The organism is Prochlorococcus marinus str. GP2 (assembly GCF_000759885.1).
In the GTDB taxonomy this organism is placed as follows: domain Bacteria; phylum Cyanobacteriota; class Cyanobacteriia; order PCC-6307; family Cyanobiaceae; genus Prochlorococcus_A; species Prochlorococcus_A marinus_J.
Genome location: NZ_JNAH01000003.1, coordinates 340816 through 398486, shown reverse-complemented (window position 1 = coordinate 398486; position 57671 = coordinate 340816). Strand labels below are relative to the sequence as shown.

General features: G+C 31.4%; 64 protein-coding genes (2 of these 64 only partly in view). 26 read left to right on the top strand and 38 right to left on the bottom strand.

The annotated features are described in order from the left end of the window. On the top strand, window positions 1-460 hold the 3' portion of the coding sequence (locus tag EU91_RS05480) for a helix-turn-helix domain-containing protein (RefSeq protein WP_032524169.1). The gene continues 35 nt to the left of window position 1, outside the view; only the last 460 of its 495 coding nucleotides appear in the window; the start codon falls outside the window, past its left edge; it ends in the stop codon at window positions 458-460. Here the strand turns inward: EU91_RS05480 and EU91_RS05485 are convergent. Further along, window positions 453-2048 carry a Ppx/GppA phosphatase family protein gene (locus EU91_RS05485; RefSeq protein WP_032524168.1) on the bottom strand — a complete coding sequence of 532 codons (1596 nt, stop codon included), beginning with the start codon at window positions 2046-2048 and terminating at the stop codon, window positions 453-455. The two genes, EU91_RS05480 and EU91_RS05485, sit on opposite strands and share 8 nt — an antisense overlap. Before the next feature lie 104 nt (window positions 2049-2152). On the opposite strand from EU91_RS05485, the gene EU91_RS05490 reads away from it, so the two are divergent. Both EU91_RS05490 and EU91_RS05495 read left to right on the top strand, forming a co-directional pair. Continuing rightward, window positions 2153-3061: a 4-hydroxybenzoate polyprenyltransferase gene (locus EU91_RS05490; RefSeq protein WP_032524167.1), complete on the top strand. Its 909-nt coding sequence runs from the start codon at window positions 2153-2155 to the stop codon at window positions 3059-3061. 9 nt (window positions 3062-3070) lie between these two features. Then, window positions 3071-3940: an LD-carboxypeptidase gene (locus EU91_RS05495; RefSeq protein WP_032524166.1), complete on the top strand. Its 870-nt coding sequence runs from the start codon at window positions 3071-3073 to the stop codon at window positions 3938-3940. Here EU91_RS05495 and ispD read toward each other — a convergent pair whose 3' ends face one another. Beyond that, window positions 3941-4612 carry a 2-C-methyl-D-erythritol 4-phosphate cytidylyltransferase gene (gene ispD, locus EU91_RS05500; protein WP_032524165.1) on the bottom strand — a complete coding sequence of 224 codons (672 nt, stop codon included), beginning with the start codon at window positions 4610-4612 and terminating at the stop codon, window positions 3941-3943. A gap of 92 nt (window positions 4613-4704) precedes the next feature. On the opposite strand from ispD, the gene fabG reads away from it, so the two are divergent. After that, window positions 4705-5454, top strand: coding sequence for a 3-oxoacyl-[acyl-carrier-protein] reductase (fabG, locus tag EU91_RS05505; protein ID WP_011817965.1), 750 nt, complete (start codon window positions 4705-4707; stop codon window positions 5452-5454). Here the strand turns inward: fabG and EU91_RS05510 are convergent, their stop codons facing one another. Next, the gene (locus tag EU91_RS05510; RefSeq protein ID WP_011862475.1) at window positions 5455-5634 is read right to left on the bottom strand and encodes a hypothetical protein; all 180 of its coding nucleotides are present in this window, start codon (window positions 5632-5634) and stop codon (window positions 5455-5457) included. Window positions 5635-5765: 131 nt separating this feature from the next. Here EU91_RS05510 and groL point away from each other — a divergent pair, with 131 nt between their 5' ends. Then, on the top strand, window positions 5766-7511 hold the full coding sequence (groL, locus tag EU91_RS05515) for a chaperonin GroEL (protein WP_032524164.1): 1746 nt from the start codon (window positions 5766-5768) through the stop codon (window positions 7509-7511). A gap of 4 nt (window positions 7512-7515) precedes the next feature. Here groL and EU91_RS05520 read toward each other — a convergent pair whose 3' ends face one another. The 5 genes from EU91_RS05520 to EU91_RS05540 are packed head-to-tail and all read right to left on the bottom strand — an operon-like array spanning window position 7516 to window position 11853. Further along, entirely contained in the window at window positions 7516-7992 is a 477-nt protein-coding gene (locus EU91_RS05520) for a hypothetical protein (protein ID WP_032524163.1), read from the bottom strand. 7 nt (window positions 7993-7999) lie between these two features. Next, window positions 8000-8824, bottom strand: a complete 825-nt coding sequence (locus EU91_RS05525; RefSeq protein ID WP_032524162.1) for an ABC transporter permease — start codon at window positions 8822-8824, stop codon at window positions 8000-8002. 49 nt (window positions 8825-8873) lie between these two features. Continuing rightward, window positions 8874-9890 carry an ABC transporter ATP-binding protein gene (locus tag EU91_RS05530; protein ID WP_032524161.1) on the bottom strand — a complete coding sequence of 339 codons (1017 nt, stop codon included), beginning with the start codon at window positions 9888-9890 and terminating at the stop codon, window positions 8874-8876. Between the two features lie 38 nt (window positions 9891-9928). Further along, complete coding sequence (locus tag EU91_RS05535) at window positions 9929-10930, bottom strand: heme o synthase (RefSeq protein WP_032524160.1); 1002 nt, start codon at window positions 10928-10930, stop codon at window positions 9929-9931. Beyond that, window positions 10927-11853, bottom strand: coding sequence for a COX15/CtaA family protein (locus EU91_RS05540; RefSeq protein ID WP_032524159.1), 927 nt, complete (start codon window positions 11851-11853; stop codon window positions 10927-10929). The genes EU91_RS05535 and EU91_RS05540 overlap by 4 nt, the downstream gene beginning before the upstream one ends. A gap of 264 nt (window positions 11854-12117) precedes the next feature. Between EU91_RS05540 and coxB the strand changes: the two genes are divergently transcribed. The 4 genes from coxB (at window position 12118) to EU91_RS05560 (ending at window position 15602) form a co-directional block, all read left to right on the top strand. Next, on the top strand, window positions 12118-12921 hold the full coding sequence (gene coxB / locus EU91_RS05545) for a cytochrome c oxidase subunit II (protein WP_032524158.1): 804 nt from the start codon (window positions 12118-12120) through the stop codon (window positions 12919-12921). Beyond that, on the top strand, window positions 12918-14543 hold the full coding sequence (gene ctaD, locus EU91_RS05550) for a cytochrome c oxidase subunit I (protein ID WP_032524157.1): 1626 nt from the start codon (window positions 12918-12920) through the stop codon (window positions 14541-14543). The genes coxB and ctaD overlap by 4 nt, the downstream gene beginning before the upstream one ends. A gap of 6 nt (window positions 14544-14549) precedes the next feature. Next, complete coding sequence (locus EU91_RS05555) at window positions 14550-15152, top strand: cytochrome c oxidase subunit 3 (RefSeq protein WP_025952454.1); 603 nt, start codon at window positions 14550-14552, stop codon at window positions 15150-15152. A 96-nt stretch (window positions 15153-15248) separates the two neighbouring features. Then, the gene (locus tag EU91_RS05560) at window positions 15249-15602 is read left to right on the top strand and encodes an AbrB family transcriptional regulator (RefSeq protein WP_032524156.1); all 354 of its coding nucleotides are present in this window, start codon (window positions 15249-15251) and stop codon (window positions 15600-15602) included. 10 nt (window positions 15603-15612) lie between these two features. On the opposite strand, the gene EU91_RS05565 is transcribed toward EU91_RS05560, so the two are convergent. Next, window positions 15613-16266 (bottom strand): riboflavin synthase, encoded by a 654-nt coding sequence (locus EU91_RS05565; protein ID WP_032524155.1) that lies wholly within the window; start codon window positions 16264-16266, stop codon window positions 15613-15615. 112 nt (window positions 16267-16378) lie between these two features. Here EU91_RS05565 and EU91_RS05570 point away from each other — a divergent pair, with 112 nt between their 5' ends. Further along, window positions 16379-17521: an aldo/keto reductase gene (locus EU91_RS05570; protein WP_032524154.1), complete on the top strand. Its 1143-nt coding sequence runs from the start codon at window positions 16379-16381 to the stop codon at window positions 17519-17521. On the opposite strand, the gene EU91_RS05575 is transcribed toward EU91_RS05570, so the two are convergent. From EU91_RS05575 to topA, 5 genes are read right to left on the bottom strand one after another with little or no spacing between them, the layout of a single operon-like run. Continuing rightward, window positions 17510-18508, bottom strand: a complete 999-nt coding sequence (locus tag EU91_RS05575) for a hypothetical protein (RefSeq protein ID WP_032524153.1) — start codon at window positions 18506-18508, stop codon at window positions 17510-17512. The genes EU91_RS05570 and EU91_RS05575 overlap by 12 nt on opposite strands. After that, window positions 18509-19666, bottom strand: coding sequence for a nicotinate mononucleotide-dependent phosphoribosyltransferase CobT (gene cobT, locus EU91_RS05580; RefSeq protein ID WP_032524152.1), 1158 nt, complete (start codon window positions 19664-19666; stop codon window positions 18509-18511). It abuts the gene before it with no gap. 11 nt (window positions 19667-19677) lie between these two features. Then, window positions 19678-20316 carry a DUF2232 domain-containing protein gene (locus EU91_RS05585; RefSeq protein ID WP_032524151.1) on the bottom strand — a complete coding sequence of 213 codons (639 nt, stop codon included), beginning with the start codon at window positions 20314-20316 and terminating at the stop codon, window positions 19678-19680. A 20-nt stretch (window positions 20317-20336) separates the two neighbouring features. Next, window positions 20337-20888 carry a hypothetical protein gene (locus EU91_RS05590; RefSeq protein ID WP_032524150.1) on the bottom strand — a complete coding sequence of 184 codons (552 nt, stop codon included), beginning with the start codon at window positions 20886-20888 and terminating at the stop codon, window positions 20337-20339. A gap of 7 nt (window positions 20889-20895) precedes the next feature. Next, a complete protein-coding gene (topA, locus tag EU91_RS05595) occupies window positions 20896-23502 on the bottom strand; it encodes a type I DNA topoisomerase (RefSeq protein ID WP_032524149.1) in 2607 nt (868 codons plus the stop codon). A 175-nt stretch (window positions 23503-23677) separates the two neighbouring features. On the opposite strand from topA, the gene EU91_RS05600 reads away from it, so the two are divergent. After that, a complete protein-coding gene (locus EU91_RS05600) occupies window positions 23678-25198 on the top strand; it encodes an NAD(P)H-quinone oxidoreductase subunit N (protein ID WP_032524148.1) in 1521 nt (506 codons plus the stop codon). Between the two features lie 16 nt (window positions 25199-25214). After that, the gene (locus tag EU91_RS05605; RefSeq protein ID WP_032524147.1) at window positions 25215-25901 is read left to right on the top strand and encodes an ABC transporter ATP-binding protein; all 687 of its coding nucleotides are present in this window, start codon (window positions 25215-25217) and stop codon (window positions 25899-25901) included. Window positions 25902-25903: 2 nt separating this feature from the next. Here EU91_RS05605 and EU91_RS05610 read toward each other — a convergent pair whose 3' ends face one another. Further along, a complete protein-coding gene (locus tag EU91_RS05610; protein WP_032524146.1) occupies window positions 25904-26653 on the bottom strand; it encodes a biotin--[acetyl-CoA-carboxylase] ligase in 750 nt (249 codons plus the stop codon). A 75-nt stretch (window positions 26654-26728) separates the two neighbouring features. On the opposite strand from EU91_RS05610, the gene EU91_RS05615 reads away from it, so the two are divergent. After that, complete coding sequence (locus EU91_RS05615) at window positions 26729-27214, top strand: DUF721 domain-containing protein (protein ID WP_241433924.1); 486 nt, start codon at window positions 26729-26731, stop codon at window positions 27212-27214. Between the two features lie 5 nt (window positions 27215-27219). Here the strand turns inward: EU91_RS05615 and ubiE are convergent, their stop codons facing one another. Both ubiE and hisF read right to left on the bottom strand, forming a co-directional pair. Beyond that, on the bottom strand, window positions 27220-27921 hold the full coding sequence (gene ubiE / locus EU91_RS05620) for a bifunctional demethylmenaquinone methyltransferase/2-methoxy-6-polyprenyl-1,4-benzoquinol methylase UbiE (RefSeq protein ID WP_032524145.1): 702 nt from the start codon (window positions 27919-27921) through the stop codon (window positions 27220-27222). Between the two features lie 45 nt (window positions 27922-27966). Continuing rightward, window positions 27967-28737 carry an imidazole glycerol phosphate synthase subunit HisF gene (gene hisF, locus EU91_RS05625; protein WP_032524144.1) on the bottom strand — a complete coding sequence of 257 codons (771 nt, stop codon included), beginning with the start codon at window positions 28735-28737 and terminating at the stop codon, window positions 27967-27969. A 59-nt stretch (window positions 28738-28796) separates the two neighbouring features. Between hisF and petP the strand changes: the two genes are divergently transcribed. From petP to EU91_RS05640, 3 genes are read left to right on the top strand one after another with little or no spacing between them, the layout of a single operon-like run. Then, window positions 28797-29021, top strand: a complete 225-nt coding sequence (gene petP, locus EU91_RS05630) for a cytochrome b6f subunit PetP (protein ID WP_011375988.1) — start codon at window positions 28797-28799, stop codon at window positions 29019-29021. Window positions 29022-29029: 8 nt separating this feature from the next. Further along, window positions 29030-29977, top strand: a complete 948-nt coding sequence (gene chlG / locus EU91_RS05635; protein ID WP_032524143.1) for a chlorophyll synthase ChlG — start codon at window positions 29030-29032, stop codon at window positions 29975-29977. Window position 29978: 1 nt separating this feature from the next. Then, window positions 29979-31748, top strand: coding sequence for a transglycosylase domain-containing protein (locus tag EU91_RS05640; RefSeq protein ID WP_032524142.1), 1770 nt, complete (start codon window positions 29979-29981; stop codon window positions 31746-31748). 9 nt (window positions 31749-31757) lie between these two features. Here the strand turns inward: EU91_RS05640 and EU91_RS05645 are convergent, their stop codons facing one another. The 7 genes from EU91_RS05645 to EU91_RS05670 form a co-directional block, all read right to left on the bottom strand. Next, window positions 31758-33074, bottom strand: a complete 1317-nt coding sequence (locus EU91_RS05645) for a 16S rRNA (cytosine(967)-C(5))-methyltransferase (protein WP_032524141.1) — start codon at window positions 33072-33074, stop codon at window positions 31758-31760. Between the two features lie 213 nt (window positions 33075-33287). Beyond that, window positions 33288-33467 (bottom strand): hypothetical protein, encoded by a 180-nt coding sequence (locus EU91_RS05650; RefSeq protein ID WP_032524140.1) that lies wholly within the window; start codon window positions 33465-33467, stop codon window positions 33288-33290. 105 nt (window positions 33468-33572) lie between these two features. Then, window positions 33573-35063 (bottom strand): cryptochrome/photolyase family protein, encoded by a 1491-nt coding sequence (locus EU91_RS05655; RefSeq protein WP_032524139.1) that lies wholly within the window; start codon window positions 35061-35063, stop codon window positions 33573-33575. Continuing rightward, complete coding sequence (locus EU91_RS09015; RefSeq protein WP_072012889.1) at window positions 35060-35191, bottom strand: DUF2256 domain-containing protein; 132 nt, start codon at window positions 35189-35191, stop codon at window positions 35060-35062. Before EU91_RS09015 ends, EU91_RS05655 begins: the two co-directional genes overlap by 4 nt. A 3-nt stretch (window positions 35192-35194) precedes the next feature. Continuing rightward, window positions 35195-35431 carry a TIGR03643 family protein gene (locus tag EU91_RS05660; RefSeq protein ID WP_011862445.1) on the bottom strand — a complete coding sequence of 79 codons (237 nt, stop codon included), beginning with the start codon at window positions 35429-35431 and terminating at the stop codon, window positions 35195-35197. Between the two features lie 2 nt (window positions 35432-35433). After that, window positions 35434-35826, bottom strand: a complete 393-nt coding sequence (locus EU91_RS05665; protein ID WP_032524138.1) for a thiol-disulfide oxidoreductase DCC family protein — start codon at window positions 35824-35826, stop codon at window positions 35434-35436. Window positions 35827-36003: 177 nt separating this feature from the next. Further along, window positions 36004-36207 carry a hypothetical protein gene (locus tag EU91_RS05670; protein WP_032524137.1) on the bottom strand — a complete coding sequence of 68 codons (204 nt, stop codon included), beginning with the start codon at window positions 36205-36207 and terminating at the stop codon, window positions 36004-36006. A gap of 96 nt (window positions 36208-36303) precedes the next feature. On the opposite strand from EU91_RS05670, the gene trmH reads away from it, so the two are divergent. Further along, on the top strand, window positions 36304-36975 hold the full coding sequence (trmH, locus tag EU91_RS05675; RefSeq protein WP_032524136.1) for a tRNA (guanosine(18)-2'-O)-methyltransferase TrmH: 672 nt from the start codon (window positions 36304-36306) through the stop codon (window positions 36973-36975). 2 nt (window positions 36976-36977) lie between these two features. Here the strand turns inward: trmH and EU91_RS05680 are convergent, their stop codons facing one another. The 3 genes from EU91_RS05680 to EU91_RS05690 all read right to left on the bottom strand — a co-directional run bounded on the left by EU91_RS05680 (window position 36978) and on the right by EU91_RS05690 (window position 41263). Then, window positions 36978-37733, bottom strand: a complete 756-nt coding sequence (locus tag EU91_RS05680) for an ABC transporter permease (RefSeq protein WP_032524200.1) — start codon at window positions 37731-37733, stop codon at window positions 36978-36980. A 169-nt stretch (window positions 37734-37902) separates the two neighbouring features. Next, window positions 37903-39711: a translation elongation factor 4 gene (gene lepA, locus EU91_RS05685; RefSeq protein WP_032524135.1), complete on the bottom strand. Its 1809-nt coding sequence runs from the start codon at window positions 39709-39711 to the stop codon at window positions 37903-37905. Window positions 39712-39766: 55 nt separating this feature from the next. Then, the gene (locus tag EU91_RS05690) at window positions 39767-41263 is read right to left on the bottom strand and encodes a malate:quinone oxidoreductase (protein WP_032524134.1); all 1497 of its coding nucleotides are present in this window, start codon (window positions 41261-41263) and stop codon (window positions 39767-39769) included. A 70-nt stretch (window positions 41264-41333) separates the two neighbouring features. On the opposite strand from EU91_RS05690, the gene EU91_RS05695 reads away from it, so the two are divergent. Next, a complete protein-coding gene (locus EU91_RS05695) occupies window positions 41334-41579 on the top strand; it encodes a NifU family protein (protein ID WP_002805305.1) in 246 nt (81 codons plus the stop codon). Window positions 41580-41601: 22 nt separating this feature from the next. On the opposite strand, the gene EU91_RS05700 is transcribed toward EU91_RS05695, so the two are convergent. Then, window positions 41602-41859 (bottom strand): hypothetical protein, encoded by a 258-nt coding sequence (locus EU91_RS05700; protein WP_032524133.1) that lies wholly within the window; start codon window positions 41857-41859, stop codon window positions 41602-41604. A 255-nt stretch (window positions 41860-42114) separates the two neighbouring features. Between EU91_RS05700 and EU91_RS09010 the strand changes: the two genes are divergently transcribed. The 4 genes from EU91_RS09010 (at window position 42115) to EU91_RS09580 (ending at window position 44632) form a co-directional block, all read left to right on the top strand. Beyond that, window positions 42115-42288 carry a DUF4278 domain-containing protein gene (locus EU91_RS09010; RefSeq protein ID WP_071813219.1) on the top strand — a complete coding sequence of 58 codons (174 nt, stop codon included), beginning with the start codon at window positions 42115-42117 and terminating at the stop codon, window positions 42286-42288. 77 nt (window positions 42289-42365) lie between these two features. Beyond that, window positions 42366-43160, top strand: coding sequence for a methyltransferase domain-containing protein (locus EU91_RS05705; protein ID WP_032524132.1), 795 nt, complete (start codon window positions 42366-42368; stop codon window positions 43158-43160). 36 nt (window positions 43161-43196) lie between these two features. Further along, window positions 43197-44372, top strand: coding sequence for an aminotransferase class V-fold PLP-dependent enzyme (locus EU91_RS05710; RefSeq protein WP_032524131.1), 1176 nt, complete (start codon window positions 43197-43199; stop codon window positions 44370-44372). Window positions 44373-44449: 77 nt separating this feature from the next. Next, a complete protein-coding gene (locus EU91_RS09580) occupies window positions 44450-44632 on the top strand; it encodes a hypothetical protein (protein ID WP_241433923.1) in 183 nt (60 codons plus the stop codon). Between the two features lie 148 nt (window positions 44633-44780). Here the strand turns inward: EU91_RS09580 and EU91_RS09575 are convergent, their stop codons facing one another. From EU91_RS09575 to yidD, 5 genes are all read right to left on the bottom strand, one after another. Continuing rightward, a complete protein-coding gene (locus EU91_RS09575) occupies window positions 44781-44933 on the bottom strand; it encodes a hypothetical protein (RefSeq protein ID WP_241433922.1) in 153 nt (50 codons plus the stop codon). 166 nt (window positions 44934-45099) lie between these two features. Further along, on the bottom strand, window positions 45100-45804 hold the full coding sequence (locus EU91_RS05720) for an SDR family NAD(P)-dependent oxidoreductase (protein ID WP_032524129.1): 705 nt from the start codon (window positions 45802-45804) through the stop codon (window positions 45100-45102). Between the two features lie 71 nt (window positions 45805-45875). Then, on the bottom strand, window positions 45876-47420 hold the full coding sequence (locus EU91_RS05725; protein WP_032524128.1) for a UDP-N-acetylmuramoyl-L-alanyl-D-glutamate--2,6-diaminopimelate ligase: 1545 nt from the start codon (window positions 47418-47420) through the stop codon (window positions 45876-45878). Window positions 47421-47428: 8 nt separating this feature from the next. Next, window positions 47429-47731 carry a glutaredoxin family protein gene (locus EU91_RS05730; protein ID WP_032524127.1) on the bottom strand — a complete coding sequence of 101 codons (303 nt, stop codon included), beginning with the start codon at window positions 47729-47731 and terminating at the stop codon, window positions 47429-47431. Window positions 47732-47736: 5 nt separating this feature from the next. After that, window positions 47737-47973, bottom strand: coding sequence for a membrane protein insertion efficiency factor YidD (gene yidD / locus EU91_RS05735; protein ID WP_032524126.1), 237 nt, complete (start codon window positions 47971-47973; stop codon window positions 47737-47739). Between the two features lie 95 nt (window positions 47974-48068). Between yidD and rpsD the strand changes: the two genes are divergently transcribed. From rpsD to cysK, 4 genes are all read left to right on the top strand, one after another. Next, window positions 48069-48677: a 30S ribosomal protein S4 gene (gene rpsD, locus EU91_RS05740; RefSeq protein WP_011817920.1), complete on the top strand. Its 609-nt coding sequence runs from the start codon at window positions 48069-48071 to the stop codon at window positions 48675-48677. A 77-nt stretch (window positions 48678-48754) separates the two neighbouring features. Continuing rightward, entirely contained in the window at window positions 48755-49918 is a 1164-nt protein-coding gene (locus EU91_RS05745; RefSeq protein WP_032524125.1) for a trans-sulfuration enzyme family protein, read from the top strand. Window positions 49919-49921: 3 nt separating this feature from the next. Beyond that, complete coding sequence (locus tag EU91_RS05750; protein WP_032524124.1) at window positions 49922-51391, top strand: PLP-dependent transferase; 1470 nt, start codon at window positions 49922-49924, stop codon at window positions 51389-51391. Window positions 51392-51475: 84 nt separating this feature from the next. Further along, window positions 51476-52462, top strand: a complete 987-nt coding sequence (gene cysK / locus EU91_RS05755; protein ID WP_032524123.1) for a cysteine synthase A — start codon at window positions 51476-51478, stop codon at window positions 52460-52462. On the opposite strand, the gene queA is transcribed toward cysK, so the two are convergent. From queA to lipB, 5 genes are all read right to left on the bottom strand, one after another. Next, entirely contained in the window at window positions 52452-53588 is a 1137-nt protein-coding gene (gene queA, locus EU91_RS05760; RefSeq protein WP_032524122.1) for a tRNA preQ1(34) S-adenosylmethionine ribosyltransferase-isomerase QueA, read from the bottom strand. The genes cysK and queA overlap by 11 nt on opposite strands. 6 nt (window positions 53589-53594) lie before the next feature. Then, the gene (locus EU91_RS05765) at window positions 53595-54962 is read right to left on the bottom strand and encodes a dihydrolipoamide acetyltransferase family protein (RefSeq protein ID WP_032524121.1); all 1368 of its coding nucleotides are present in this window, start codon (window positions 54960-54962) and stop codon (window positions 53595-53597) included. 218 nt (window positions 54963-55180) lie between these two features. Continuing rightward, on the bottom strand, window positions 55181-55624 hold the full coding sequence (locus EU91_RS05770) for a YlqD family protein (protein ID WP_032524120.1): 444 nt from the start codon (window positions 55622-55624) through the stop codon (window positions 55181-55183). Between the two features lie 38 nt (window positions 55625-55662). Then, window positions 55663-57606, bottom strand: coding sequence for an AMP-binding protein (locus EU91_RS05775; protein WP_032524119.1), 1944 nt, complete (start codon window positions 57604-57606; stop codon window positions 55663-55665). A 31-nt stretch (window positions 57607-57637) separates the two neighbouring features. Then, window positions 57638-57671 carry the 3' portion of a lipoyl(octanoyl) transferase LipB gene (gene lipB / locus EU91_RS05780; RefSeq protein WP_032524118.1) on the bottom strand. The gene runs 617 nt beyond the window's last position, so only the last 34 of its 651 coding nucleotides appear in the window; its start codon lies beyond the right edge, outside the window; its stop codon occupies window positions 57638-57640.

Here is a 57671-nt window from a genome sequence, read left to right as displayed (position 1 = left end):
TAAAAGAGAAAATTCCTCTTTAAAAAGAATTGGAAATTTTATTAAAGAGGCCAGATTAAGTAGAAATCAATCTATTAAAGAATTGGCTTCTGATTTAAAAATTGGAGCTCATCAACTTAAAGCCATTGAAGAAGGTAATGAAGAAGAACTACCTGAAAAAGTATTTGTCAAAGCAATGGTTCGACGTATTTCACAGAAGCTGAAACTTGATACAGAATTTATAATGAATGAATTCAAGACAGAAAGGCAAGAGATAAAAATTGAAGAAATAGTTGAAGAAGTTGCTAAAAAAACTAATAAAACTAGACAATCTAAGGATCTAAGTCCAGTAGGATTTTGGATATTTATTTTAATTTCAGGCCTTCTTGGACTAATCGCCTCGTCCTTAATTTTCAATTTATTTTCAGACTCTTCTCAGAATCAAACTCCAAAACAAGAACTTATTAAAAAAACTAAATAACTTTTAAATCCAAATTCTTTAGTTCTTTTATTACATTACGGCATAATCTTAAGTTCCATTTTTCAAGAAGAAGATCATTGTTTCTATTTAAAGGTAAGAGTTCAAATTTAAGAATATTTCCCTCCAATTTTATTTGAACTGAGGAAATCACCTTGTCAGGTCTTTGATCAAGAGATGCTGCTAGTCTCAAAATCAATGACATTTCAAGAACTAATGTTTTATCTTCTTTGGATATTAAACTTTGCCAAGACTCATGTCTTTTCTTGGGTAGAGTCTTTCTATGGTATCTAGCAATTGAAGCAATAATATTTGTTTCTGCTTCAGAATAGCCCAACAACTCACAATTTTTTATTAAGTACCAAGAGTGTTTGTGATATGACCCAACATTCACGTATTTCCCACAATTATAGAGATTAGAAGCTGCCCAAAGAAGTTCTTTGGCTTTAGGGTCATTTTCGTTATAAAAGATATTTTTAGTCTGATCATAAATTTGAAAGGCAATATCGATAACTTTCTCAGCTCTTGTACTTTCTACGCCAAACTTTCTGGCCTGATGAACTATGGTTGTTTTTCTAATATTGCTTTGAATATTTAACTCGTTTTTTATTATCCCTTTACGAAGCATCCAATCAACAACTAAACCCTCTCTAAGCGCCCTCTCACTAATGGTTAATTCATTAAAGTTCAACATCTCCATTGCAGTGTTTAATATCAATGCTCCTGGAATAATTATTTCTGCTCTTCTCTCACTTAATGAAGGTATTTTCTTGATTTCCGAAATTGGCAATTTAATTAGTTTTTCCAATACATTTTGTAAATTTTCCTTCTTAAATTTATAACCATGCAACTTTTGTTTAGATTCTCCCAAATCATCTGAAATTAAATTTCCTAATGAGGTTGCAGTGCCACTGGTTGCAATCATAGATAAAGGCTTATCTCCCTTAGATCTACTCTTTATTTTTCGAACAGATGGTTCTAAAGATCCTTTTATAAAAGTTGTTAGAAAAATGAATCTTTCTGAATTTATAGAATCTTTATTTAAAAAATCATTTTTAAGTCTTACTGCACCAATTCTAGAACTGGTAAGAGCTATAGCATCTTTTTTATCTGCAAGTATTAACTCTGTAGATCCTCCTCCAATATCTATGATTACAAAAGACTGATCTTCAAAAGCCATACCAGAAAGAACACCAAGGTAAATTAATCTGGCTTCCTCAGAACCACTTATCATTTCTATTTGAATATCAGTTTCATCAAGAACTCTTCTAATAAAATCTTGACCGTTTGGGGCCTCCCTAACTGCACTTGTTGCTGCTGTAACTATTTGTTTTACTCCATTACTTTTACAATATTCCTTAAATCGCTTAAGAGTAACTAATGCTCTTTGGATTGATTCTTCAGTAAGATTACCCTCCTCATCTCTTTCTCCGAGACGAGTGGTTGATTTATCAGTGAATTTTATTGAAAATGATTTTAATTCTAGATTAATTTCTGCTACTAAGAGATGTGTAGAGTTAGTTCCAATATCTATAGAAGCTACTAAAATTTGATTTTCTTGAAAATATCTTAAATCTTGTTTCTTTATCATTTCTTTTTATAAGATGCAGATATTTTTAATCCATTAATAAATATACCCAAGATTGATTATTAAATAATAGAAATCATTAAATCCTAGTAAGATTATTTAAAGTTATGAAATATACAATAGGTTATATGCAAAATAAAAATCAACAAATTAAATTAAGTACTTTTTTTGAATTATTAAGGTGGAATAAGCCAACTGGAAGAATGATCTTACTTATTCCTGCTGGATGGAGTTTATATTTAACCCCAGATGCTAATCCAACATTTTTAATGTTGCTAAGAATAATCCTGGGAGGGCTACTAGTAAGTGGATTAGGCTGCGTAGTTAATGATATTTGGGACAAAAAAATTGATCAAAGAGTTTTCAGGACAAAAAATAGACCTCTAGCTGCAAATAAAATCGGCCTTAAAACAGCTTATTCAATTCTTTTCTTTTTGATTTTATGTAGTTTCTTTTTGACTTTGTCACTACCTCAACCTGGCAGGATCCTATCAATTTCACTTGCTTTTTTAGCTTTACCTATTATTTTAATTTATCCTTCTGCCAAAAGATGGTTTAAATACCCTCAATTAATCTTATCCATATGTTGGGGTTTTGCTGTCTTAATTCCCTGGGCCGCAAATGAAGGTAATTTAAATAGTGTTGTTTTATTGTTTTGCTGGCTAGCTACTATTTTTTGGACTTTTGGCTTCGACACAATTTATGCTTTAGCAGATAAAAAATATGATATCAAAATTGGAATAAATAGTTCCGCTGTGAACCTTCAGAACAATACAAGAATAACTATTCAAATTTGTTATTTATTAACTTCTATTTTTCTTGCATTATGCGGATTTATTAATCAAATGGATTTTATTTTTTGGCCAATTTGGCTTTCAACGGCAATCTTAATGCAGCGAGATATACTTAAGGTATTTCCTGAGGAAAAGCAATCTATAAAAAATATTGGGAATCACTTCAAAAATCAATCAATTTATGGAGGAGTTCTTTTATTAGGAATTATTATTTCCTCATAAATTCTAAAAATGGTCTTTAGATTGAAAAAAGGTGATCAGATAGATATTCTAGCTCCTGGCTCCTATATTGATGAAGAAGAAAATTTTCAAAAAGGAATAGAAATTTTAAAAACCTGGGGCTTGGAAATTAATGAAAATAATTCTCTGTCAAAAAAGTTTGGTTACTTTGCAGGTAATGATCTAAGTAGATTTGAAGAACTGGAAAAAGCACAAAATAGTAAGCTAATAATTTTTGCAAAAGGAGGCTGGGGTTCTGCAAGAATTTTAGAAAAAGAACCTTCTTGGCAGGATGGTTTAATGCTTGGATTCTCAGATACATGTTCTTTATTACTATCTAAATATTCTCAAGGATTTATAGGTTCTATTCATGGGCCTATGGTTACTGGCCTTTTCAAAGAGCCAGAGTGGAGTCTTGAGAGATTAAGAAATTTACTTTTTGAAGGATATGTTGAGGACATAAGAGGAATTCCTTTAAGAGGTGGGAAAGCTAAAGGAGAAATTATCGTTTCTAACTTGACTATTGCTACTTTTTTAATTGGTACTAATCACTTTCCAGATTGCAAAGGGAAAATAATAATTTTTGAAGATATTAATGAAGATATTTATAAAATTGATCGCATGTTGACTTACCTAAGAATGACTAAAACACTTACTGAAATTGCGGGTATTGGATTCGGAATTTTTTCTAATGATTCCTGCGACCTTGAATGGAAAGATTTACTAAAAAATTGCATTATTGAAAGACTCCAAGAGTTTGATTTTCCTATTCTTTTTGACCTACCAATAGGCCACATATCGGGAAATGCTTGCATTCCTTTAGGATACGAAGCCACTTTAAATGGTGATAATGGCATTCTTAGTATCGATACACCTTTTTAACTAGGGGTTCTTCACAAAAAGTTTTGCTATTTTCAAATCTATAGGGGACGTAATTTTTATATTTGAATAAGTTCCTTCAATAATCTTCACTTTCCAATTAAGCATTTCAAATAGTGAGGCATCATCTGTGACTTTCCAGTTTTTATCAATTGCCATCTTATGAGCTTTTTTTAATCTATCTACTAGAAAGCCCTGAGGAGTTTGCGCTGCCCATAAATAATTTCTGTCTGGTGTTTCTTTAATAAAACCTTCATTATCAACAATCTTTATAGTGTCGGTTACCTTAGTGGCCAAAATTACAGCTTCATTTTCATCTAATTTCTTGGCACAAAGGTCTATCAATTCAGGATTAATTAGACATCTAGCACCATCATGTATTAAAACTTTTTCAGCATCTTTTGGTAACGCTTTTAAACCATTAAAAACTGACTGTTGTCTGGTGTCACCACCATTAATCCAATGAACTTTGTGGGCAAAATCCTTTGCTGAATTTAATAATAAATTTTTATCTTTCGGTTGACCAATTATTCCAACCCAGTTTGTTGAGCTTGCAGAAAATACAGATTTAAGTGTCCAATAAATCAAAGACTCTCCTTCTAAATCAATAAGTAATTTATTTTTTCCAGCTTTCATTCTGCTACCACTCCCTGCAGCTGGTATTAAAAAATGCACAATAGAAGGAATTAATATTTTCTAGACAATTATAAATAAAAGCAATATCTTTACACAAATAGTACTACGATTGAAGATTATAAAATTTCATAATGTCCAATACAGATTCATTATCAGGCAAAGTTGCTTTAATCACTGGAGCTAGCAGAGGAATTGGTAAAGAAATTGCTTTAGAACTAAGCCGCTTAGGAGCAGAAGTTTTTATTAATTACTCTTCTTCTGATGAAAAAGCTGAAGAAGTTGTAAATTCAATAAAAAATTCGGGAGGTAAAGCTCATAAATTAAAATTTGATGTATCAAGAGAGGATTCTGTCAGTTCAGCTTTTGAAGAAATCATAAAAATTAATGGCTCCATTGATATTCTTATTAACAATGCTGGTATTACTAGAGATGGACTATTGATGAGAATGAAATCGGAACAATGGGATGATGTATTAAATACAAACTTAAAAGGGGTTTTTCTTTGTACAAAATATGCTTCAAAATTTATGATGAAAAAAAGAAGTGGTAGTATCGTAAATATTTCATCTGTTGTTGGAATAATTGGTAATCCCGGTCAAGCAAATTATTCTGCAGCTAAAGCTGGAGTTATTGGATTCACCAAAACTTGTGCTAAAGAATTTGCTTCAAGAGGTATAAACGTAAATGCAATAGCTCCAGGCTTTATAGAAACAGAAATGACTGAAAAACTTAATACTGAAGAGATACTTAAAGTTATCCCTTTAGGGAAATTAGGAAGTTGTACTCAAATTGCAAACTTAGTGTCATTCTTAGTTTCAAGTAATGCTGGAAGTTATATCACAGGGCAAACAATAAGTATAGACGGAGGTATGAGTATTTAATTATGTACTTTCATAAGGCTGTCCTAATTCATCTCTTAACCTTCTAATTTTCTGTAAAAGTTTAAGTCTTCGACTTCTAGCCGTTAATGTCAAGAAAAATCTTAAAGGAAAATATATTAATGTCATAGCAATCGCGAGGATTGCGGTAAGAGTAAAAATAAGATTATTTGTTTCTTCCATAACTTAAAGATACTCTTATTTGAGTGAATTTGTATGTCTCATCAAAAGAAATTCGGCTTTCCCCACTTAATTAAATATCCCTTAAAAATGATTCTATGGGAGATTAGAATAAGACTAAAGATTGAGTAAACATGGCTAAACAGTTAAGTTTTTCTAATGAATCAAGAGAAGCGTTAGAAAAAGGTGTGAATTTTGTAGCTAATGCAGTAAAGGTTACTATTGGGCCAAAAGCAAAAAACGTTGTAATAGAAAAGAAATTTGGTACGCCGGATATAGTAAGAGATGGATCTACAGTTGCTAAAGAGATCGAGATTGAAAACCCTATTTCTAATTTAGGTGCGAAATTAATAGAACAAGTTGCATCAAAGACAAAAGAGAGTGCTGGTGATGGGACAACAACAGCAACCATTTTGACTCAGAAGATGGTTCAGGAGGGATTAAAAAATATTGCTTCTGGTGCCAACCCTATGGAGTTAAAAAAAGGTATGGAGGCAGGCCTAGCTTTTGTCTTAGAAAAATTAAGTTCCAAAAGTATTTCATTAAGTGGTTCTGATATACAAAAAGTTGCAACAGTTAGTGCTGGAGGTGATGAAGAAATTGGATCTATAATTTCGAAAGCAATGGATATTGTTACTTCAGATGGAGTAATAACTGTTGAAGAATCTCAATCATTAGAAACAGAATTAGATATTACTGAAGGAATGTCTTTTGATAGAGGTTATAGTTCTCCATATTTCGTAACAGACCAAGAAAGACAAGTTTGTGAACTTGAAAACCCTAAAATATTAATAACTGATCAAAAAATCTCAACTTTAGTTGATCTAGTTCCAATACTTGAAGAAATTCAAAAGGCAAGCTCACCTTTTCTAATTCTTGCTGAAGATATTGAAGGAGAGGCTTTAACCACTCTAGTTTTGAATAAGAATAGTGGGGTTTTAAATGTAGCTTCCGTGAGAGCTCCGTTATTTGGTGAGAGAAGAAAAGCTGCCCTTGAAGATATTGCAATTCTTACAGGGGCTAAGTTAATTAGCGAAGATAAATCGATGACACTTGATAAAGTATCGATTAATGATTTAGGAAAAGCAAAAAAAATAACTATCACAAAGGATAAAACTACAATTGTTGCCTTTGAAGACACTAAAGATTTAGTTAAAGCGAGAGTAGAGAAATTAAAGAGGGAAGTTAATATAACTGAAACAGAGTATGATCAAGATAAAATCAATGAAAGGATAGCTAAACTAGCTGGAGGGGTAGCTCTTATTAAAGTAGGAGCTGCTACAGAAACAGAAATGAAGTATAAAAAATTGAGAATAGAAGATTCCCTTAATGCTACGAAAGCTGCTATTGAAGAGGGTGTTGTTTCTGGAGGAGGACAAACTTTAATTGAAATATCAAATGAGCTATTAAATTTAAGTCAAACATCTTCCGATGATTTAAGAACAGGGGTAAATATAATTAAAGAAGCTCTTTTGGAACCCACCAAACAAATAGCAAAAAATGCTGGTTTTAATGGTGATGTAGTTGTCGCTGAAATAAAAAGACTTAACAAAGGCTTTAATGTTAATTCAGGAAAATATGAGGATTTAAAAGATTCAGGAATATTAGATCCAACCAAAGTAATAAGATTAGCACTTCAAGATTCGGTATCTATTTCAGCTATGCTTCTCACAACAGAAGTTGCCATGGCAGATATTCCAGAGCCTGAAGCCACAGCCCCTGTAGGGCCAGGTGGGGATCCAATGGGAGGAATGGGTGGCATGGGTATGCCAGGAATGGGCGGCATGGGTATGCCGGGAATGGGTGGCATGGGTATGCCAGGAATGGGTGGCATGGGTATGCCGGGAATGGGTGGCATGGGTATGCCAGGAATGATGTAAAAATTTAACTTGCTTTTTTATCTTTATTAATCCACTTTCTTAAATTTTTAATATTAGGAAGTGGTAATTTCTGGTTATCAATAGGTTTTTTTATATTATTAGAAGTTCGATCTTTGCTAAATATTATATTACTGCTAGGAGTTTCTAAACCTATTGATTCCGATTTTGTTTCTTCTATATTTTCAACAGTTTTTGATAATTCAAGTTTAAATTGTTCTTGATTTTCTTCTTCATCTACTTCATCCATTAAAGTAGTTTGTTTTTGATTTTCTTCTTCATCTACTTCATCTATTAAAGTGATTTGTTCTTGATTTTCTTCAAGCTGATATTCCCTTAGACCTGGGGTATTGATTAATAAATCATTTAAAGAATCAATCCCAAATCTATGCACCCACTTAAGGATAATACTTTCTTTAAGCAAAATATTATTTTCTGAAGAGGCTTTTTTAAAAACTTTTATTAGATGATTTTTTAAAAGCATAAATTTATTAATTTAACTTTCTATTTAACAGAGGCCTTATGATAATCAAGGAAAAAACTGTTAAAGAAAATAAAATTGATATACAACTCTTACAAGTTAAATCACCATATGGGGCATGTAAAGCCACTAATTCTAAATTCATTGTTTCTGTATAAGCAGTCCTAATAGGTTCAATCGCAAAAGTTAATGGATTTAATGAGGCTAACCACCCAAGCCAATTTGGCATAAAAGAGATTGGAGCTAAAGCAGTACTCGCAAAAAGAAGAGGTAAGTTTATCACAAATATAAGAGCGATTAATTCAATATGTCCGGGCAAGACAAACGCTAAACATAAACTTATTGATGTCACAAAAAGAACCAATAGAATTAGTGTTGTAAAAACAATTCCTAAACCATATAAGTTAGGCCATCCATAACCTAAAATGTAAGAAACGACCATTATTACAATACTCTGAACAAAGCTTAGGATTGTTATATAAATAAAAGAAGATAAAACTATGGATAATCTACTGGTTAGAGGAGCCACCAGTAATCTATTAAGAAATCCAAACTCTCTGTCAAACATTAAAGGGAGACCGGAGTTTAAGGCTCCGCTAAAAGCAGTAAAAACAATCAGTCCCGCTCCTAAAAAGTTCCCATAAGAATCAACTCCTGGTAAAAAACCTTCAGGAGCTTTAGAGAATAGTGCCCCAAATAAAAAAAGCCAAATTATGGGTTGTAATATTCCTGCTAAAAGAGTTGATGGTCTTCTTTTTAATTGAATAAATAACCTCTTCGTTAAAGCAAATGTTTCTTGATATAAAAAAAATAAATTATACTGTTGTAATTCCATAATTAGCAGTATTTACTATTCATTATAGTTAGTTATCCAAAAGTTTTTTTTATCGCATTGATTGCTTTGATTCTTTTTTAAGGTCTCTTTTCCCTGCCATAGAAATTTCGGCATCCAATAATGTTTTACCAGTTGCCTGAAGATATACATCATCCAAGCTTGGCTGACTTTGGGTTAGAGAAAAAATTTCAAACTTTGAGAAGGCCAACTCCACTTTGATTTTCGTAAGTAAATCTTTTTCCTTATCTGCTACAAAATTTATCGAGAAACCTTGAGCTTCATTTATGATAATCTGACTAATTCCATCTATTGAAGATAAAATTTGACATATATTTTTTGCTTCTTCCTGATTACTAAATTCTCTTACTTTCAAAGTTACTCTATCTCCTCCTAATTTATTTTTGAGCTCTGCAGGAGTCCCTTGAGCTATAACTCTTCCATCATCAATTATCACTAATTTGTCTGCCAATTTATCTATTTCATCAAGATAGTGACTGCTTAAAATAATTGTCATTCCATTATTCCTCAAATCTTTCAAAAGTTGCCATATGATATTTCTACTTTCAATATCTAAACCAACTGTAGGTTCATCCAATATTAATACTTGGGGCAAATGTAATAGTCCAGCTGCAAGATCTATTCTTCTTTTCATTCCCCCTGAATAAGTTCCGCACTTACGATCAATCCAATCATTCATTTCCAATTGATCTATTAATTTCTTTATCCTTTCAAATTTTTTGTTTTTGTTGATGTGATATAAATCTGATTGAAAATCCAAAAGCTCTCTTCCAGTTAATATTTTATCAAGTGCAATGTCCTGGGCAACATAACCAATTAATTCTCTAATTTTCCTTGAATTTTTAATCAGATTAATATTATTTATAAAAACTTCTCCACTATCAGGCTCTATTAAAGTAGCGAGTATTTTTATAAGTGTTGATTTGCCAGCACCATTGGGACCAAGTATTCCGAATAATGTTCCAGCTTTAATTTCCATTGATAAATTTCTTAAAGCCTTGATTTCTGAATAAGATTTTGAGAGACCTTTAACTTTTATATAATTCATCAAACTTACTATCTCTTAAAAAACATTTTACATCTAATTTAATTACTAAGGAGGGATACTATAGATAAAAATATTTGCATAGATTGCTGCTCAAATTCTACGGATAGTTGGGTTCTGGAGATTAATAACAAAAGACAAATACCAAACATATATAGAATAGACCACCTAAAAAGAGACTTTGCTCTTGAAAGATCATCAGGATATTTCTTTAATTCATTTATTAATTGCAAAAGTCTTCCATTAAATGGCAATAACATAATTCCGTATAAGAGACCCCCTTCAGGTAAAGCGAAGACTCCCATAATACTCATTAAAACTGTTGCCCATCCGTAACGAGAAATCGCTTTAGCAGTAAAAACAGCTCCCTTAACAGAAGGGAGCATAGGAATGCCAACAGATGCGTAATCGTCCTTCAATAAAATTGCAAGTGCCCAAAAATGTGCTGGAGTCCATAACATTACTAAACCAAACAACCACCAGCCACTTAGGCCTACATGCCCTGTGGCAGCAGATGCACCAACTAGAGGTGGTATCGCGCCAGCAACTCCTCCGAAAACAATATTTTTTGTTGTACGAGGTTTCAAAATAACTGTATATAAAATTACATAGCTAAATAAACCAAGAAGAGTTAATCCCGCAGCTAAATAATTTACACCACTTACTAAAAGCATCGAAGCTGCCAAAGTACATGATACTGCAGCTAAAAATACAGTCTCAGATGACAATTTTCCTGCTGGCAAGGCTCTTTTGCTAGTTCTTGTCATCCTTTTATCTAATTCCATTTCCCACAAGCAATTAAGAGCTCCTGCTGCCGCCGCTGCCAAAGCGCCGCCTCCTAAAGTGCAGATAAGCTTCGGGGAAGACAAAGGCCATTCCTCTGTTAAAGCCATTCCTCCTAAAGTTGTTGCCAGTAAAAGTGGGATTAATCTAGGTTTTGCCACTTCAAGCCAAGGTGGCAAAGTTAATCTTTTTCTTGAAGGTACAACTTCATCCCTAATTGAAGATTTATAGTTCAAGTTTTCTAAGTTACTACTGTTCATGAATTGATACCAACCATTTGGGAATTAAGGGAGTGGTTTAGACCTTTTTTGGTAAAAGGATTTCTAAAAATTAATGTAGTTAATATCGCAATAAATAAAGAGGCGTTAAGTTGATGACCGATAATAAAAATAGGTTCATTTAAATTTGTTTTGAGACTTAAAACACCCAAAGCAATTTGGGAAAACAAGAGAAAAATAAGTGCTGAGAGATATTTCCAATTTTCATTAAGCAAATCTCTCTTATAAATTGCAGTAGCAATTATTAATAGAATTGAAAAAGCAATTGGAAAAGCAAATAATTTATGAGTATTTAAAATTAGACATTGTTTATTAAAAGATAAGCAAATATGTGCTGACCAAGTTGATGAAAGCCTTACTCCAATAAAAGATTGAATCAGGGTAAGTAAAAGAGGAACAAACAATAATAATCTCCACCAAATTAATGGCTCTTCTATGTCATCATTTTCTAAATTTTGATTTATTGAAATTGTTGTGATGAGAAGTAGAAAAGCTATTAAAAGATGGCCAGTAACAGTATATGAATCAAGGAGGTTTATGACTGTTAAAGCTCCAAAAGATCCTTGGACAATAACGAGAAAAAGTAATAATGAATAAGTTTTAGGTAACCAATTAGGAATTTCATTTTTCCAAATAATTGAAAGAGCAAATTGAAAAAGAATTAATATTCCAACCAGAAAAGCATCTAGACGATGAAACCACTCTAGAAATACTCTTAGGTTCATATGATTAAAAGGCAAAAAAGATCCATAACACAATGGCCAATCTGGGCAGGCAAGACCCGCCTCCATAACTCTCGTAGCACCTCCAATTACAATTAGTGCGATAAGTGCGAGTACACTATGGCTTCCCAACCTTTTAAAAACTGTTAGATATTTTGATTTATATAATTGGTTATTAATCAAATGGATAGAACCTATTATTTTGCATAATAAATTAGATTCAAAAACTAAACATTAATTAAAAATTAATATGTTTAATTTAAAAAATAATTTACTAATTTAATCTTTTTTCCCTGACAATTAACTCTAAAAAGTTATTAATAATACCCCTTTTATTTCATAAATCTTAAGAAGTTGTGAATTTAAATGTTTTTCTTTTAACAAAGGATGCAGGATTAAAAAAATTGAATATCTTGAGGATATAAATCCAATTTTTCAAGGGATCAATTGTTAAATAAAAACATTTATTTAATTCTAATTATTTCGCTCGTTTTTGCTATATCTTTTTGGATTGGTTTTAATGTAAATTTGCTCCCAGCGGAAGCAAGTATTAATGCACCAATTTACGATGAACTTTTTAAAATTCTTTTCATAATTGGATTAATTATTTTTATAGGAATGACAATAGCAGTTATTTATAGCTTATTTAAATTTAGGAAAAGAAATGATCAGATAGGCGATGGTATAGCTTTAGAGGGAAATTTAAGCTTAGAAATTGTATGGACAATTATCCCTTCAATAATTGTTTTATTAATAGGTCTCTATAGCTACAACATCTACGATCGAATGGGAGGGATGAAAGAACTAAATCATAACCATGAAATGATGAGTTCTAACACTGAAAAAATATGGGCTGGAATAAGTCAAACTTCTGATAATGAAATAGCAATAAATAATTTATCAATTGAAGTTTCAGCTATGCAATTTGCATTTCTATTCAATTATCCCAAGGGCAATTTCATATCAGGAGAACTACACGTTCCTGTTGATCAAAAAGTATCAATGAAAATGGAATCCAAAGATGTCATTCATGCTTTTTGGGTACCAGAGTTTAGAATTAAACAGGATATTATTCCTGGACAACCGACGATCCTAAATTTCACTCCCACAAAAGTAGGAAAATATCCGATAATTTGTGCAGAATTATGTGGACCATATCATGGAGGAATGAGAGCCTCGATAATTGTTGAAGAAGAATCTGATTACAACGAATGGTTTAACAAAAATAAAAAACCAGAGGTAAATTTATGACAATATCAATTGATCCAAAAAAAACTAATAATGAAAGTCTTCAACCCAAAGGGTGGCTTAGATACTTTAGTTTTAGCCTTGATCATAAAGTAATTGGGATTCAATACTTGGTTTGCGGTTTTCTCTTCTATTTAATAGGAGGAACTTTAGCGAGTGCTATAAGAATTGAATTGGCCAGCCCAATGTCTGATTTTATGCCAAGAGATGTTTATAACCAAGTTTTAACTTTACACGGAACAATAATGATATTCCTTTGGATAGTTCCTGTAGTTAACGGTGCTTTTGGAAATTATTTAATTCCATTTTATGTAGGTGCGAGAGATATGGCATTCCCAAGATTAAATGCAGTAGCTTTTTGGTTAATTCCTCCTTCAGGTTTTATGCTGGTAGCAAGCTATTTTGTTGATGGTGCTGCTCAGGCTGGATGGACTGCTTATCCACCTTTGAGCATAACTACTCCCCAATCGGGACAAATTATTTGGATTCTGAGCGTTCTATTACTTGGAGGCAGTTCTATATTTGGTGGAATCAACTTTATCGCGACCATTATCAAATTAAGAAGGCCAGGATTAAAACTTATGCAATTGCCAATGTACTGTTGGGCAATGCTTGGAACAAGTCTATTAGTTGTTTTATCAACTCCTGTATTAGCTGGCACTTTAATTCTACTTAGCTTCGATATCATCGCTAATACAGGGTTTTTCAATCCTGTCTTGGGTGGCAATGTCGTAGTTTATCAGCATTTATTTTGGTTTTATTCTCATCCAGCTGTATACATTATGGTCCTTCCTGCATTTGGTTTAGTTAGTGAAATACTTCCTGTTCATGCTAGAAAACCACTTTTTGGATATACAACAATGGTTTTTTCAATAATGGGGATAGTAGTTTTAGGTTTAGTTGTTTGGGCTCATCACATGTTTACTAGTGGAACGCCCCCTTGGATGAGATTGTTCTTTACTATTGCCACAGCATTTATTGCAGTTCCAACTGGTATAAAATTTTTCAATTGGGTTGCAACGTTATGGGGAGGTAAAATTTCCATCAATAGTGCAATGTTATTCTCTTGCGGATTTATTATAAATTTTGTTTTTGGAGGTATCACAGGAGTTGCTTTGGCACAGGTACCTTTCGATATTCACGTACATGATACCTATTTCGTTGTAGCCCATTTTCATTACATAGTTTATGGAGGGACTGTTTTTATTATTTTCTCTTCAATTTATCATTGGTTCCCCAAAGTAACTGGGAAAATGCTCAATGAAAAATTAGGAATTTTACATTTTATCATTACCTTTATTGGATTTAACTTGTGCTTTGCTCCTCAACATTGGCTTGGTTTAAATGGAATGCCAAGAAGAGTTGCCGAATATGATCCTCAATTCCAGTTCGTGAATCAAATTAGTAGCCTTGGGGCTCTTTTGATGGCTATAAGTACAATTCCTTTTTTAATAAATGTATTCCTTAGTGTGAGGAATGGGAAAGATGCTGGAGATAACCCTTGGAATGCTCTTACACCTGAATGGTTAACATCTTCTCCACCTCCAGTTGAAAATTGGGAAGGAGAAGCTCCATTAGTTGAAAAACCATATGGTTATGGTAAAGAAATTTCTGAACGAAAATAAAAACATATGACAACTTTAGATAGCTCAAAAGAAATTCAAAATAATAATTCTGAAGCCACTGAAACACATGAAGACTTCAGAATGTTTGGTCTTATAACTTTCCTAATTGCGGACGGAATGACTTTCGCTGGATTCTTTGCTGCTTATTTAACTTATAAAGCAGTAAATCCATTACCTGATGGTGCTATTTATGAATTAGAACTACCAATACCTACACTCAATACAATTTTGTTACTTGTTAGTAGTGCAACTTTCCATAAAGCAGGCAAAGCACTTTTAAAAGATAAAAACTCTGAATCCCAAAAATGGTTATTTTTTACTGCTTTTCTTGGAATTATATTTTTAATATGTCAATTATTTGAATATTTTCATTTACCTTTTGGATTAACCGATAATTTATTTGCAAGCACTTTTTATGCTCTAACTGGTTTTCATGGATTACATGTCACTTTAGGCACTTTAATGATTTTAATTATTGCTTGGCAATCGAGAATCAAGGGCGGAAGATTAACTAGTCAAAATATGTTCCCTTTGGAAGCTGTTGAATTGTACTGGCATTTTGTAGATGGAATATGGGTTATTTTATTTATTATTTTGTATCTTTTATAAAAAACTAAATTTTAAAAATTAAATATAATTTTACTAATTTATATTGCCACAATTCTCCTTTTTAGTAAGAATATATAATTAGAAATTTGTCAGATAATGCTAGAAGGAAAAGAACTTCTCGAAAAAACAAAATTATTAAGTAAAAAATCGGAAGATGAGATAGCAAAAGGTTGTGGGTACGTAGGTCCAAGCGGAAGAATCTTAAGAAAAAGTTTTTATAGAGCGCTTATTGAAGCTAAGGGTTACAAAATAGGAAATGGTCGTCAGGGGAAAAATGGTAATAGACCTTCAAGAGGCAGACAGACAGAATTCAAAACTAAAGTTCATGGCAATGGGAACCTATTAATTGGTCATGCCTACACCAAAAAATTAGGACTAGAACCTGGTCAGGAATTTAAAATCGATCTTAAAAAAGAATCAAAAACAATCTATCTGATTCCATTAAATTAAAAAATATATTTTACCAACCGTTTTCTTTAAGCCACTCGGAAGAAATATTATTTGAAGATAAATCTTGATTACCTTTTTTATTAAATAAAAGTAATTTCTCTACATATTTAATTAGTGCATCTGCCTCAAGGTTTACGCTGTCACCAACCTTTAATTTATTCAGATTTGTGTTATGCCAAGTATGAGGAATTATCGCAATAGTAAATATTTCTCCTTCCTGCTCATATTTTGCAATCGTAAGACTTATACCATTTACACAAATACTCCCTTTATTAACTACATATTTTGAAAAATTATTATTTTTCCACTTTATTGATAAGAGCCAAGATTTCTCTAATTTTTTTATATTCTCGACCGTTCCAAGGCCATCAACATGTCCGCTGACTATATGCCCTCCTAGACGGTCAGACACCCTAAGAGCAGGCTCCAAATTAACAATCTGATTCAGGTTGGACTTTACTCCTAAAGTTGTTTTTTTTACTGTCTCCTCACTAACATCAACAGTAAATTTATTTTGAAAAATCTCTTTAACTGTCAAACAAATTCCATCAACAGCTATGCTGTCACCGATTGCCATATCAAATAAATTATCTAGAATTTCAATTTCTAAAATATTTTTTTCTTGTCTTAGTTTTCCAACTGATTGAATTATTCCTGTAAACATAGATTTAAGAAAAATATTTTTGCAAAATTTTGTATTTACTTTAATTTACTTTAAATGATTTTCAACTATAAATAAATTAAAGATTAAATAAAAAGAAATTGATCATATTTAGATGATTATTAATTCACAAAAAAGATCATTTGGTAGGGGGGCGAAAGTGAGCTTATTCACTTTAGGGACAATGCGAGCAACTGAAAGTCTCGAAAAAATGTATAGCATAATAAAAAATGCATATTATGTAGGTATTAACCACATAGAAACAGCACCCTCTTATGGCGATGCTGAATCACTTATTGGAAATTCAATAAAAAAATTAGCAATAGAAGAGAATATAAAAGAAAAAAATTGGGTGATTACTTCCAAAGTTTTACCAAAGGGCGATTTTGACTTTTTAAAAAATAATTTTAAAAATTCTCTTAAAAATTTAAATCGCGAGAAAATTAATAATCTTGCAATTCACGGACTCAACTTAAAACAACATCTAGATTGGGTTCTTGCTGGAGAGGGTAAGAAATTCATATCTTGGATACTTGAGGAGGAACTAGTTGATCAAGTCGGTTTTAGTTCTCACGGAAGTTATTCACTAATTAAAGATGCAATTAACTGTGAAGTTTTTACTTTTTGTAGTCTTCATTTACATTATTTAGATCAATCTAAGATTGCTTTAGCAGAGGAAGCTATAAAAAAAGGTATGGGAGTTTTAGCAATATCACCTGCAGATAAAGGCGGTAGATTGTATTCTCCAAGTGATATTTTGATAGAGGCCTCTAAGCCTTTTCATCCATTAGAATTAGCTTTTCGATTTCTTCTAGCAAAAGGCATTACAACTTTATCCTTGGGGGCGACAAACAAAAAAGATTTTGAATTTGCGCATAAACTTAGAAACTCATGCGAGAAGCTAACAAAACTTGAAAAAAGCGCCCTTAATAAAATTGAGGAAGTTTCTAATGAAAGATTAAATTCTACCAAATGTGAACAATGTAGATCTTGTCTTCCATGTCCAAATGAAGTGCCTATTCCAGAAATACTTCGTTTAAGAAATATATCTGTTGGTTATGGCCAATTAGAATTTTCAAAAGAAAGATACAATTTAATAGGAAAAGCTGGCCACTGGTGGGAAGAAAAAAATTCCTCATTTTGTCAAGAATGTAATGAATGTGTTCCTAAATGTCCTAGTAAATTAGATATACCAAATTTATTAAAGGAAACTCATAACTTATTAATTGAAAATCCTACAAAAAGATTATGGGGATAATGACTCATTCCAGATATTTTTAAGATTAATTTTTTGATCATTTGTTAAGACAGGGAAAGACCAACTATTTTCCCAACATTTCTCAGAAGGTCCTGAGGTGGGGAGTATTTCAGATTTATATTTACTTTGCAAATAATCACTATTAAATGGTAGGTACCAACCCTGGCTCACTAATTTATCTACTTTTGATTTATTTTCTAAAGATTTAATCCATTTAATTAAGATTGCATTGTTTAGATTTGATCGACTAAGTAAAAAATGCCACATCAAGGGTACACCTTGGCTTGGGAAAACTAAAGAAAGCCTTGGATCTATTTTTAAATATTTTGAACAGAGACTATAAGGAACTATTGCGACACAAGCATCAGAATTAATCAACCAATTGAGCATGTTTTTATCATCAAATAACATTGCTTGACTTTTTAGTTTTTTTAAAGGATTAGATGTATTAATTTTTTTAGCAATTGAAATTAATATTCTAGGACTTTGTGGAAAAATGACTTTTCCAGTTAATTTCTTAGAAAGAAGAAAATCCCAAGAAATTCTTGCTGAATTTAATAATTCTTTATTATTTTTAATGATAATTGTGTAAGGTACAACGCCAATAGGAAATAATTTACTTCTCTTATTTTGATTAAAACTTCCCAAAAAATCTATCGATCTCTTATCCAAATTTTCAATTAATGGATATTCATTTATTTTTGCAAATTCTGAAAAATCTATACTAGTAATCCATCCATCGTTTATTAAAGTAAAGTCTGAACTTAAAATTGTGTTTTTATTTTTTTGTAGCTGGATACTTTCAAAATTAATTTTTTCCTGCTTCCAATCTTTTGGAATCATATCTTTGAAAGATTGGGGATAAAAAGAATTTTGAAGTGCAATTTTTACTTTCTTAGGAAGATTACTGCAAGAGTTTAAGAGAAATAAAAACGAGAGCTTACCATAATTTAAAAATTCTCTTCTGGTTGCAAATTTTGATAACATTCAGCAATCCTTCTCTAAAGAAATTTGACCTAGACCCTTCATCATTTCCAGATTTTGTTGACACAATGAAACTATTTCTTCATTTTTAAATCCATCTAAGAAAGCAAGCAATGATATTCCACCAGCACCTACACCTTCTTTTACATGACCTAATTCATAATCCCTCAATTCTTTGTATTTTGAAGATTTGAAATTTAAAGGACTGGCTAAACCTAATAATTTGACATCATATTTTTCATTAATTAGATTTACTAAATCATTTAGAGAATTATCTTTTAAAAGCCACCCAGTTGTCGCAATAAAAACATCTTCAATAAATTCATCTTTATTTTTTTCATTTAAAAATTCTAATACAAGCAAAATGATCGCTAACATCTGACTTCCTCCAGACATAATTACAGGTTGTTTTGCTAACCTGGCACCAATTAGAAGACCCATTGAGAAAGCTTGAAAAGGATCACCTACAGCCGCGACAACATCAAAAGAGTCGGAATCAGCCTTGAAATTTGCGTTGAAAAGTCCTCTCTCAACTACTTGTCTTCTTAATTCTCTTGGAGCTTTAAATAAACTACTCCCTACTAAATTAGATACCTTCAAACCAAAAGCTTCCATTACTGCCTGAGCAGTTGTGGTGCCCCCCGGTACAGATTCAGAAATTAAAACTGGTTGTTTTAAGGATTTTCCTATCGCAAGACCTTTTTCGTAGAGGTTTAAAACTCTCTCTTTAGTCATCGATTTACCAGTAGTAAGACAATTTGATGGGCCCAAATTTCTATCTTCTAGAACCAAATGATTAAAATAAGGCTTTAATCCTATTCCAAGAGGCACAATAACTGGATAAATATTTATAAGCTTTGAACAAACATGACTGATTAGGGCAGGAGTTACTCCTGCATTGAGAAGAGGCAATTTATATTTATGATCTTTTGAAGGACCTTCAAGCAAAAATTCGGCATCTGCGAGCGCAGTTGTTCTCCTTGATTTTGCATTAATGCCTGCCGCAGAAATTCCAGGAATTTGAGATGTATTAGTGCCAGCAATTATAAGAAATATTTTTAAATTTTTTATATTCTTTTTCAGTATTTCTATCTTATTAAGTTGTGTTTTTTTATTGGATTCATAACCAAAAAAATTTATCCCTAATTCTGTACTGTACATTCTTACTTTTTTTAATTTTTAAAATCAACTAAGCTATTTAATAATCTTGGAGGATCTGGGATGGTTAATTTGAATTTAGGAAACAGAGAATAGGCAACTATATGTACAGTTAAAACATAAACTATTTCTTGAAAAATTATTAATAAAATTGCACCTATTTGTATACTCAAAATTGAGGGATATAAAGCTAAATTAAATAATCCAATGAACTTCTCTATTAGACCATAACTCGCTCTAGTAATTAACACCCAAAGATTATCTCCAACCAACGTTGATAATGCTATTACTCTTATTAAGAAGCCAAGGGTTCCAATAACAACTCCCCCAGTTAAACTAAGTTTCCAACTCTTTTCTTTAAACCAACACCAACCTAACCAAAAAGCCAAGATCCCATAAGGAAATAAAAATAAAGTTCCTCTAACAGGACCCATAATTATGAATAAAAGTAGAAATTGTATTAGAAGTCCTTCCAATGCGATTTTAGTTCCTCTTCTCAAGTGCAACAAGATCATTGGGAGGGGTAAAATCAACCTTAATAAAGCTCCCCCAATTGGCAGGTAATATAATGCAACCCATAATAAAGACGAAAGAGATGCTAAATAAGAGGTCTCGACAATATTTAATGCTTCAGTTTTTGTTGTTATTTTCATTTTTTGTTGAATATTTTTAATTAATTTTTATTCATACTTTTACTTTTTGAATCTAAGTAACGTTCAATCTTTTCTATTTCAAAATTTACCTCAGAATTTCTCAATATGGAACTCAATTCTTCAGTGGGATCTTTTGGATCTACATCTTTTAAAATGAATATTATTTTGTAAGATTGAAGATCATTTTTTCTTTTTTTTGAAAGATTCTTAATTTTTTTATTTTTTTTATTATCAGATTTTTTGTTTTCTTTTTCTACATTTATATCGTTTTTATTTTCAGGAGCATTTTTTAGTTTTTCTACTTTTTTAATTTTTTTTTCTTTTTCTATATTTATATCGTTTTTATTTTCAGGAACATTTTTTAGTTTTTCTACTTTTTTAATTTTTTTGTTTTCTTTTTCTACATTTATATCGTTTTTATTTAAAAAGTAATTTTGTAAATCTTGATTTTTGCTAGTTTTTTCTAAATCATTAAAACTACTTTCAAGAAAATTTCCAATCCTTCCTCCAGAGCATGATTGCAAGAAAATTAAAAAAACTAATAAAAAAAATTCTTTTTTTTTAAAAAACATATTTTTTCTAATTTTTCTTTTTCCTTATAGTTTTTTTATTGCTAATTTTTGTTTTTTTTAAAATTGCACCATTTTTATCTTTTAGTTTTTCTTCTAAAAGAGATACTGCGTCATCTATAGTAAATTTTTCTATGTCAGTATCTTTAGCAATCGAAACATTAGTTTTGCCACATTTTAAATAGACGCCATATCTTCCATTTAATATTTGAATTTTTTCTTTAAATTCTTTCGGTTTTCCAAAGTCTTTAAGTACCTCTTGACCACCTCTACCCATTTTTGGCATCGCAAGAATTTCTAATGCTCGTTCTATATCAACTGTAAAAACATCATCCTCTTTCTTTAAGGATCTGTTTTCAGATTCATTCTCATTTTTAATCCATTTAATATACGGGCCAAATCTTCCTCTATCAGCCTCAACAACTCCTCCTTCAGGATGAACTCCTAACAATCTAGGCAAACTTAAAAGTACAAGAGCCTCATCTAGAGTTAGATCATCAGTTTTCAACTCTTTGGGTAATGAAGCTCTTCTTGGTTTAGCTTTATCTTGATCATTATTTCCCAATTGAACGTAAGGTCCATAAGGGCCAAATCTTAAAAAGACTTTTTCCCCAGTTTTTGGATCAGTTCCAAGATCCGATGGGCCACTTAAGATTTGATCAACTTGTTTTATGTCTAAATCTCCAGGAGTAATATCCATTGGAAGATTACCTTTAGCCTGAATTTCATTACCAGATTCATCAATTTTTGTACCCTCTAGCCAAGGTCCATTAGAGCCTATTCTGACTACGCAAGGAAGGTCTTCGAAATCAACTTGTCTATAAGCTTTACCATCAATATCACCCTCTGTTTTCTGAACCTTTACCTCCAAACCATTTTTACCTTTATAGAAAGTTTCGAGGTATGGTAGCCACTCAAGATTGCCTGAAGATATTTCATCCAATGAAGACTCCATTTTTGCAGTAAAAGTAGTATCAACCAGATCAGGAAAATGTTCTTCTAATAGAGCAGTAACAGCAAAAGCTGTAAAAGTTGGAGCTAGAGTATTTGAAGATATATTCGCATAACCTCTATCAACTATGGTCCCAATAATGCTGGCATAGGTAGAAGGTCTTCCAATCCCTTCTTTTTCAAGTACTTTAACTAATGCGGCTTCTGTATATCTTGCAGGAGGTTTAGTTTCATGAAAAGTAGATTCCTTATTAGTAACTTCAAGACATGTTCCAGTTGTTAAGTTTGGGAGAATAATTTCTTGTTGTTCAAGGGATGAACTTGGGTCATCACTTCCCTCTACATAAGCTCTGAAGAATCCTGCGAAATCAATACTTTTCCCGCTTGATTTAAATAATCCATCCCCTACTCTAATTTCAGCATTAATCATTGTTAACCTAGCTTCCGCCATTTGACTAGCTACAGTTCTTTTCCAAATTAAATCGTAAAGTGATAAGTCTCTACCAGTTAGATTAGTTTCCTTTGGAGTTTTAAATTTCTCACCTGCCGGCCTAATAGCTTCGTGTGCTTCTTGAGCATTTCTTGCAGTTGAATTAAATTGTCTTGGTGAGTTAGATAAATATTCTTTTCCATACATAGAACTGACACATTCTCTAGCAGCTCTTGTGGCTTGTTCGGAGAGATGAACTGAATCAGTTCTCATATATGTTATGAAACCTCTCTCATATAGCCCTTGTGCACATCTCATTGTTTCTCTTGCAGACAAACGAAGCTTCCTATTTGCTTCTTGTTGTAATGTACTTGTTGTAAATGGAGGAACTGGCTTACGAGTGGATGGCTTTTTTTCGATTTTTGAGACTAACCAATCCTCTGAGGAAAAAGTCTTCAATAAATCATTTACTTTATCTTGTCCAATTATTAATGAGTTATTTCCTTTTTTTAATTTACCGGTCTGTTCATCGAAATCGGAGCCATTAGAAATTCTTTGACCCTTTAAACTAAATAATTTAGTTTCGAAAGTAATATTATCTTTTACAAGAGAAGCTTTAATACCCCAGTAACTAGCTTTTTTAAAGGATCTTCTTTCTCTCTCTCTTCTAACAAGAAGTCTTACAGAGACTGATTGAACACGACCAGCAGATAATCTGGGGGCTACCTTCTTCCAAAGTAAAGGAGATAATTCATATCCAAAAAGCCTGTCCAAGATTCTTCTAGTTTCTTGAGCCTGAACAAGTTCCATATCAATTTCTCTTGTTTGATCTAAAGCTTTGTTTATTGCCTTTTTTGTAATTTCATGAAACACCATTCTCTTAGTTGGTATTTTAGGCTTCAGTATTTGCAGGAGATGCCAGCTAATACTCTCTCCCTCTCTATCTTCATCAGTTGCCAGTAATAGCTGGGTCGCGCCTTTCAATGCTTCTTTTAACTCTTTTACAACCTTTTTCTTATCTTTTGGAACTATATAAAGTGGTTCAAAATCTTCTGTTGTATTAACTCCTATCCTTGACCATTTTTCCTTTTTAACCGCAGCAGGTATTTCAGCAGCTCCTTTTGGAAGATCTCTTACGTGTCCCATTGAAGCAAGAACTTCATAATTAGAGGGCAAAAACTTTCTTATAGTTTTTGCTTTGGTGGGACTTTCAACAATAACAAGTGTGTGATCCAAGGTTTATTTCAAAAATTGGTGTTTTTGTTCAGTTAGGGCATATTATGATTATTTGAAGCTTTTTCAAGTAATTTCTTCTGAAAATTTCAAAAATCATACCCACAAATTATAATCAAGTTAAGATTAACTCTTAGACCCTTACAATCAAACATCTAATTTAATCCAATTTAATAAAGTGCCCAACGAAATCTTTACAATTAATTTAAATGCTCAAGCCATTATTCCAGAGGCTTTTATTTTACTAGGTATTGTTGGGACACTTCTTGTAGATTTAGCTGGAGAAAAAACTGCATCTAAATGGGCACCAATAATTTGCTATTTATCAATTGGAAGCTCTCTTGTTAGTTTGGCATTGCAATGGAGTAATCCCGTAGAAAGCGCATTCCTTGGGTCCTTTAATTCAGATAATTTGGCAATCGCATTTAGAGCAATAATTTCTCTATCAACCTTAGTATCTTTGCTTATAAGTTGGAGGTATACAGAACAAAGTGGTAGCCCTATTGGTGAGTTTGCTGCAATAGTTCTTTCAGCCACCCTTGGAGCAATGCTTTTGTGTGGATCTACTGACCTTATTAGTGTATTTATATCTCTAGAAACTTTATCAGTAGCAAGCTACTTACTTTCGGGTTACCTAAAGAGAGATCCAAGAAGTTCAGAAGCGGCCTTAAAATACCTCCTCGTAGGATCAGCTGCTGCTGCTGTCTATTTGTATGGATCCTCTTTTCTTTATGGATTAAGTGGTTCAACAAACTTAGCGACAATAGGCTTAGAGATTATCAATAAGCCATCCTTCATTACTTCTCTAGCTCTTGTTTTTGTCTTATCAACAGTTGCATTTAAAATTGCTGCTGTTCCCTTTCATCAATGGACTCCTGATGTATATGAGGGTTCACCTACACCAGTAGTAGCTTTTTTATCTGTTGGGTCAAAGACAGCGGGCTTTGCATTTGCAATAAGAATATTAAGCACAACTTTCTCTTCTTTTGATGAAGAGTGGAAACTTTTATTTACCATTTTGGCCATATTGAGCATGGCTCTAGGAAATGTTGTAGCTCTAGCTCAAACTTCAATGAAAAGGATGCTAGCTTACAGTTCTATTGGACAAGCCGGGTTTGTAATGATTGGAATAGTATCTGGCACTCAAGATGGTTTATCAGCTGCTGTTTTATATTTGGCTGCATATTTGTTTATGAATTTGGGTGCATTTTCTTGTGTAATACTTTTCTCGCTGAGAACAGGTTCTGACAGAATTCTTGATTATTCAGGACTTTACCAAAAAGATCCTCTCATTACATTAGGCTTAAGCCTCTGTCTTCTATCTCTTGGAGGTTTACCTCCAATGTTGGGATTTTTTGGAAAGATATACTTGTTTTTTGCCGGTTGGGCAAATCATCAATATCTATTAGTAATAATTGGTTTAGTAACTTCAGTTATATCTATTTACTACTACATTTCAGTGATAAAAATGATGGTAGTTAAAGAACCACAGGAAGCTTCTGAAATAGTCAAATCATATCCGGAAATTAATTGGGGAATTGTAGGATTGCCGCCTTTGAGAATTGCACTTTACACTTGCGTAGCGGTAACAGCTCTTGGAGGAATCCTTTCTAATCCTCTTTTTAAATTAGCTAACACAGCAGTTTCAGAAACTCCTTTCTTAAAAGATATTATTGCTACAGCAAATAATATTTCCTAGAAAAATTCTTCTATAAATGTCTAAGAAAGTCGCGAGTTTAGAAAATATATCTAAAACATATGGGAAAGAAGATCTAACTGTTAAAGCCTTAGACAGCATAAACTTAGAAATTTATAAAGGTGATTATTTAGCTGTAATGGGAGCTAGTGGCTCGGGCAAAAGTACAGCTATGAATATTATTGGATGTCTAGATAGACCATCTGAGGGTATTTATAAATTAAATGGTATTCCTGTTGAGAATTTATCCGATGATGAACTCGCGGAAATACGTAACCAAAAATTAGGCTTCGTTTTCCAACAATTTCATCTTCTTTCAGACGCGACTGCACTTGAAAATGTAACTTTGCCCATGATTTATGCTGGTATTGAGCCTGAGCAAAGATTAGAGCGAGGTAAGAATGCCTTAAAAAAAGTTGGCCTTTCAGAAAGAATGAATAATCGCCCAAACCAATTATCTGGAGGTCAACAACAACGAGTTGCTATTGCGAGGGCTATTATCAATAACCCTGCAATTTTGTTAGCCGACGAACCTACTGGAGCACTAGATTCAAAAACCACTGAAGATGTATTAGATCTTTTTGACAAACTGCATGAATCTGGAATAACTATAGTTTTAGTTACTCATGAAGATGAAGTTGCAAATCGAGCAAAAAAAATAGCAAAATTTAAGGATGGAAGAATAGTTGAATTAATAGTTAATTAAATTCAAAACCTTCTAATTACTTTCAGTTGAGTTTCATTTTCAATTCTTAAATTCCCATTGGAATCAATATCTTTAATTTTCCATGTATGAGGACAATAACCACTAGGTAAAAAACTTTTAGTAAGAAACTTATTTGCAGATTTAATCACATAGTCTTTCTTCTTATTACATTCAATTGCATCATAAAAAGCTTTAAGAACTTTGGCTGTCCAATAATATTGATTAATATTCTTAATTTGAAGTACTTTTGATAATGAAATACCTTCTGATGGAGTGTAATTTGAAACATTCATGCCAATTCCTACCCTTACATAATTAATTTCTTTCCCTCTTGTTATCACCCTTGGTAAAAATCCAATCAACTTTTTTGAACCAAAAAAAATATCATTTGGCCATTTCAAACAAACATTTATATTCTTTTGTCTAAGCATTTCACATAACTTAATACCTAAAGACAAATTAAATATTTGACATTCAAATTCTTTTGAAAATATTGGGTAAGCTGCACTTAACCAAATACCACCTTTTGGAGAAACCCAAGTTTTTAAATTTTGGCCAACCCCTGAGAATTGTTCTCTTGCGATTATCGCTACTGGCTGGTTTTTCTTTATTTCAGTATATTTAAGCAAGTTTGTTAGCTCATTTTCGGTACTTTTACATTTTATTTTGTAATGAAGTGTCCAAGTTGGATATTGACCCTGTATTTTTTTTAAATAAAAAACTGTCTTAGCTGCAGGTCCAATAACTTTCACAAATTTTTTATTAAAACAACGAGCATCTTTTTAAAGATTAGATTAACTTTAGTCTTAATAAGTAAATTTTACAAATTGGACAAAAAATATTCGCCAATAGTGAATAGAAGGAATCCACATCCATTAAAAAATTGTCTTGATAATTTCAAAAAATCCTGCGGAGACTTAGATAAACTTTCTCAGATCGAAGAAAAATGGAAGAACTTAATTGGCTTGGAGCTATTTGAAGAATGCAAACCATTAAATATTGAAAAAAAAATACTTACTATTGCAGTAAATCATCCACAGTGGCGCCAAGCTTTAATCTATAACAAGCATAAATTAAAAGAGAGAATCGAGAAAATTGGAATAACTTTGAATGAAATAAAAATAATACAAAATTATGAAATTAAAAATAAAAATATTAAAGCTACTAATGCGAAGATAGTTTGGGCAAACCATCCAAGCAGAATCAATCAAAATAATATGTGCATTTGTATTATTTGTAATTCCCCTACTCCTGAGGGCGAAATCAAAAGATGGGGAAAGTGTTCTTTTTGTTGGAGAAAAATAAAAAACTAAATTTTTTATTTAGTTAAAATTAGTATTCCCATTTGTCCCCCACAAATAGTCCTATATTCAGCTTTTTTAAATCCAACTTCCTTAGCAATATTTATAAGCTCATTTTTCTTTGGAAAATTACTAATACTTTTTTCAATATATGCGTACTCTGGACCTAAATTAAAAAGCCGCGAAATGGATACTACAATTAATCTCAAATAAATTTTCTGAAAAATATTGGATAAAGAATTTCTTGTTGAGTGATTAAAATCCAAAAATCCTGCCCTTCCCTTATCCTTCAAAAGATCAAAAACTTTTTTTATTCCTTCTTCAACATTATTCAAGTTTCTAAGTCCATATGACATGCAAATTCCATCAAAATTTTTTGAATAATCATTAATTTCTAATACATCTTTAACTTCCCACTTAACAAATTTATTTTTTTTAAGCTCTGATTTTTTTTTTGCAATATTTAAGATATCCTTTGCACTGTCAATCCCAGTAATTGATCCCCTTGGACTAACTCTTTTAGAAATTAAGAATGCTAAATCTCCAGTTCCACAGCATAAATCAGCCCAATCTTCACCATTTAAAGGTTCCAATAAATTAACTAATTTCCTTTTCCAAAATCTGTGCAGCCCAAAACTTAATAGATTATTTAAAAAGTCATATTTATAAGAAATTTTATTAAATATATTTTTGACTTCGATAGTTTTTGTGAATTTCATTTTTAAATTTTTAACTTATTTCTTTTTGGTATTAAATTAAATTTTTTATTCATATGGTCTAATTGGAAGTTTTTTTTCGAGGAGGAAAGTCTTTATTTCTCTTAAAGAAAGTTTCTTATCATGAAGTAATGATGCTAAAAGTGCGGCAGATGCCCTGCCTTCATTGAAAACATCATAGATATCTTCTAAACAACCCGCTCCTCCAGAAGCAATCACTGGGATGTTAACAATATTGGTAACAGCTTCAGTCAGATTTAAATCATATCCATTCTGTGTGCCATCACCATCCATTGAAGTAAGCAAAATTTCCCCTGCGCCTAAATCCTCAACTTTCTTTGCCCAACTTAATACATCTATTCCAGTATTTTCTCTCCCTCCTTTTACATATACCTCCCATTGATCTGTCTTATTAACTTTTCTTTTAGCATCAATTGCTATTACGATACATTGATTACCAAATTCCCTAGAACTTTTAGAAATTAAATCTGGACTTCTTACAGCAGAAGAATTCAAACTCACTTTGTCCGCTCCAGCTCTTAAAAGATCATTAATTGCAGAAACAGAATCTATTCCTCCACCTACTGTAAATGGGATTTTCACTGATTTTGCGGTCCTAGAGACAAGGTCAACTAATGTATTTCTATTTTCTACACTAGCTCTTATATCTAAGAATACTAATTCATCTGCGCCCTCATCAGAATACATACAAGCCAATTCAACAGGATCGCCTGAGTCCCTCAAGTTAACAAAATTTACACCTTTAACCACTCTGCCATGGGCGACATCTAAACAAGGAATTAAACGAAGAGCTACCATTTTAGTAAAAATTGTCCAAATGCTGTTAATCTTGCATAATAGCTTCCATTTTACCTCTTATGGCTGAAACAAAATTATTACCCAAAATCGGTAGTAAAATCAAAATTAACATTAACAAAGTAAAAGATAGACTACCAGCTAAATTAATCGATCAAATATCCTCGAATCCTAAAGCCGTAATAACAGGCTATAAAATGACAGACGGCAGAAGTATTGGAATCACCGCAAAATTTCAGAATGGTGAGCAAAATTGGTTTTTCCCAGAAGAAATTGAGAAAGGTTAAAGAGTAAAGTGAATGATCCAAAACAACTATTAGGAATTAAGGGTGCCTCTGAAACATCAAGTATATGGAAACTCCGTATACAGTTAATGAAACCCATAACATGGATCCCTTTGATATGGGGAGTCATTTGTGGAGCAGCTGCAAGTGGGAATTTTGAATGGACATTTAGTAATGTTCTAGCTTCATTAGCATGTATGTTGATGAGTGGACCACTTCTGGCTGGTTATACCCAAACCATAAATGATTTTTTTGATAAAGAAATTGATGCAATTAATGAACCAAATAGACCAATTCCTTCTGGGAAAATTTCAATTAAAGATGTAAAAATACAAATCTGGGTATTACTTATAGCAGGATTAATAGTTGCTTTTCTATTGGATTTATATGCTAAGCACAGCTTCCCCTCCGTCTTACTTTTGGCATTAGGAGGTTCCTTTGTTAGTTATATATATTCTGCTCCACCACTCAAATTAAAACAGAATGGTTGGCTTGGGAATTACGCATTAGGAGCATCTTATATAGCTTTACCTTGGTGGGCAGGACAAGCCTTGTTTGGGAAATTAACTCTCGTGACGGCGATACTAACACTTGCTTATAGCCTCTCAGGACTTGGAATTGCTGTTATTAATGATTTCAAAAGTGTTGAAGGAGACTCAAAGCTAGGCTTAAATTCTCTACCAGTAGTATTTGGAATTAAAAATGCAAGTAGAATAAGTGCAGGACTAATTGACATTTTTCAATTGGCAATGGTTATAGTATTAGTCATTATTGGCCAAAATTTAGCCTCTGTAATTTTAGTTTTATTGATAATTCCACAAATTACATTTCAAGATATGTGGTTGCTAAGAGATCCTCTAAAGTTTGATGTCAAATATCAAGCGAGTGCCCAACCGTTCCTTATAACTGGAATGCTAGTTACAGCTTTAGCAATAGGACATAGTTTTTTAGTTGCTTAAGGTGCAAAAGATTAAATTCAAGTCTTTTGTTTTAATAATTCCAATATTAATTTTTTCTGGAATATCTTTTTATTTTTTTAGTATAATGTTTAGTACTTTAAAAGTTGACGTATCTAAAAATAAAAAGTTAAGGGGCACCAATTATTCTTATGTAATATCATCTTCTGATAATAAGATAATAAGCAAATTAAGCCGCAAATTTGAAATAGATAATAGTTATTATAAAATTCCATTTTTTCTTAAACATGCTTTTATATCTTCTGAGGATAAAAGATTTTATAAACATAATGGAATAGATTTAAAAAGTATTTCACGCGCCCTTATTCAAAATATTAGAAGTGGTTATGTTAAAGAGGGAGGAAGTACGATTACACAACAAGTTGCTAGATTACTTTTTCTAAATAATGATTTAAGTTTTCAAAGAAAAATCAAAGAAATATTTATATCACTCATAATTGAATTTAGATATGATAAAAATCAAATTTTAAAATTGTATTTAAATAATATTTATCTAGGATCAGGAGCACACGGGGTAGACGAGGCTGCCCAAGTTTATTTTGGAAAATTTATAGAAGAATTGACATTATCAGAGATCGCATTAATTGCAGGATTAGCTCCAGCCCCATCAATTTATTCACCTTATCAAGATTTAGAACTAGCTATTAAAAATAGAAATAAAGTTCTTGAATCAATGTATATTGATGGATATATTTCTCTTGCAAATAAGAATAAGGCTATTAAAGAAAAAATAAAATTAAATTATCAAACAGCTGATAATTTTTTAGATGATAAATTACTTATAAACTTTATTCTTCACGAAACAGATAAAAAAATTGGGAGTAAAAATGATTATAAGTTTTTAAGAATTAAATCTTCTATCAACAAAGATTGGCAAGAAAAAGGTCAAAAAATATCAAGATATGCTGGGCCTAAAGAAATTGAATTTGCTCTGTTATCTATCGAATCAAACACAGGACTAATCAGGGCAATGATAACCAGCAAAAATCCATCAATTAATGAATACAATAGAGTGATTTCATCTGTAAGACCATTAGGTTCTACTTTTAAAATAATCCCTTATGCTTCTGCATTAATAGAAGGAATAAAATTAAGCGATAAATTTGAAGACTTACCAATATGCTGGGAAAGTTATTGCCCAAAAAATTTTTCAGAAGACTATAGAGGTTCAATATCTTTGATTGAATCATTTAAAAGCTCATCAAATATCGTTCCAATATCAATAACAAAAAAAATCGGCTTAAAAAATATTATTAATTTAGCGAATTCATTTGGACTAGGTTACGAGCAAGAGTTTGAGGAATTCCCATCATTAGCTATTGGATCCTTCGGAGATAATCTTTTAAACATCACAAATGCATATTCTGCAATAAACAATAATGGGAAGATCCAAAGCCCTGAAATCATAGAAAAAATAGAATCATTTAAAAAACAACCTATTTGGGAAAACAAATCTATTTCCAAGAAAATATTAGATTTAAAAATAAACGAGAAAATAAATAAACTTCTTGAAAAATCTGTAAAAGAAGGAACTTCAAAAGCAGCCTTTATAAAAGGAAAGAAAATTTATGGGAAAACAGGAACATCTGATGGAAATAAAGATCTCTGGTTTATTGGTTCAATTGATAACCTTACAACAGGGATCTGGATAGGTTACGACGATAACAAGGAATCTGAATTATCTAGTGGAAATGCAGCTTATTTATGGAAGAAGTTCATATCTGAAATTTATAAAATTCCAATTAAAAAATAAATTATATTTTTAAGATTTATAAGAAATTATTGCAGAATAAAATCCATCACCAGGATAATCCAAGCTAGGTAAAATTTGTTTTTGGCTAACCAATTTTAAATTTTTGTTTTTTTCAATAAATCGTTCAATTAATAGATTATTTTCATCGGGACAAATAGTGCAAGTTGAATAAACTAAAGTACCATTTTTCTTCAAAAGAGGGAAAATACTCTCCAAAAGTTTTTCCTGTAATAAAGTTAAAGATTTTATTTTTTCTTTACTTAAAGACCATCTAGAATCTGGATTCCTGGAAAGAGTTCCAATGCCTGAACATGGAGCATCTAATAAAATCTTATCAAAATAAGATATAAACTTAGAATTTAATTCAATCAAACTCGTAGCATCAGCCTTAAGGGTATTAACAGATTTCAAATTTAACCTTTCTAAATTTGATTGCAGTATTTTTAATCTTTTTGCTGATCTATCTACAGCAAGGATTTCAGCACTATCATTTGTTAATTCTGCCAAGTGGGTAGACTTACTTCCTGGAGCTGCACAAGCATCTAAAATCTTTTCACCTTCTTTTGGATTTAAGAGAGGTGCTATCCACTGAGAAGATCTATCTTGAATTGTCCAAAGCCCATCACTATATCCAGGTAAATTTTTTATAGATCTTGGATTAGATTTTAGAGTAATTCCATTATGTAAATCTTTAATAATTTCAGCATCAATTTTATTTTCATGAAGTACCTTCAAAAATTTATTTAAATTAGTTTTTAATTGGTTAATTCTCAAATCAATTGTAGGTTTTTTATTAAATGCCTTTATGATATTTTCACCCTCGCTATTGCCGACCCATTTATAAAGATCCTTCACAAGCCATAATGGAAATGATTCAAGATATGAAATTCTTTCTTTTCTATCAGAAGATAATTCCGGTAAAATTTTTTGTTCTAATTTTCTCGATGCACTTCTCAATATCGCATTTACAGTCCCCGCTAAACCATTTAAATCTGTGTTTTTAGCTACTTCTACAGTGGTAGAAATAGCAGCAGGAAATGGAATTTTATCCATTTTCAATAGTTGATATAAACCTATGTGTAGAAGCCATCTTAACTTTGGAGGCTGCTTTTTATGAGTAATTTTTGATGTATGATCCGTCCAGAGATCAAGAAATTTTCTATACCTTATGCATCCAAAAGATAATTCTGTAATAAAAGCTATATCAAGAGGATTAAATTGATAATTTTTTAAAACCTTTTCAAGGGCATGATCAGAAAAATCACCAGAACTAACTTTTAATAAAATTTCCCAAGCGGCTTTTCTTTGTAAATATCCTATGCTCAAAATATAATTTATTTTTAAAGATAACTTTAATATACAAAAAATTCAAAAATTTAAACTACTTTTTCAATTGCAGAATTAAACCAAATAAAACCTAAGATAGAAATAAGTGAAAGATTAAATCCTAAAAAAAGAAAGATATTTAAAGAATGGATTCTTTCCCGAAAAAATATTTTTTTCTCTTTTTGATACTTCATTATTAAAATAAAAACTTATTCAAGATTTCAAACGGCAACCAATATTGATAGAACCTGCATCAAGCATTCTGCCTAATTTAATTGCTATGGATTCCTCTAATCTAGTGAAATTAGATTGATGAGTAGTTATCCAATCTAATTCAGAAAAAGTGATAATTCCCGTCGAATTACTTTTTAAAAAAAGCTTTCCAATTTCCATTAGATAAATCTAATATTTTCTAAGTTAACATCCTTACTTAATATTTCTTAATAACATAATATTCTTTTAATTTTTCAAAGACAAATGTAGGTTATTACTCTAAATTTATTTAATATCTCTTAAAAATTTATCGGCCGTTTTTAAGTGATTATTTAATTTTTCCTCTGACATTTTATCGAGATTTCTCGTTAACATTGCCAAACGATATTGCTTTCTAAAAAAGCTTTCATTATCTTTAATAAATTTCCAAAATAATCCATCCCATATTTCACACCATGGGCCACTTTTAAAATTAGACATTTTTTTTATATAATTAGAGCTTGATATATATGGCTTTGTTGAAAAGATACCACCATCACTAAACTGACTCATTCCATAAACATTTGGGACCATAACCCAATCATAGGAATCAATAAACATTTCCATAAACCATTTATAAACTTGGTTGGGGTGAATTCTACATAGAAGCATAAAGTTGCCAACAATCATTAGTCGTTCAATATGATGACAATAACCAAATTTAATAATATTTTTTATAACAACGTCTACTGGTTCAATTCCTGTATTTCCTTTATAAAAAGATTTTGGAATTGGCTTATCTTCAAAATTCCAAAAATTACTATTTCGCATCTTTGTTCCGTACTTTTTATAGACGAGGCAAATAAATTCTCTCCATCCAATAATTTGACGAATAAAACCCTCTAAAGAGTTAATAGGAACATTATTATTTTTTGCGAAAAGTAATGCTTTATTTACTACTACATCTGGGGTTAATAAGCCGCTATTTAAAAGAGGAGAAAGTAAACTATGCCATAAAAAAGAATTTTCTTTAGAAATAGCATCCTCATAATCTCCAAATAAGAAAAATCTATGTTTAAAAAAATCATTTAACCATTCATCTGCCTCTTCAAAATTAGTTGGATATAAAAAGTTATTACTTTCTCCAATAAACTCAATATCAAAATTGGCTAATGACCTTTCTGCATTAACTACAAATTTATTTTTTTGTAATTTAGGTGTATCGGGTATATTTATTTTTTTTGGCAATTTTTTTCTGTTCATTTCATCGAAACTCCATTTACCTCCTTCAGGCGTATCATCAGGATTAACTAATATCTTTTGGCTCTTTCTTTGATTCTCATAAAATCTCCCCATAAGAGGTTTTTTTGCATTTGATGCAAATAAATCTTTTAAATCTTCACTGCTCATAAACATAGGAGAAGGCAAAATATTTAAAGCTAAATTATTAATTTCAACAAAATTATTAATCCTCTTCATTATTAAAAAATCATGAGGGTCAATTAGATTTATTTTCTGATATTTATTTTTAATAAATTCTGATAAGTAATCAACTGTAGAAAAATTATTCTTGTTTTCGATATATAAAACTTTAAAGCCAGATATTTCTAAATAATTTTTATAAGCAAGCATAGATGCTCTATGAAAAACTAACTTATTTTTATGATTAATTAATTTATGAAATTTATCATTTCCAAAAAATAATGAGTCTTCCAAAATCAAAACTTCACAATTTATTTTTAAGATTGGGCTTTCTCTAAAAAGTTGATTCGGGAAAATAATTGATACTTGTTTCATCTTTGCGACTTCCTGTTACTGCATCTTTTTGAACAGTAGATAACATCATCCCAACAGTTTTTCCATTTTTTACGCCAATCAAACGGCCTATTGCAAACAGGACAAGTTTTAGTAGAAAGATTTTTCAAAATTTATAATTTTCTTTTATGAGTAGATTTAAATCTAGTTGAATCTTTAAGGGCCATATGTTTTGTATTTCTTCCCGAAACTCTCTTTCTCCAGACTTTGAAAGATTTGGGTTTAAGATTTTGACGCATAATTTTTATCGCATCTTCCTCTTTTAAACCAAATTGATACTCGATAGCTTCAAAGGGTGTTCTATCTTCCCAACACATTTCTATTACTCTGTCTATATCGATACTTTCCATATTTATTTTTCGCATTGTGAGGAACAAATTTTTTCAATATCGGATCTACCTGTAATTTGAAGTCTATATTTTGCCCAATATCTGTAAACCAATCTCAATAATGGAGATAAGAGCTTAATCTTCAAGGGATAATAAACCCAACCTAAACCAACTAATTCATAAGAATATGCAAGTACATCTAGTCCCCTAATAATTTCACCATTTTCAATAATCCCATGCAGGTTTGACATAGCTTCTGAATATGAGATGTCATTAAAAAAACTTTGATCATAATCCTGACTATTAATATCTATAAATGCAATTTGATTTAAGGTATCTCTTTTTTTAAGAAAATTTGTTTCTCTTAAACAAAGTGGACAACCACCATCGAATAAAAAAGTTAATTTATTTTTCATATTTTTATTCAAATATAGAAATTAAATAACTTTTTTGTGGAATAAAAAATTTTTTTTAGAGTACAAGCTTTATAAAGCCTTAATAATTGCCAGTTCTAATTTAGTGAAATTATATTATCTTATAAATTAATAAGCCATTGATTAAGGGATACATCAATGGTTTAAAACAATTTATGATTAGTCATCTAAAAGATGAACTCCTTCTCCTACGTCAGGAGTAAATTTACAATATTTTTCAAAAATAAGTCCAACACCTCTCATTTTCTCTCCTAATTCATCGTTAAATTTATTCCATTCTTCTGATTCACGATCAGGTAATTCCCACCCTTGTTTTTCTACCATACTTGTTATTACTGTATAGTCCCATTCTATGTATGCCATTGAGTTAATTTAAACTACCAAATTATTATAAACCAAGAGATTTAATAGGTAATCAATATTTTTTGAATATAATTTAAAAGTGTGAAAAAATTATAAATGTCAATTTTGCCAAGAAGATTTGAACGAATCAAAAGTGTTTTAGATTGCAGAATGAAAAACTTGACCGTTTTAGTTGAGGATGTCAATAAACCACATAATTTATCTGCGATATTAAGGACATGTGATGCGGCAGGAGTTTTCGAAGCAAATTTTATTAGCAAAACGAATGCCGTTAAGACTTTTAATAGTACTGCTCAAGGCAGTCAAAAATGGGTAAAACTGAATAATTATGAAAACACTATCATGGCAATATCTGATTTAAAGAATAAGGGTTTTAAATTATATGGAACGACTCTTAATAGTGAATCAGTAGATTATAGAAATTTTGATTATTCTCAAAATACATGTTTTGTTTTAGGAGCAGAAAAATGGGGACTAAGTAATGAACTTATATCAATGGTTGATCAATCAATTTTTATACCTATGACAGGTATGGTTCAATCTCTGAATGTTTCAGTTGCTGCTTCTATATTATTATTTGAAGCTGTTCGCCAAAGAAAAAATAAAGGTATATTACCCTCTAATGGAGAAGGTTTAAATAAGGATGAATATCAAAAAACACTTTTTGAATGGTGTTACCCAGAATTAGCTGCGGTGTATAAAAAATCAGCTAAAGAATATCCAAAGTTGAATAATCAAGGAGAACTTGATCCTATTACAGATAACTAAATTTATTCAGAATTTTGACTATCAAAAATTTCTTCAAGGTCCTCTCCTATAAAAGAAAGACCTAAAACTAAAAAAAACATTGCCAAACCTGGGAACAAAGCCGTCCACCAGATGCCTGTAGGTAAAGCGGCAAGAGCCAGATTTAAATCACTTCCCCACTCTGGGACATCTGCAGGAACACCAAGTCCTAAAAATCCTAAACTTCCTAATACCAAAACAGCATCTGCAGCATTTAGGGTAAGCAGAACAGGCAATGGTGTTATTACATTTGGGAGAATATATTTAAAAATAATTTTTTTAACATCAGCTCCTGCAACTTGAGCTGCCTCCACATAAGTTTCGGATTTAACCAATATTGTCTGATTTCGGATTAATCTAAAATATTGAGGAGAGTAAACAATACACAATGCCAAAGCTGCGTTAAGGATACCCTTACCCAATACAAAAGCCACAACAACTGAAAGCAAAATTACAGGTATTGAAAAAATAGTATCCATTATTAGTGATAGGCATTTATCAAAAAAACCACCAAAATATCCACTTAATAATCCCAATGGCAAACCCAAACTTAATGAAAAAAGAATAGCTAAGAATACAACTTCTATCGCTAATGATGATCCTTGCAAAGTTCTTAAGCAAACATCTCTTCCTAATCTATCTGTGCCACAAAAATGATTAAGAGAAGGAGCGGCAAAGATATCATTGCTTAACATTGAAAATGAATAGCCAAAAAAATTATTGGCCTCTAAAAATTTCATTATTAAAACAACAAGAAGATAAAAAAGTACAATTAAAAATCCAGCTTTTCTGATATTTGCGCCGACACGATTAAATGAGTTAATATTCAAAATCTTTTTTTAAAGATATAAATGAAATATACCCAATTCTTTTAAAAATAAATAGCTATAAATTTTAAATTAAAAGAAATTACTGGTTTAATTTCAAGACTGCCATAAAAGCTTCTTGAGGGACTTCAACTTTACCCATTGCCTTCATCCTCTTTTTACCTTTGGCTTGTTTCTTTAGAAGTTTCTTTTTCCTAGAAATATCCCCACCATAACATTTAGATAAAACATCTTTTCGCAAAGCACTAATGCTTTCACTTGCAATAATCCTGCTACCGATTGATGCTTGAATAGGTATTTTAAATTGTTGTTTGGGAATAAGTTCTTTTAATTTCTCAACTAAACTTCTGCCAATTCCATAAGCCTTATCTTTATGAACAATAGAAGTTAATGGATCTGCTCTTTCTGAATTTATTAGAACATCTAATCTAACAAGGTCATTTTTTCTATAGCCAATCAAATGATATTCCATTGATGCATAACCTTGGGTTCTACTTTTCATTTGATCAAAGAAATCTGTAACAACTTCTGCTAATGGAATTTCATAAATCAAGGTAACTCGATCTGTTGTTATGTATTTCATATCTATAAATACTCCCCTTCTTTCCTGACATAAACCCATTAATGTTCCATTAAATTCATTGGGAGCATAAATTTCCATTTTCACATAAGGCTCTTCTATTGATTCTCTAAGTTGTGGATCAGGAATTGTAGAAGGATTATCAATAAAGATATGTTCCTGCTGATTTAAATTAACTTTATAAATAACTGATGGTGCCGTTACGATTAGATCCAAGTCATATTCTCTTTCTAATCTTTCTTGAACAATCTCCATATGAAGAAGTCCTAGGAATCCGCACCTAAATCCGAAGCCCATTGCGCTACTGGTTTCGGGCTCATATTTTAAAGCTGCATCAGATAATTGTAATTTTTCTAGTGATACTCTTAAATCTGGGAATTGATCAGCATCAGTCGGGAATAGGCCACAAAAAACCATAGGATTTGCTGTCTTATATCCAGGCAAAGGATCATTAGCAGGTGAATTTAAAAGAGTAATCGTATCTCCCACTCTCGCATCAGCAACTGATTTTATAGAAGCAGCTAAATAACCAACTTCTCCTGCATGTAATTCATCAACTTGCTGCTGATCAGGCGCCATTATTCCTATCTCATCTAATTCATAATTTTTCTTACTTGCCATTAATAATATTTTTTCTCTCTTATTTAGAGACCCAGATATCACCCTGAAATAAACAATAACTCCCCTGTAGGGATCATAATAAGAATCAAAAATCAGTGCCTTTGTAGGTAGTTTAATTTCATCTAGAGGAGGAGGTACTCTTCTTACGATTGCTTCCAAAATATCTTTAATACCAACTCCAGTTTTTGCTGAACAATTTATTGCATTAGAAGTATCAAGTCCAATAATTTCCTCTATTTCTTGTTTTATTTTTTCAGCATCAGCCCCTGGTAAATCAACTTTATTTAAAACAGGAATTATTTCAAGATTATTTTCTAAAGCAAGATAAACATTAGCTAAGGTTTGAGCTTCTACTCCTTGACTTGCATCAACAACAAGTAAGGCGCCTTCACAAGCTTGAAGAGATCTACTAACCTCATAAGAGAAATCAACATGCCCTGGAGTATCTATTAAGTTCAAAACATATTCTTGAGAATCGTCAGCTTTATATTTCATCCTAGCGGCCTGTAACTTGATAGTAATTCCTCTCTCTCTTTCAAGATCCATACTGTCCAAAAATTGTTCTTGCATATCCCTTTGCTGCACAGTACCAGTATCTTGAAGCAACCTATCTGCAAGGGTAGATTTACCATGATCAATATGAGCGATTATGCAGAAATTTCTAATTTTTGAAACCGATATATCAGTCATATAGAAAGAAAAATTCTCCTCTTATTACATCTTGATTAATATTAGCTAATTAGAATTATGGATGGAAACCAAAAATGGAATTATTTCTTTTTTTAATATCATTTATAAAGGTACTATAATTTTTAGAAACTGGCAGTTCTGGATAAATTAAGTCATTTATTTTTTTCTGAAGATTATGCTTATCGTTTAAAAATAAAACAGATTTTTCTAGAACCTCAACCATAATTGAAACCGCAGTACTTGCTCCCGGAGAGGCTCCCAACAAAGCAGATAATGATCCATCAGTTGAATTTACAATCTCAGTTCCAAATTTCAAAGAACCACCATCTTCAGTTTTTTTAATTATTTGGACTCTTTGACCAGCATTCTTCAAATACCAATCAGAAGGATTAGCTGATGGCATCATATTCTTTAAATTCTCAACTCTTGAGTTATGGTTCTTTAATGATTGTGATATTAGGTAATTAATTAAATCGTTGTTCTTGAAACCAACGTCTAACATAGAAAAAATATTATTCTTTTTAATTGAACTAAATAAGTCAAAGTATGAACTTTGTTTTAGAAATTTCGTTGTAAATCCAGCAAAAGGTCCATATAAAAGAAGTTTTTTATTATCAATCCATCTGGTGTCTAAATGAGGCACAGACATTGGTGGCGATCCAATATCAGCTTTACCATAAACTTTTGAATTATGTTTTTCTGTTAGATCTTTTTTCTCGCAAATAAGCCATTTCCCACTTACAGGAAATCCCCCATAACTTTTTGCTTCTGGAATTTTTGATTTTTGTAAATAATTAATTGTTTTTCCACCAGCCCCAAGAAAAACGTAGCCAGTTCTAATTGAAGTTTTTCTACCTTCAGAACTGATTTCTAGTTCCCATTGTTTTTTATCAATTTTCTTTAAATCTACTAATTCTGTTTTATATCTAATTTCAACATTTTCGTTTAGAGAAACTAATGACAAATACTCTTTAGTTAAAGCCTCAAAATTAATATCAGTTCCTCTACCTATTCTGGTAGCAGCAATTGGAGTAGATGAATTTCTATCTTTTGTTATTAGAGGAGCCCATGATGAAATTTCATCAAAAGATGTAGAAAATTCCATATTATTAAATTCAGGATTTTCGGTCATTTTCTGAAATCTTTTTTTTAAAAAAGAAATATTATCCTGACCAGACACAAAGCTAATATGAGGAACAAATTTTAGAAACTTCTTAATATCAATTTTCCCTGCTTCATACAATGACGCCCATAAAGACATGGATATTTCAAAAGAACGATTTATTGAGAGCGCTTTATCTATTTTTAGATTTCCTTTTTCATCTAAAGGGGTATAGTTTAATTCGCAATTAGCCGCATGTCCTGTACCTGCATTATTAAAAGCGCCAGTACTTTCACTTCCTGGAGCATTTAATTTTTCTATAATAAGAAATTTTATATCTGGTAAAACTTCTGAAATTAGGAGGGCTAAAGTACTACTCATTATCCCTGCGCCTACTAAGACTGCATCAAAGTAGCTATTGTCATTAGTGGGATTTTTAGATGAAGTCACAACAGAAAATTATCTTTTTTGCAATTAATCAGATTTCTTTCTAGGCTTATTATAAAGTTAATCCAAAATTATGAGTACTGAAACACTCTCGCTGACAAACGAAAATGTAGAAAAAGTCCTTGACGAGCTAAGACCTTTTTTAATTTCTGATGGAGGAAATGTAGAGATTGCAGAAATAGATGGTCCAATTGTCAAAGTCAGACTTCAAGGAGCATGTGGTAGTTGCCCAAGTAGCACTATGACTCTAAAAATGGGTATTGAAAGAAAGTTAAAAGAAATGATTCCTGAAATAAGCGAAGTTGTCCAGGTTTTATAAAAATTTTTAACTGAAATATATACTATTTAGCTTTTAATTCCTTCAACAAAGATGATTCCATATCAAGGCAATCAATTGGAAGTCCTTGACCAATAGCAATTAAAAGAGGTGCAAGAATTCCTAAAGTAAAAACTAAATTTGATTGGCTTACATCATATTTACTCAAAGTAAAAGTTATCAAATAAATAATTGAAAAATAAGCATGTAGTGAAAAAAATTCTTTTGGCTTTAACACTGGCCACCTTAAAGTATTTCCCAAGAAATATAAAAAACCTGTCATAAATAAATAGTTACATGAAGATTAAACCAAATATAAACATAAACCTTTTTAGAGACTATTTTTAAAAAAATTTACCTAAGATAATAATTAAAAAAACATTAAATCTTCGTTTCTATTTGTAAAAGCTAGACATGCAGTTAAAAATTCGCTTATAATAATTTGGTAGCAATCGCTACTTTTTCGTTCACCCTCATTTGAGGGCGCAGTTCGAGTCATACCATGGAACGGGGGATGGCCGTGTTGTCACATCGAAACATGACTACTTTAACTTACAGAGGTAAAAACTACGTTCAAAACAAAGAAGCTGCTAAAAAGCAACTTGTTGAACTTACCTACAGAAGAAACGTATACACCAACAGAATGGATGACGCTTCTTCAAGTAATGAAAAAGCAGAATTAAATTACAGAGGTGTAAATTACACTAAATAATTTAATTAAATAAATTAAAAGCCCTTTTTTCAGGGGCTTTTTTTTTGGCTATATTTATCAATAGTCCTTTAAAAAATATGTCTGAAAGTTGCTGTAATACAAACACATCGAATAAAGCGCCTAATCAATTCGATCATAAAGATGCGATTCAAGAAAGATATGGCTCAGCCGCACAAGAAAAAGAAAGTTGTCTTTGTACCCCAGTTGGGTTTAATCCTGTTTTACTTGAAGCAATTCCTCAAGAGGTTATAGAAAGAGACTATGGGTGTGGTGATCCAACAAAATATGTTCAAAAAAATGATATAGTCTTAGATCTTGGAAGTGGTAGCGGCAAAAATGCTTTCATTTGTGCCCAAATTGTTGGAAAAGAAGGGAAAGTTATTGGAGTTGATCAGAATCCTGACATGCTTTCTTTATCAAGATCAGCATCTAAAGAAGTCACAAAAAATATAGGTTTCAACAATACAGAATTTCTAGAAGGTTCAATTGAAAAACTTGATGAATTAGATAAAGATTTAAATCCATTAATCGCAGATAAATCAGTTGATATTATTTTAAGTAATTGCGTTTTAAACTTGGTAAGTCCAGAATCTAGAAATAACCTTCTAAATAATATAAAAAGAGTTTTAAACGATAATGGAAGAATTGCAATTAGCGATATCGTCTCTAACAAAAAAGTTCCTTTAAGATTGCAAAATGATCATGATTTATGGACAGGATGTATTAGTGGAGCATGGTATGAGCCAGATTTTATAAGTGATTTTAAAGAACTAGGATTTAAAAATTTAAAATTTGCAGAAAGGAGCGCTGAACCTTGGAAAGTAATTGAGGATATTGAATTTAGAACAGTAACTTTAGTGGGCAATATTTAAAAAAATTCAAGATTTGAAAATATAATATAAATTTCCATGAGAAATAATCTAAGAGATCAAATACCCGCATTAAAAAATAAGTATTATTTCAACTATGGCGGTCAAGGACCATTACCAAAATCTTCTTTAGAAGCAATAGTTAAAACTTGGGAAATTATCCAAGATTTAGGACCATTTACCAATGATATGTGGCCTTTTATTTACAAAGAAATATTGACCACAAAAAGAATTATTGCGCAAAAATTAGGTGTCAATTCAAAGAATGTAGCTTTTACCGAAAATATCTCTTCCGGTATGATTTTACCCTTTTGGGGAATAAAAGTAGAAGAGGGAGAAGAGTTGTTAATAAGTGACTGTGAACATCCTGGAGTAGTGGCTGCAAGTCGAGAATTTTGCAGAAGAAATAAATTAATATTCAAAATTTTGCCAATCCAAAAAATTAAAAATCTAAACGACGAAAATATAATTTTAGAGATTTTGAAAAATCTAAATAGTAAGACTAAGATCCTAATTATTTCTCATATCTTATGGAACTTTGGATATAAAATTCCTTTAAAACAAATTTCTATCGAATTAAAAAATAATCGAGAAGATTCTTATTTACTTGTTGATGGTGCTCAAACTTTTGGGCACATAAATATTGAAGAAGAAGTTTTTTATTCTGATTTATATTCAATAACTTCTCATAAGTGGGCATGTGGACCAGAAGGTCTTGGAGCAATTTATGTCTCAGATAAATTTATTCATGAAACAGATCCAACAATAATTGGTTGGAAATCATTAAAAAAAGAACAAGGAATCTATGAGCCTTCAGATAATCTTTTTCATGATGATGCAAGGAAGTTTGAAGTAGCTACCTCTTGTATACCTTTACTTGCAGGACTGCGTAATTCTCTAGATCTTTTGGATAAAGACTGCAATAAAAAAGAAAAGAGAAAAAATATCAAAAAATTAAGTGGAAAACTTTGGGATCAATTAAATCAATTTAACGGAGTTGAATTAGTTTTAGATAAAAAATATTTAAATGGGATAGTTAGTTTTAATATCGAAAATATTGAAGATAAGGATGAATTTGTGAAAAAACTTGGAGAAAAAAAAATTTGGATTAGAGTTTTAGAAGATCCAAAATGGTTTAGAGCATGCTTACATCAAATGACTACAGAAGCAGAGATTGATTTACTTTCTAAGGAAATTAAAAAAATTATAAATTAAATAATTAGAAATTTTTTTGATAAGAGGCACTTGCATTTCAAGAAAATAAAGAGAATATAAAGAAAATGATAATTCAAATGGAATCAATTAAACCTCCCAAAAGAATTATTAAGAAACCGCTTAAAAATGTTAATAAAGCAATTATTGAAATTGCAGAAATGAAATTTAAAAATATTGAAGAAAAAGAAGAAAAATTAGATGCGCTTGTTTTTTTAAAGAATCAAATATTGAGGAAGGCCGACAAGTTAGAAAAAAAATAACTAAATAATTTAAGAAAAAGTTATTCGTTGTTTTTTTAATTCTTACAGTCTTTTTATTATTCTTTGTTCAATCAAAATCTATATTACAAAATCCTATTCATATAATCTTAATTTCAATTCCATTAATAATACAGACTCTTTTTATTTTTTATTTAACTGCTTTTTCAATGAAGTTTTTTAGACAAAAGTATTCTATTTCCTGTCCAGGCTCGATGATAGCCGCTTCAAACTTTTTTGAACTCACAGTAGCTGTATCGATAACTCTTTTTGGTGTTAATTCAGGAGCTGCTTTGGCTACCATAGTTGGGTACTAGTAGAAGTTCCTATGATGCTTTATTTAGTAAATATTTCTAAGTCTTCCAAAATATTATTTATAAAGTAATATTTTCTTCAAGTTTTTCTTTTTGAAGCAACAGATCCCAAAAATCTGTATCAATCAGCCTTATTTAATATAAAAAAAGATTTTTTTACCAAGGTATCTCTGAACTGTCCCATGCAATAAATTTTCCTGTAGATTCTGGTGATTGATTTTTAATAATATTGATCAAAAATTGGGCAGATTTTTCTTTACTAAATAATTTATGTTCTGGAACAAATTTATGAAAAGGTCTAGATAAATCAGTATCTACTGTTCCTGGATGAAGCAATGTGATAGTAGCCCTAGGGAAACGTCTAGCCCATTCAATACTTAAAGATTTAAAAAACTGATTTTGGGCAGATTTTGCAGCTCTATATGAATACCAACCTCCAGTTTGATTATCTCCAATGCTTCCCACTCTTGCACTTATACTTGCAAAATTAAAATCAAGATCTTTTGGTATAAATTCTTCAATAGTTTTAGCTAATAAAATAGGCGAAAAGGCATTTATTGAAAAACTTTCAATCATATTTTTTTTATCAAGATGTTGTAATCTTTTCTCTGGTTGAAGAGAATCACTATGAAGTCTTCCTGTAGCGTTAATGACTAATCTTAATTTTGAAGGATGATTTGATATTTTATTTTTTAACTGCAAAAGGGATTGAGAATCCTCTATGTCCAATTCCCAAAAAGAATTAAATTCACTTTTTCTTCCACACAAAACAACATCTAAATCTTTTTCACTTTCACTCAGATCTTTAGCTATTTGCGTTCCAATTCCACCTGCGCCTACAACTAAGGCTAAGCCTTTCATTTTATTAAAAATAACTCTATTTATTCTAAGAAACTTTTCTTGTGATTTGCGTAAAGATCTTTCTTATTTGATTAGGAAATTTTATTGAGATTACTTTTTTCTTTTAATAATTTATAAGCTATTTTTCTATCATCAAAATTAATAACTTTATTATTGAGAATTTGGTAGTCTTCATGTCCTTTTCCTGCAATTAAAACAATATCTTCTTTATTGGCAAATTTAATAGATTCATTTATTGCTTTAAATCTATCAATCTCAATTGTTACTTTTTCTCTTTTTTTAATACCCATCAAAATATTATTTACTATCTTTTGCGGTTCTTCTGATCTTGGATTATCTGATGTTATAAAAAGTTTATCAGAAAACTCTTCAGCTATTGATCCCATTAAAGACCTTTTACTACAATCTCGATCTCCACCACAGCCAAAAACAGTTATGAGTTTTCCCGTACAAAGTTTTTTAATTGATTGCAAAACTTTTTTTAATCCATCAGGCGTATGGGCATAATCAACAATTACTGTTGGAAGTGATCTTGAAACGTTATCATTACCAATTTCTATTTTCTCCATTCGCCCAGGAGCACCAGGAAAAGATTGTATTAACTTTGATAAATCTTTTAAAGAAAAATTAAGTTTATACAAAATTGTTATCGCTTGAATCGCATTCATTAAATTAAATTCACCAACAAGTGGAACAAAAAGTTTAATTTTTTCCTTGGGTGTATGAAAAATGCAGGTTGAGCCATTATCAGTAAATTTTTTTTCTGTTACGAAAAAAAAATCATCATTTTCAAATTCACTGTCAGTAAATTTTGTCGAGACTAATGAAGATCCTTTTTCAAGATCAGATGATAATTTAGATATCCAAGGGTCATCGTGATTTAATACAGAAATTCCATCCTTTTCTATTAAGTAAGGTGGGAAAAATAATTTTCTTTTTGTTTGAAAATAAGATTCCATATCTGAGTGATAATCAAGATGATCTTGAGTTAAATTGGTAAAAATAGCCGCCTCAAATTCGCAGCCTGATATCCTGTTTTGAGCAATAGAATGTGAACTTACCTCTAATATCGCGAATTCAGATTCTGCCTCAACAGCAGCATTTAATTTCTTTTGAAGTTTATCAGCGAAATCAGTTGTATGAGAAGCCACTTCAGAGTAGCCAGGCCATCTATTGAATAAGGTCCCAAATAATGCAGTTTTTTTTCCTAATTTTTTTAAAAGATATTCCAATAAAAAAGTAATCGTCGTTTTTCCATTTGTACCCGTAACACCAATAAGTTTAAGTTTTCTTGAAGGCCTATTCCAAAACTCAGCGACTATTTGACCAAAAATATAATCTAAATTATCCTCTATAACCAAAATCCTTTCTCGATCAATAGATCCAATTTTCTGTTTTGCAGCAGGGCCAATAATGGCGGCCTCTGCGCCATTTTCAATTGCCTCAATACAATATTTTCCTCCATCAACATTTAAACCAGACATACCTAAAAATAAAGTTCCTTTTTGTACTTCTTTAGAATTAAAGGAAATATTATTGATTTCATGATCGATTAAATCTAATGAAGGAATAATTCCTACCAAATCTAAAAGTTTATATAATTTTATAGATCTCATATAAAAAGTTATTTCTTAAGAAAAGTATTAATATTTTTTTGAAACCAATTCTTTAACTGATCATCTTTTAATCTTGGAGAAATGCGAGGCAATTCTATTATTTCCTTGGAACTAATTCCTTCAACAGCAATAACAGGTACTTCATAATCATATTTTTTATATTTATCTTGATATAAATCAACCCTATCAATATCAATTTCTTTAAGCTCCTCTAGATTGGGGAATAACTCATTAAGATTTATTTTTGCCAGTTTGTTTTTTAGTGAATCACAAAGGCAACATCCCTGCCTAACAAAAATAAATATTTTCATTCTATTTAATCAGGTACAGGGTCGCATCCACAGGGAGTAAAAGGATGACATCTGCTTAATCTTCTTAAAGTTAACCACCCTCCCTTCCAAGGACCATGTCTTGTAATTGCTTCGTATCCATAAGAGCTGCAACTTGGAATAAATCTACATCTTGGTCCGAAAAAAGGAGAAAACCACTTTTGATAGAACGAAATCATAAAAAGAAGTATAGAAGAAATTGATTTATTAATAGTTTTGAACACTTTAATGATGTAAAATAGTATTTCCAGTAGTAACTAGTTTAATTGAATTTAATCAATTATCCAATTTATTGCAATTTTCTATTTAATTTAAAATTATGTCAAGATACCGCGGCCCCAGATTAAGGGTTACGCGTCGCTTGGGAGAACTACCAGGTCTCACCAGGAAAGCTTCAAAGAAGTCTAATCCTCCAGGTCAGCACGGCCAAGCCCGTCGCAAGCGATCAGAATATGCAATTCGTCTAGAAGAAAAGCAGAAACTTAGGTTTAATTATGGAGTTTCTGAAAAACAACTAGTACGTTATGTAAAAAAAGCTAGAGCTCAAGAAGGATCTACAGGAACTAACCTACTAAGACTTTTAGAAAACAGACTTGATAATGTTTGTTTTAGATTAGGTTTTGGAGGTACCATTCCAGGTTCAAGACAATTAGTAAATCATGGTCATGTAACCGTTAATGGAAAGGTTCTTGATATTGCTGGTTATCAATGCAAATCAGGCGATGTAATCGGAATTAAAGAAAACAAAGCAAGCAAAAAACTTGTAGAAGGTAATATAGAATTCCCTGGTTTAGCAAATGTCCCACCTCATCTTGATTTAGACAAACCTAAATTAACGGGGAAAATAAATGGGAAATGCGATAGAGAGTGGGTGGCTCTTGAAATAAACGAACTACTAGTTGTTGAATATTATTCAAGAAAAGTTTAATACTACTTTTCTTTGGATTATTAAATCTCTCATTTTTTTTAATGAGAGATTTAATTTAATTCTTATTTTTAAAAATAATGGGAAATAAGGAAAATAATACAAAAAAACCAGGTTTTAAGACCTTATCTATTCACCATGGGGAAACATTTGCAGAAAGAACCGGATGCGTTATGCCTCCTATTTTTTCTACATCTACTTTCAAACATGGAAATAAAGATAATTTCGACTACACAAGATCAGGCAATCCAAACTTTAGAATTCTAGAAAGTGTCCTTAAATCAATAGAAGACTCTAAATACTGTACAGTTTTTGGATCTGGAATTAGTGCGGTAACTGCAATTTCATCAACATTAAAATCAGGTGACAAGATACTCTGCGAGTCAAATCTCTATGGTTGTACAGTGAGGATGTTCGAAAAAGTTTTCAAGAAATTTGGACTAGAAGTTTTATACACAGATTTTACAAACGAAGATAATTTCAAAAAGATTTCAAACTTCGAGCCAACCTTGATATGGCTAGAAAGTCCAACTAATCCACTTTTGAAGGTACTCGATATTAAAGCGATTTGTGATGAAGCGAATAAACTCGAAATACCAGTAGTTGTAGACAACACATTTTCTACAGCGCTTATTCAAAAACCATTGGACCTTGGTGCAACACTATCGGTTGTAAGCACCACAAAATTCATTAATGGACATAGTGACGCACTTGGCGGAGCAGTACTTACAAATAATGAGGAATGGAATAGTAAGATGCTTTTCTCTCAAAAAGCTCTCGGGCTTCAACCATCTCCTTTTGATAGTTGGCTCATTACGAGAGGAGTAAAAACTCTTCCTTTAAGAATCGAACAACAAACTAAAAGTGCAGAATTTATTTCTGAAGAATTAAGTAATCATAAAATTATTAGTAAAGTAATTTACCCTTTTAATCAAGAGCATCCGCAATTTAATTTAGCAAAATCGCAAATGAAATCTGGAGGTTCAATGATCACCCTAAAATTAAATTTAAATAAAGAGGATACTTTTAAATTTTGCAAATCTCTCAAATATTTCTCTCTAGCAGAAAGCCTTGGAGGAGTTGAAAGTTTAATTTGTCACCCTGCAACGATGACTCATGCTTCTGTTGATGACAAAACAAAAAATCTACTAGGGATAGATGATGCTCTTGTCAGATTATCAATTGGATGTGAAGATACAAACGATTTAATCTCGGACATTTTATTTGCTTTAAATAAATTCTGAAAATTGAGAGATTTACTTAAAAAACCTATATGGAAAAATTTAGAGTTGGGATATGCAATTCCTGATAGTATTCATGCAGTTTCTGTAGCATTACCAACTTGGAATGATGTAATAAATTACGAGGAAAAAGATCAAGAATGCATGAATTTATTGAAGTCCATTTACCCACGATTCGGGCTAAACCCCATAGTGAAAAGATTATGCGAAAAAGTAAAAAAACAAAATTACTACAACAATAAAAGTATCTGGCCATATCCGAATGAAAGAATAGCTTTTAAAGCTAAAAAATACATTGATAGAAATACTTCTGAACAATTCTCGTTAATAGAAAAAAGAAATAATTTAGCTTTCTTAATAACTGAAAAAGAAGGAAGTATTTATGCAAAATATTTTTGGCAACATACTGGTCTTGGTCTATCTTCAAGAGCTGCCGCTATAGAACTAGGTCTTGAAGATTGCCCTCCAAAATCTTACGTAAATGAATGTTCTCAAAGAATAAAAAATAGAATTTCTAAATCTACAAAAATTGACTCTAATGAAATTCACTTAACTTCATCTGGAATGTCTGCATTGCATACATCATTGGAAATCATATATAAATTATTTCCAGCTAAACCAACACTCCAAGTTGGTTTTCCATATGTAGATGTACTTAAATTACCAATGAAAATCTTTCACGGAGCAAAGTTAATTACAGAAGAAAATTGCGCGGATATTGAATTAGAAATCAAAAGAATAAATCCATCAGCATTAATTATTGAACTTCCAAGTAATCCAATGCTCAAATGTGTAAACATTAAAAAAATTTCAAAAATTGCAAAAAAGCTAAATATTCCGTTAATTGTTGACGATACAATTGGTTCGAATTTAAATATAAATTCCATAGAACATGCAGATATAGTTTTTACTTCACTTACAAAAATTTTTTCAGGTAGTGGTGATATTCTTGCCGGATCATTAATACTAAATCCAAAAAGCAAATGGATTGATCAGTTTAGAAATGCATTAAACGAGATTAATATTCCAATACTTTCCGATGGAGATATAGTTTATCTAGAGAAAGTTAGTAGAGATGTAAATCAAAGAGTTTTTGAACAAAATAAAGCATGTTTAGAATTAAAAAAAAGATTAGAGACTCATAGCGAGATTAAAAATATTTTCCATCCTGAAAATTGTCCAAATTTTAATTCTTTACTTACTTCTAATGGGGGATACGGCTGCTTATTATCGTTTGAATTAAATGGAGGATTGAACAAAGCTAAAAAATTTTATGATTCTCTAAAAGTATCTAAAGGACCTAGTTTAGGTACAAAATTTACTCTAGTTTGTCCTTATGTTTTACTAGCTCATTATGACGAGTTGGACTGGGCTGAAAGTTTTGGTGTACCCTCGCACCTTATTAGAGTATCAGTTGGATTAGAAGACCAAGATCAATTATGGAAAAACTTTTCTGAAGCACTAAATAATTTCTAAATTCCTAGTATTTACCGTATAGAAACTTATATACTCTTTTTCTAAATAATAGTTAGTATTAATATATATTTTCTCAATATATAAATGGCAAAAATTTATGAGGACAACAGTTTTGCTATTGGAAACACTCCATTAGTAAAATTAAAATCAGTTACTAAAAACGCGAAAGCTACAGTACTTGCAAAAATTGAAGGTAGAAACCCCGCTTATAGTGTCAAATGTAGGATCGGAGCAAACATGATCTGGGATGCCGAGAAAAGTGGGAAACTTACAAAAGACAAAACTATTGTTGAGCCAACTTCTGGTAATACAGGAATTGCTCTAGCTTTTACTGCTTCAGCAAGAGGTTATAAGCTCATCCTTACAATGCCAGAATCCATGTCAATTGAAAGAAGAAGGGTTATGGCAGTGTTGGGTGCTGAAATTGTTTTAACAGAGGCATCAAAAGGTATGCCTGGAGCAATAGCTAAGGCTAAAGAAATTGCAGAAAGTAATCCATCTCAATATTTCATGCCAGGTCAATTTGATAATCCAGCAAACCCAGAAATTCATTTCAAAACTACTGGACCAGAAATCTGGGATGATTGCGATGGTGAAATTGATGTCCTAGTTGCAGGGGTTGGAACTGGCGGCACAATTACAGGAGTTTCAAGATACATTAAGCAAGAGAAGGGCAAGAATATTACTTCTGTAGCTGTAGAACCATCACACAGTCCTGTTATTACACAGACAATGAATGGAGAAGAGGTTAAATCCGGACCACATAAAATCCAAGGAATTGGAGCAGGATTTATTCCTAAGAACCTTGATTTATCAATTGTTGATAAGGTCGAACAAGTAACAAATGAGGAATCAATCGAGATGGCTCTTAGGTTAGCTAAAGAGGAAGGTCTATTAGTAGGAATATCTTGTGGGGCTGCCGCTGCTGCTGCTGTTAGATTAGCTGAACAAGATGAATATGCTGGGAAGACAATTGTAGTTGTTCTGCCTGATTTAGCAGAGAGGTATTTATCATCAATTATGTTTACTGAAGTTCCAAGCGGAATCATTCAAGAACCAGTCAATGCCTAAATCTATTTTTCTCCAGTAGTGAGTCTGGTGAAATATACATAGCATCGCCATAAGAGAAGAATCTAAATTTTTCTTTTATGGCTTTTTTATACAATTCTAATAATCTTTCCCTACCAATCATTGCACTTACTAAAAGTAATAATGAACTTTTAGGGAGATGAAAATTAGTTAATAATCCATCAACTACCTTAAATTTATAACCTGGCTTAATTACTAAATCTACGTATTTAGCTATGGGAATAAAGTCATTAATTTCGTGAGAATAACAACTTTCTAGAGCTCTTACGCTGGTTGTACCGATAGCAATTATTTTTCTATCTGTTTTCTTTATTCTTTTTATTTCCTCCACTACTTCCTTATTAACACTTACCCATTCTTTGTGAAGATTTAAGTTACTTAAATCTTCTTGATCAATTGGTTTGAATGTTCCATAACCCACGTGCAAAGTTATCGGTAAGATTATTACGCCTTTTTTTTTTAATTTGGAAATAAGACTTTTGCTTAAGTGTAAACCAGCTGTTGGTGCAGCAACTGCCCCCGGATTTGTTGCATACTCAGTTTGATAACTTTTCTCATGAAAAGATTCTTCTTCGGAATTTTTTATATAAGGAGGAAGAGGGATTTTCCCGTATTTATCAAGAAGTTCATTCATTGAATTGAGACAAGTTATATTTTTCGGAAATTTAATAAATCTCCCTCCAGTTTCTTCATCAACTCCATCAACAATCAAATTAATATCTTGTGCCAAAGGAGATTTTAATTTTAATTTTCTATTTATTTTTAACTTTTTTGCTGGCTTTGCCAAACATAACCAAACACATTCATGGGATCTTTCTAAAACTAGTAATTCGACTAAAGTCTTATTTTCTAATTCAACCTTTAACCTAGCTTTCATAACTTTAGTATTATTTACAATTACAAGATCACCTTCTCTAAATTCATCTAAAAGATTCTTGGTAAATTTATTAGTTAAACAGTCTTCTTCTAAAACACTATTTCTAACTATCATCAATCTTGATTCATGCCTAATTGCTGAAGGTTTACTAGCAATTAATGAAGGATCAAGTAAATAATCATAAGCTTCAAGCTTATAATCTCTTTCTTCATTATTAATTTGAGAAATCAATTAAATTTAGGAGACAAGAGTCTCTGGCTTATCTTCAATTAGGGAAGCCAAGTCTTTTAAGAATGAAGCTCCATCAGCTCCATAGATCACTCTATGATCAGCTGTTAGATTTACTTGCATTATTTTTTTAACAGATATTGAACCATCACTATTAGCAACAACGGTTGGTTTCGATGATGCTATGGCTAAAATAGCACCGGTTCCTGGAGGAAGAATTGCGTCAAATCTATCAACTCCAAACATCCCAAGGTTAGATAAAGTGAAGGTTCCCGTTGAGTATTCATCAGGTTCTAATTGTTTTGATCTTGATCTTTTTACGAGATCTTTCCATTCCCTTGACAATTCAAATAAATCAGTATTGCATGGTTCTTTTAAAACTGGAGTTATTAGTCCACCATCTTCCATCGCAACAGCAACAGCAATATTTATATTTTCTGGATAAGAAATTCCATTCTCTGAAAAACTTGAGTTAACTTGAGGATGTTTCTTTAGTGTCTTTGCAACTGCCTTTACTAGTAAAGCAGTCATAGTAACTCCGTTCTGTTTTACTTTTTTGTAGAAATTATCTAATTTATCTGTGTTAATGGAATAACCCACCCTAAAACATGGCACCTCTAAACTAGATTCCATATTTTTATTTACCGCTTTCTGAAGAGTATTAAATTGAACTGTTTCTCCAGGATTACCAAAACTATTTCCTGAAGTTTCTGGTTTACTTTCAACTTCCAAATTTGCACCAGGTATACTTGCAGGAGAACCCCCTTCACCTATCCATGGTATAGAGACTGGTTGGCCATTAGCTTTTAAAATATCATCGGCTTGAATCCTTCCGTGAGGTCCGGATCCATGAACCTTTGCTAAATCAACGCCCATTTGAGAGGCAAGTTTTTTAGCTCTTGGAGATGCAATCACCCTCGAAGAAACATTACTTGTAGCTGCATTAATTTGATCGGTATTAAAAGATGGTACAGGCTTTTCACTCTTTAATACGACTTCTTTTTCTTGTTTTTCAACAATTTCACTTTGAATCACAGGTTTTTCTTCAGTTTTATTACTTACCAATTCAAGTTGATCCGAACTAGAAACTTCGGGTTGTTTTCCTTTATTTTGTTCTTGAACAGAAGCTATCTCATCCTCATTTTCTACAATAAGACCGATAGTCTCTCCTACGGGTGCAGTGCTGCCAGCAGGCATTAAAACAGCCGCAAGATATCCATCTTGAAAAGATTCAACATCCATATCTGCCTTGTCAGATTCAACAACCAAGACAGATTCACCTCTTTCGACTTTATCTCCTGGATTTTTCAACCATTCCACAATCTTGCCCTCTGTCATAGTAGAACTCAAGGCAGGCATGAATATTTCGTGAGACATAAGAAAATTGTTATTGCATAAGTTTCAAGGGATTTCTACCAAACTTCCTAAAGTTTTTATGGTTAAGAACCCTTTAAACTCTTGTTTTAATTATACGAAATCATGTTCACAGTGGGAACTCTTAAAACTTAAGAAAGTAATAATTTAGATCGATTAGAATTTAAAACTTTTCGAAATTAAGATTTACTTATATTTATCAAAAATACTAAATCTTCTCTTTAATTATTATCTATAGATTGAATAACTCCATCCTTAACCGTAATCGATACTTGCATTTTTTCAATAAGATTGTCTCCCACAGTGACATCACAGAAACTATCCACTTGCCCTTGATCAACAATTTCGTCCATTTTTAATTCGCGAACTTGACTCTGTTGTTGAAGAAGATTTCTTTTTTGTTCTTCAATTTCATTTCGTTTTGCTGCGACTTGTTGTTGCACCTGACTAACCTGTTCTTGAACTCTTGGATCTAGGGGATTAACCGATTGGGATCTAATATTATTTACTATTTGCTGCCCCTCTTGCTCCAGTTGCGATAACTGCCGATCAATGTTTGAAATTGCTTTACTTAATTCTTTTTCAGCATCTTCCTTCCAAGTTGGTGTAACTACAGCTTTAATAGCTATTGAGCGCTTTATAGATATTGAGTTTTTTGTTTCCATAAAAAATTAATTTACCTTTTCAATATAGATAGAACAAATCAAATTTTCTTACTAAATTTGTTTTCATACATATTTTCTATTTGTAATGAATACTTTTTTTCTATTTCTTTTCTTTTTTGTTTAAGAGTTTGTGTTAATAACCCATTTTCTAGAGTAAAGGCATCAACAAAATAACAATCTAATATTTGTTCTTCTGATCTTGCTCCTAATCGACTTTTAAGCAAATTATTAATTTGTGATTTGAAAAATGTACCAATTTTCTTATTCAGGTTTAATTTTGGAAGGTCTTCTTCCAAAAACTTGCTTTTAACCAATTCGACATTAGGAACTACGAGAGCTGTTAAACATTTCTTATCTTGTCCTACTAATTGAATCTGATTAATAAATTCAGAACTAAGAATTTCAGTCTCTAGGGGATTCGGTTCTATATTTTCACCACTTGATAGCACTATTGTATCCTTGGCTCTTCCGGTTATAAAGAGAGAACCATTTGGTATTAGAAAACCTAAATCACCAGTATCAAACCAACCATCCTTGGATAAAACATCATTTGTAGCTATTTCATTATTAAGATAACCTTTCATTACTTGCGGCCCCTTAACAAGAATTTTCCCGACTTCTCTGAACTTCAGAATCTTTTTTTTATCATCACTCACTATTTTGATTTCAGTAAATGAAAGAGGCTGCCCAGATGATCCTCTAACATTTAATTCTCTTCTCCTACAAGTTAATACTGGACTAGTTTCTGTGAGGCCATATCCCACCAAAACATCTACACCTAAAGATTCAAAAAAAAGATCTACATGTTCTGGCAATGCACCTCCACCGTTGATGGGAAATTTCAGTTTTTCTCCGCATAGTTGTCTAAGAATATTCGGCCATAAAAAAATAGTAGACAATTTATGTAAAGGGTATCGGCTAATAACAGAACCCAGTAAAGGTATTTTTGATTTAAAAGTTGTTTGTTTTATATCTATATTTCTTATCTTTCTAAGACTTCTTTTAAAAACCGAACTATTACTTATCAAAAACTTAATAAGTTTTTGCTTTTTGGAAGGCATTTTTTTCAAAGCCTGAAAAAAACCATCATGTATTGCTTCCCATAGTCTCGGTACAGTAGCCATGACAACAGGTTTTATTTGTGTAATATCATCTTTAAGAAATTTTGGAATTGTATAGTATTGAGAACAACCGCATGAAAAAAAGAAGTATTCAGCACTTCTCTCATAAGAATGCCAGATAGGCAAAACACTTAATACAGAGGTCCCTGGTTCTGGATCAGCGATATAGGCTAAATTGATTATTTGATGTAAAAAATTTGCATGAGTCAGAGGCACACCTTTAGGTTTTCCGGTTGTCCCAGAAGTGTAAAGAATAGTAGCGACGTCATCAATTTCTGGATTAAATTTTTCAAGATTATTATTTTGTGAATTTTCTTTTTCTACTGAACTTATGAATGTACTCCAACTTATTAAACTTTCAAATTGTTCATCTTCTAAATTGATTATAAATTTGAGTCTTTTTTTTAATTCTTCTTTGTTGTTTAACTTTAGCCAAATTTCCTTAGATTGAACTATTAGTCCTACTGAATTAGAGTGCCCAATAATATAGTCTAATTCTACTGAAGGAGAATTAATACCTCTCACTGCATTTATAGCTCCTAAACGCATTAAGCCTTGATCTACTGCTAGCCATCTTGGAGAATTTTCAGATATTACAGTAACTACATCCCCCTTTTTTAAACCATAATTTTCGAAAGAAAAAGAGACTTTTGTTATTAAATCAGCTAGCTCAGAATAAGAAAATTTTTCTTTGTATTTCCCTCTTAAATCGCAAACAGCTAAAGTATCACCACATTTAAATTTTAATTTTTCCCAAATTTGATCTATATGATCAAGGTTCTTAATAAAATCTCTATTTTTGGCAAATGTATTTTTTTTAGAAAGAGGTTTGGCTGCAGGCCAATACGCTAAATCACCCATATTATTTAAATTAATTTTGAAATTTTAATTTCTATTTTGATATAAAATCAAAATTAAATTCTTCC

Excerpts from the sequence above, each read along its gene's own strand:
- EU91_RS05575 (WP_032524153.1), bottom strand. The coding sequence starts at position 18,508 with ATGTTATCAAAATTTGCAACCAGAAGAGAATTTTTAAATTATGGTAAG.
- EU91_RS05660 (WP_011862445.1), bottom strand. The coding sequence starts at position 35,431 with ATGGAAAGTATCGATATAGACAGAGTAATAGAAATGTGTTGGGAAGAT.
- EU91_RS05525 (WP_032524162.1), bottom strand. The coding sequence starts at position 8,824 with ATGGAATTACAACAGTATAATTTATTTTTTTTATATCAAGAAACATTT.
- hisF (WP_032524144.1), bottom strand. The coding sequence starts at position 28,737 with ATGGTAGCTCTTCGTTTAATTCCTTGTTTAGATGTCGCCCATGGCAGA.
- EU91_RS05705 (WP_032524132.1), top strand. The coding sequence starts at position 42,366 with ATGTCTGAAAGTTGCTGTAATACAAACACATCGAATAAAGCGCCTAAT.
- fabG (WP_011817965.1), top strand. The coding sequence starts at position 4,705 with ATGTCCAATACAGATTCATTATCAGGCAAAGTTGCTTTAATCACTGGA.
- EU91_RS09575 (WP_241433922.1), bottom strand. The coding sequence starts at position 44,933 with ATGGTAGCCAAAGCAGCTCCTGAATTAACACCAAAAAGAGTTATCGAT.
- EU91_RS05680 (WP_032524200.1), bottom strand. The coding sequence starts at position 37,733 with ATGAAATTTTTAGAGGCCAATAATTTTTTTGGCTATTCATTTTCAATG.
- EU91_RS05650 (WP_032524140.1), bottom strand. The coding sequence starts at position 33,467 with ATGGAAATTGGAAAGCTTTTTTTAAAAAGTAATTCGACGGGAATTATC.
- EU91_RS05725 (WP_032524128.1), bottom strand. The coding sequence starts at position 47,420 with ATGAGATCTATAAAATTATATAAACTTTTAGATTTGGTAGGAATTATT.
- trmH (WP_032524136.1), top strand. The coding sequence starts at position 36,304 with ATGTCAATTTTGCCAAGAAGATTTGAACGAATCAAAAGTGTTTTAGAT.
- EU91_RS05670 (WP_032524137.1), bottom strand. The coding sequence starts at position 36,207 with ATGGCATACATAGAATGGGACTATACAGTAATAACAAGTATGGTAGAA.
- EU91_RS05565 (WP_032524155.1), bottom strand. The coding sequence starts at position 16,266 with ATGTTTACAGGAATAATTCAATCAGTTGGAAAACTAAGACAAGAAAAA.
- EU91_RS05520 (WP_032524163.1), bottom strand. The coding sequence starts at position 7,992 with ATGCTTTTAAAAAATCATCTAATAAAAGTTTTTAAAAAAGCCTCTTCA.
- EU91_RS05700 (WP_032524133.1), bottom strand. The coding sequence starts at position 41,859 with ATGACAGGTTTTTTATATTTCTTGGGAAATACTTTAAGGTGGCCAGTG.
- EU91_RS05570 (WP_032524154.1), top strand. The coding sequence starts at position 16,379 with ATGATTATTAATTCACAAAAAAGATCATTTGGTAGGGGGGCGAAAGTG.
- EU91_RS05530 (WP_032524161.1), bottom strand. The coding sequence starts at position 9,890 with ATGAATTATATAAAAGTTAAAGGTCTCTCAAAATCTTATTCAGAAATC.
- EU91_RS05535 (WP_032524160.1), bottom strand. The coding sequence starts at position 10,930 with ATGAACAGTAGTAACTTAGAAAACTTGAACTATAAATCTTCAATTAGG.
- EU91_RS05745 (WP_032524125.1), top strand. The coding sequence starts at position 48,755 with ATGGGAAATAAGGAAAATAATACAAAAAAACCAGGTTTTAAGACCTTA.
- EU91_RS05730 (WP_032524127.1), bottom strand. The coding sequence starts at position 47,731 with ATGAAAATATTTATTTTTGTTAGGCAGGGATGTTGCCTTTGTGATTCA.
- lepA (WP_032524135.1), bottom strand. The coding sequence starts at position 39,711 with ATGACTGATATATCGGTTTCAAAAATTAGAAATTTCTGCATAATCGCT.
- groL (WP_032524164.1), top strand. The coding sequence starts at position 5,766 with ATGGCTAAACAGTTAAGTTTTTCTAATGAATCAAGAGAAGCGTTAGAA.
- EU91_RS05585 (WP_032524151.1), bottom strand. The coding sequence starts at position 20,316 with ATGAAAATAACAACAAAAACTGAAGCATTAAATATTGTCGAGACCTCT.
- rpsD (WP_011817920.1), top strand. The coding sequence starts at position 48,069 with ATGTCAAGATACCGCGGCCCCAGATTAAGGGTTACGCGTCGCTTGGGA.
- cobT (WP_032524152.1), bottom strand. The coding sequence starts at position 19,666 with ATGTACAGTACAGAATTAGGGATAAATTTTTTTGGTTATGAATCCAAT.
- EU91_RS05775 (WP_032524119.1), bottom strand. The coding sequence starts at position 57,606 with ATGGGTGATTTAGCGTATTGGCCTGCAGCCAAACCTCTTTCTAAAAAA.
- EU91_RS05710 (WP_032524131.1), top strand. The coding sequence starts at position 43,197 with ATGAGAAATAATCTAAGAGATCAAATACCCGCATTAAAAAATAAGTAT.
- EU91_RS05555 (WP_025952454.1), top strand. The coding sequence starts at position 14,550 with ATGACAACTTTAGATAGCTCAAAAGAAATTCAAAATAATAATTCTGAA.
- EU91_RS05695 (WP_002805305.1), top strand. The coding sequence starts at position 41,334 with ATGAGTACTGAAACACTCTCGCTGACAAACGAAAATGTAGAAAAAGTC.
- EU91_RS05720 (WP_032524129.1), bottom strand. The coding sequence starts at position 45,804 with ATGAAAGGCTTAGCCTTAGTTGTAGGCGCAGGTGGAATTGGAACGCAA.
- EU91_RS09580 (WP_241433923.1), top strand. The coding sequence starts at position 44,450 with ATGGAATCAATTAAACCTCCCAAAAGAATTATTAAGAAACCGCTTAAA.
- EU91_RS05490 (WP_032524167.1), top strand. The coding sequence starts at position 2,153 with ATGAAATATACAATAGGTTATATGCAAAATAAAAATCAACAAATTAAA.
- EU91_RS05590 (WP_032524150.1), bottom strand. The coding sequence starts at position 20,888 with ATGTTTTTTAAAAAAAAAGAATTTTTTTTATTAGTTTTTTTAATTTTC.
- ctaD (WP_032524157.1), top strand. The coding sequence starts at position 12,918 with ATGACAATATCAATTGATCCAAAAAAAACTAATAATGAAAGTCTTCAA.
- petP (WP_011375988.1), top strand. The coding sequence starts at position 28,797 with ATGGCTGAAACAAAATTATTACCCAAAATCGGTAGTAAAATCAAAATT.
- EU91_RS05510 (WP_011862475.1), bottom strand. The coding sequence starts at position 5,634 with ATGGAAGAAACAAATAATCTTATTTTTACTCTTACCGCAATCCTCGCG.
- EU91_RS05655 (WP_032524139.1), bottom strand. The coding sequence starts at position 35,063 with ATGAAACAAGTATCAATTATTTTCCCGAATCAACTTTTTAGAGAAAGC.
- EU91_RS05770 (WP_032524120.1), bottom strand. The coding sequence starts at position 55,624 with ATGGAAACAAAAAACTCAATATCTATAAAGCGCTCAATAGCTATTAAA.
- EU91_RS05485 (WP_032524168.1), bottom strand. The coding sequence starts at position 2,048 with ATGATAAAGAAACAAGATTTAAGATATTTTCAAGAAAATCAAATTTTA.
- EU91_RS05560 (WP_032524156.1), top strand. The coding sequence starts at position 15,249 with ATGCTAGAAGGAAAAGAACTTCTCGAAAAAACAAAATTATTAAGTAAA.
- EU91_RS09010 (WP_071813219.1), top strand. The coding sequence starts at position 42,115 with ATGACTACTTTAACTTACAGAGGTAAAAACTACGTTCAAAACAAAGAA.
- EU91_RS05495 (WP_032524166.1), top strand. The coding sequence starts at position 3,071 with ATGGTCTTTAGATTGAAAAAAGGTGATCAGATAGATATTCTAGCTCCT.
- cysK (WP_032524123.1), top strand. The coding sequence starts at position 51,476 with ATGGCAAAAATTTATGAGGACAACAGTTTTGCTATTGGAAACACTCCA.
- EU91_RS05605 (WP_032524147.1), top strand. The coding sequence starts at position 25,215 with ATGTCTAAGAAAGTCGCGAGTTTAGAAAATATATCTAAAACATATGGG.
- ubiE (WP_032524145.1), bottom strand. The coding sequence starts at position 27,921 with ATGAAATTCACAAAAACTATCGAAGTCAAAAATATATTTAATAAAATT.
- EU91_RS05665 (WP_032524138.1), bottom strand. The coding sequence starts at position 35,826 with ATGAAAAATAAATTAACTTTTTTATTCGATGGTGGTTGTCCACTTTGT.
- EU91_RS05765 (WP_032524121.1), bottom strand. The coding sequence starts at position 54,962 with ATGTCTCACGAAATATTCATGCCTGCCTTGAGTTCTACTATGACAGAG.